Annotated in this window: 51 protein-coding genes, 1 tRNA gene and 1 pseudogene (2 of these 53 only partly in view); 37 read left to right on the plus strand and 16 right to left on the minus strand. The window is 71.6% G+C overall.

The window, feature by feature from the left end:
• From MTQ01_RS12860 to MTQ01_RS12900, 9 genes are all read left to right on the plus strand, one after another.
• A protein-coding gene (locus tag MTQ01_RS12860; RefSeq protein WP_247489784.1) for a polysaccharide pyruvyl transferase family protein crosses the window boundary here: on the plus strand, positions 1–301 show its final stretch. Its footprint begins 2,033 nt before the window's first position; the window shows 301 of its 2,334 coding nt (coding positions 2,034–2,334); its start codon lies beyond the left edge, outside the window; its stop codon occupies positions 299–301.
• Between the two features lie 379 nt (positions 302–680).
• Positions 681–1,367, plus strand: a complete 687-nt coding sequence (locus MTQ01_RS12865; protein WP_247489786.1) for a SurA N-terminal domain-containing protein — start codon at positions 681–683, stop codon at positions 1,365–1,367.
• Between the two features lie 69 nt (positions 1,368–1,436).
• Positions 1,437–2,861: an MFS transporter gene (locus MTQ01_RS12870; protein ID WP_247489788.1), complete on the plus strand. Its 1,425-nt coding sequence runs from the start codon at positions 1,437–1,439 to the stop codon at positions 2,859–2,861.
• A gap of 79 nt (positions 2,862–2,940) precedes the next feature.
• Complete coding sequence (locus MTQ01_RS12875; RefSeq protein WP_247489791.1) at positions 2,941–3,354, plus strand: small hydrophilic protein; 414 nt, start codon at positions 2,941–2,943, stop codon at positions 3,352–3,354.
• Positions 3,320–4,768, plus strand: coding sequence for a cell wall metabolism sensor histidine kinase WalK (locus MTQ01_RS12880; protein ID WP_247489793.1), 1,449 nt, complete (start codon positions 3,320–3,322; stop codon positions 4,766–4,768). The genes MTQ01_RS12875 and MTQ01_RS12880 overlap by 35 nt, the downstream gene beginning before the upstream one ends.
• Positions 4,765–5,424, plus strand: coding sequence for a response regulator transcription factor (locus MTQ01_RS12885; protein WP_247489795.1), 660 nt, complete (start codon positions 4,765–4,767; stop codon positions 5,422–5,424). The genes MTQ01_RS12880 and MTQ01_RS12885 overlap by 4 nt, the downstream gene beginning before the upstream one ends.
• A gap of 209 nt (positions 5,425–5,633) precedes the next feature.
• A complete protein-coding gene (locus MTQ01_RS12890) occupies positions 5,634–7,067 on the plus strand; it encodes an SLC13 family permease (RefSeq protein ID WP_247489797.1) in 1,434 nt (477 codons plus the stop codon).
• Positions 7,064–8,314 carry a glycerate kinase gene (locus MTQ01_RS12895; protein ID WP_247489799.1) on the plus strand — a complete coding sequence of 417 codons (1,251 nt, stop codon included), beginning with the start codon at positions 7,064–7,066 and terminating at the stop codon, positions 8,312–8,314. Before MTQ01_RS12890 ends, MTQ01_RS12895 begins: the two co-directional genes overlap by 4 nt.
• A 211-nt stretch (positions 8,315–8,525) precedes the next feature.
• Positions 8,526–9,509, plus strand: coding sequence for a nucleoside triphosphate pyrophosphohydrolase (locus MTQ01_RS12900; protein WP_247489801.1), 984 nt, complete (start codon positions 8,526–8,528; stop codon positions 9,507–9,509).
• Positions 9,510–9,618: 109 nt separating this feature from the next.
• Here the strand turns inward: MTQ01_RS12900 and MTQ01_RS12905 are convergent, their stop codons facing one another.
• Positions 9,619–10,170 carry a DUF6463 family protein gene (locus tag MTQ01_RS12905; RefSeq protein ID WP_247489803.1) on the minus strand — a complete coding sequence of 184 codons (552 nt, stop codon included), beginning with the start codon at positions 10,168–10,170 and terminating at the stop codon, positions 9,619–9,621.
• Positions 10,171–10,267: 97 nt separating this feature from the next.
• Here MTQ01_RS12905 and MTQ01_RS12910 point away from each other — a divergent pair, with 97 nt between their 5' ends.
• The gene (locus tag MTQ01_RS12910; RefSeq protein WP_247489805.1) at positions 10,268–10,825 is read left to right on the plus strand and encodes a TetR/AcrR family transcriptional regulator; all 558 of its coding nucleotides are present in this window, start codon (positions 10,268–10,270) and stop codon (positions 10,823–10,825) included.
• Positions 10,826–10,912: 87 nt separating this feature from the next.
• On the opposite strand, the gene MTQ01_RS12915 is transcribed toward MTQ01_RS12910, so the two are convergent.
• Entirely contained in the window at positions 10,913–11,479 is a 567-nt protein-coding gene (locus MTQ01_RS12915) for a GNAT family N-acetyltransferase (protein ID WP_247489806.1), read from the minus strand.
• Positions 11,480–11,628: 149 nt separating this feature from the next.
• Here MTQ01_RS12915 and MTQ01_RS12920 point away from each other — a divergent pair, with 149 nt between their 5' ends.
• Positions 11,629–12,225, plus strand: coding sequence for a DinB family protein (locus MTQ01_RS12920; RefSeq protein WP_247489808.1), 597 nt, complete (start codon positions 11,629–11,631; stop codon positions 12,223–12,225).
• A 91-nt stretch (positions 12,226–12,316) separates the two neighbouring features.
• Here the strand turns inward: MTQ01_RS12920 and nhaC are convergent, their stop codons facing one another.
• Together nhaC and MTQ01_RS12930 are read right to left on the minus strand one after the other, a co-directional pair.
• A complete protein-coding gene (gene nhaC / locus MTQ01_RS12925) occupies positions 12,317–13,792 on the minus strand; it encodes a Na+/H+ antiporter NhaC (protein ID WP_247489810.1) in 1,476 nt (491 codons plus the stop codon).
• Positions 13,793–13,834: 42 nt separating this feature from the next.
• Positions 13,835–14,992 (minus strand): aminotransferase class I/II-fold pyridoxal phosphate-dependent enzyme, encoded by a 1,158-nt coding sequence (locus MTQ01_RS12930; RefSeq protein WP_247489812.1) that lies wholly within the window; start codon positions 14,990–14,992, stop codon positions 13,835–13,837.
• Between the two features lie 254 nt (positions 14,993–15,246).
• Between MTQ01_RS12930 and MTQ01_RS12935 the strand changes: the two genes are divergently transcribed.
• Positions 15,247–15,981 carry a FadR/GntR family transcriptional regulator gene (locus tag MTQ01_RS12935; protein ID WP_247489814.1) on the plus strand — a complete coding sequence of 245 codons (735 nt, stop codon included), beginning with the start codon at positions 15,247–15,249 and terminating at the stop codon, positions 15,979–15,981.
• A gap of 345 nt (positions 15,982–16,326) precedes the next feature.
• Here MTQ01_RS12935 and MTQ01_RS12940 read toward each other — a convergent pair whose 3' ends face one another.
• The 4 genes and pseudogenes from MTQ01_RS12940 to MTQ01_RS12955 form a co-directional block, all read right to left on the minus strand.
• Positions 16,327–16,998 (minus strand): DUF4232 domain-containing protein, encoded by a 672-nt coding sequence (locus MTQ01_RS12940; protein ID WP_247489816.1) that lies wholly within the window; start codon positions 16,996–16,998, stop codon positions 16,327–16,329.
• 389 nt (positions 16,999–17,387) lie between these two features.
• Positions 17,388–17,954 (minus strand): annotated as a pseudogene (locus tag MTQ01_RS12945) (transposase); the annotation flags it as partial.
• 83 nt (positions 17,955–18,037) lie between these two features.
• Positions 18,038–18,235 (minus strand): DUF397 domain-containing protein, encoded by a 198-nt coding sequence (locus tag MTQ01_RS12950; RefSeq protein WP_247489818.1) that lies wholly within the window; start codon positions 18,233–18,235, stop codon positions 18,038–18,040.
• Between the two features lie 9 nt (positions 18,236–18,244).
• On the minus strand, positions 18,245–19,072 hold the full coding sequence (locus MTQ01_RS12955; RefSeq protein ID WP_247489820.1) for a DUF5753 domain-containing protein: 828 nt from the start codon (positions 19,070–19,072) through the stop codon (positions 18,245–18,247).
• Between the two features lie 266 nt (positions 19,073–19,338).
• Here MTQ01_RS12955 and MTQ01_RS12960 point away from each other — a divergent pair, with 266 nt between their 5' ends.
• From MTQ01_RS12960 to MTQ01_RS12970, 3 genes are all read left to right on the plus strand, one after another.
• Positions 19,339–19,767 carry an ATP-binding protein gene (locus tag MTQ01_RS12960; protein WP_247489823.1) on the plus strand — a complete coding sequence of 143 codons (429 nt, stop codon included), beginning with the start codon at positions 19,339–19,341 and terminating at the stop codon, positions 19,765–19,767.
• A 59-nt stretch (positions 19,768–19,826) separates the two neighbouring features.
• The gene (locus tag MTQ01_RS12965) at positions 19,827–20,132 is read left to right on the plus strand and encodes a hypothetical protein (RefSeq protein ID WP_247489826.1); all 306 of its coding nucleotides are present in this window, start codon (positions 19,827–19,829) and stop codon (positions 20,130–20,132) included.
• A gap of 117 nt (positions 20,133–20,249) precedes the next feature.
• A complete protein-coding gene (locus tag MTQ01_RS12970; protein ID WP_247489828.1) occupies positions 20,250–21,008 on the plus strand; it encodes a cyclopropane-fatty-acyl-phospholipid synthase family protein in 759 nt (252 codons plus the stop codon).
• 82 nt (positions 21,009–21,090) lie between these two features.
• On the opposite strand, the gene MTQ01_RS12975 is transcribed toward MTQ01_RS12970, so the two are convergent.
• Positions 21,091–21,702, minus strand: a complete 612-nt coding sequence (locus tag MTQ01_RS12975; protein ID WP_247489830.1) for a dihydrofolate reductase family protein — start codon at positions 21,700–21,702, stop codon at positions 21,091–21,093.
• Positions 21,703–21,951: 249 nt separating this feature from the next.
• Here MTQ01_RS12975 and MTQ01_RS12980 point away from each other — a divergent pair, with 249 nt between their 5' ends.
• The 8 genes from MTQ01_RS12980 (at position 21,952) to MTQ01_RS13020 (ending at position 30,771) form a co-directional block, all read left to right on the plus strand.
• A complete protein-coding gene (locus tag MTQ01_RS12980) occupies positions 21,952–23,295 on the plus strand; it encodes a class I SAM-dependent methyltransferase (RefSeq protein WP_247489832.1) in 1,344 nt (447 codons plus the stop codon).
• Between the two features lie 341 nt (positions 23,296–23,636).
• Positions 23,637–24,356 (plus strand): lysoplasmalogenase, encoded by a 720-nt coding sequence (locus MTQ01_RS12985; RefSeq protein ID WP_247489834.1) that lies wholly within the window; start codon positions 23,637–23,639, stop codon positions 24,354–24,356.
• Between the two features lie 22 nt (positions 24,357–24,378).
• Positions 24,379–25,647 carry a cytochrome P450 gene (locus MTQ01_RS12990; RefSeq protein WP_247489836.1) on the plus strand — a complete coding sequence of 423 codons (1,269 nt, stop codon included), beginning with the start codon at positions 24,379–24,381 and terminating at the stop codon, positions 25,645–25,647.
• A gap of 168 nt (positions 25,648–25,815) precedes the next feature.
• On the plus strand, positions 25,816–26,886 hold the full coding sequence (locus MTQ01_RS24950; RefSeq protein ID WP_282613570.1) for a transglycosylase family protein: 1,071 nt from the start codon (positions 25,816–25,818) through the stop codon (positions 26,884–26,886).
• Between the two features lie 377 nt (positions 26,887–27,263).
• Positions 27,264–28,544, plus strand: a complete 1,281-nt coding sequence (eno, locus tag MTQ01_RS13005) for a phosphopyruvate hydratase (protein ID WP_211041582.1) — start codon at positions 27,264–27,266, stop codon at positions 28,542–28,544.
• Between the two features lie 143 nt (positions 28,545–28,687).
• Positions 28,688–29,164: a septum formation initiator family protein gene (locus tag MTQ01_RS13010; RefSeq protein WP_247490048.1), complete on the plus strand. Its 477-nt coding sequence runs from the start codon at positions 28,688–28,690 to the stop codon at positions 29,162–29,164.
• 102 nt (positions 29,165–29,266) lie between these two features.
• On the plus strand, positions 29,267–29,809 hold the full coding sequence (locus MTQ01_RS13015) for a DUF501 domain-containing protein (protein ID WP_247489838.1): 543 nt from the start codon (positions 29,267–29,269) through the stop codon (positions 29,807–29,809).
• The gene (locus MTQ01_RS13020; protein ID WP_247489840.1) at positions 29,806–30,771 is read left to right on the plus strand and encodes a Ppx/GppA phosphatase family protein; all 966 of its coding nucleotides are present in this window, start codon (positions 29,806–29,808) and stop codon (positions 30,769–30,771) included. Before MTQ01_RS13015 ends, MTQ01_RS13020 begins: the two co-directional genes overlap by 4 nt.
• Positions 30,772–30,783: 12 nt before the next feature.
• Here MTQ01_RS13020 and MTQ01_RS25165 read toward each other — a convergent pair whose 3' ends face one another.
• Positions 30,784–31,125: a hypothetical protein gene (locus MTQ01_RS25165; RefSeq protein ID WP_247489842.1), complete on the minus strand. Its 342-nt coding sequence runs from the start codon at positions 31,123–31,125 to the stop codon at positions 30,784–30,786.
• A gap of 102 nt (positions 31,126–31,227) precedes the next feature.
• Between MTQ01_RS25165 and MTQ01_RS13030 the strand changes: the two genes are divergently transcribed.
• Both MTQ01_RS13030 and MTQ01_RS13035 read left to right on the plus strand, forming a co-directional pair.
• Positions 31,228–32,001: an endonuclease/exonuclease/phosphatase family protein gene (locus MTQ01_RS13030; RefSeq protein ID WP_247489844.1), complete on the plus strand. Its 774-nt coding sequence runs from the start codon at positions 31,228–31,230 to the stop codon at positions 31,999–32,001.
• Between the two features lie 582 nt (positions 32,002–32,583).
• Entirely contained in the window at positions 32,584–33,990 is a 1,407-nt protein-coding gene (locus MTQ01_RS13035) for an NAD(P)/FAD-dependent oxidoreductase (RefSeq protein WP_247489846.1), read from the plus strand.
• A 442-nt stretch (positions 33,991–34,432) separates the two neighbouring features.
• On the opposite strand, the gene MTQ01_RS13040 is transcribed toward MTQ01_RS13035, so the two are convergent.
• Positions 34,433–34,515, minus strand: a tRNA-Leu gene (locus tag MTQ01_RS13040).
• A gap of 379 nt (positions 34,516–34,894) precedes the next feature.
• Here MTQ01_RS13040 and MTQ01_RS13045 point away from each other — a divergent pair.
• Together MTQ01_RS13045 and MTQ01_RS13050 are read left to right on the plus strand one after the other, a co-directional pair.
• A complete protein-coding gene (locus MTQ01_RS13045) occupies positions 34,895–35,680 on the plus strand; it encodes an ABC transporter ATP-binding protein (RefSeq protein WP_247489848.1) in 786 nt (261 codons plus the stop codon).
• Positions 35,681–35,836: 156 nt separating this feature from the next.
• Positions 35,837–38,368 (plus strand): ABC transporter permease, encoded by a 2,532-nt coding sequence (locus tag MTQ01_RS13050; RefSeq protein ID WP_247489850.1) that lies wholly within the window; start codon positions 35,837–35,839, stop codon positions 38,366–38,368.
• Between the two features lie 253 nt (positions 38,369–38,621).
• Here the strand turns inward: MTQ01_RS13050 and MTQ01_RS13055 are convergent, their stop codons facing one another.
• Positions 38,622–39,743, minus strand: coding sequence for an SGNH/GDSL hydrolase family protein (locus tag MTQ01_RS13055; RefSeq protein WP_247489853.1), 1,122 nt, complete (start codon positions 39,741–39,743; stop codon positions 38,622–38,624).
• Positions 39,744–39,949: 206 nt separating this feature from the next.
• On the opposite strand from MTQ01_RS13055, the gene MTQ01_RS13060 reads away from it, so the two are divergent.
• Positions 39,950–41,335: a cystathionine beta-synthase gene (locus MTQ01_RS13060; protein WP_247489855.1), complete on the plus strand. Its 1,386-nt coding sequence runs from the start codon at positions 39,950–39,952 to the stop codon at positions 41,333–41,335.
• Between the two features lie 479 nt (positions 41,336–41,814).
• Here the strand turns inward: MTQ01_RS13060 and MTQ01_RS13065 are convergent, their stop codons facing one another.
• The gene (locus MTQ01_RS13065) at positions 41,815–42,240 is read right to left on the minus strand and encodes a hypothetical protein (protein WP_247489857.1); all 426 of its coding nucleotides are present in this window, start codon (positions 42,238–42,240) and stop codon (positions 41,815–41,817) included.
• Positions 42,241–42,553: 313 nt separating this feature from the next.
• Here MTQ01_RS13065 and MTQ01_RS13070 point away from each other — a divergent pair, with 313 nt between their 5' ends.
• Positions 42,554–43,390 (plus strand): MurR/RpiR family transcriptional regulator, encoded by an 837-nt coding sequence (locus tag MTQ01_RS13070; protein ID WP_247489859.1) that lies wholly within the window; start codon positions 42,554–42,556, stop codon positions 43,388–43,390.
• 118 nt (positions 43,391–43,508) lie between these two features.
• Here the strand turns inward: MTQ01_RS13070 and MTQ01_RS13075 are convergent, their stop codons facing one another.
• Positions 43,509–43,826 (minus strand): hypothetical protein, encoded by a 318-nt coding sequence (locus MTQ01_RS13075; RefSeq protein ID WP_247489861.1) that lies wholly within the window; start codon positions 43,824–43,826, stop codon positions 43,509–43,511.
• 95 nt (positions 43,827–43,921) lie between these two features.
• Between MTQ01_RS13075 and MTQ01_RS13080 the strand changes: the two genes are divergently transcribed.
• Positions 43,922–44,155, plus strand: coding sequence for a DUF4287 domain-containing protein (locus MTQ01_RS13080; protein WP_247489863.1), 234 nt, complete (start codon positions 43,922–43,924; stop codon positions 44,153–44,155).
• Positions 44,156–44,269: 114 nt separating this feature from the next.
• On the opposite strand, the gene MTQ01_RS13085 is transcribed toward MTQ01_RS13080, so the two are convergent.
• Positions 44,270–45,115, minus strand: coding sequence for a Bax inhibitor-1/YccA family protein (locus MTQ01_RS13085; protein WP_247489866.1), 846 nt, complete (start codon positions 45,113–45,115; stop codon positions 44,270–44,272).
• 351 nt (positions 45,116–45,466) lie between these two features.
• On the opposite strand from MTQ01_RS13085, the gene MTQ01_RS13090 reads away from it, so the two are divergent.
• Together MTQ01_RS13090 and MTQ01_RS13095 are read left to right on the plus strand one after the other, a co-directional pair.
• Positions 45,467–46,687: an acetyl-CoA C-acetyltransferase gene (locus MTQ01_RS13090; RefSeq protein WP_247489868.1), complete on the plus strand. Its 1,221-nt coding sequence runs from the start codon at positions 45,467–45,469 to the stop codon at positions 46,685–46,687.
• Between the two features lie 388 nt (positions 46,688–47,075).
• Positions 47,076–48,065, plus strand: a complete 990-nt coding sequence (locus MTQ01_RS13095; RefSeq protein WP_247489870.1) for a hypothetical protein — start codon at positions 47,076–47,078, stop codon at positions 48,063–48,065.
• A 265-nt stretch (positions 48,066–48,330) separates the two neighbouring features.
• Here the strand turns inward: MTQ01_RS13095 and MTQ01_RS13100 are convergent, their stop codons facing one another.
• Complete coding sequence (locus MTQ01_RS13100; RefSeq protein ID WP_247489872.1) at positions 48,331–49,710, minus strand: diaminopimelate decarboxylase; 1,380 nt, start codon at positions 49,708–49,710, stop codon at positions 48,331–48,333.
• Between the two features lie 118 nt (positions 49,711–49,828).
• Here MTQ01_RS13100 and hutU point away from each other — a divergent pair, with 118 nt between their 5' ends.
• The 5 genes from hutU to MTQ01_RS13125 all read left to right on the plus strand — a co-directional run.
• Positions 49,829–51,493, plus strand: coding sequence for a urocanate hydratase (gene hutU, locus MTQ01_RS13105; RefSeq protein WP_247490050.1), 1,665 nt, complete (start codon positions 49,829–49,831; stop codon positions 51,491–51,493).
• A gap of 146 nt (positions 51,494–51,639) precedes the next feature.
• Entirely contained in the window at positions 51,640–52,926 is a 1,287-nt protein-coding gene (locus tag MTQ01_RS13110) for an allantoate amidohydrolase (protein WP_247490051.1), read from the plus strand.
• The gene (locus tag MTQ01_RS13115; RefSeq protein ID WP_247489874.1) at positions 52,923–54,290 is read left to right on the plus strand and encodes a formimidoylglutamate deiminase; all 1,368 of its coding nucleotides are present in this window, start codon (positions 52,923–52,925) and stop codon (positions 54,288–54,290) included. Before MTQ01_RS13110 ends, MTQ01_RS13115 begins: the two co-directional genes overlap by 4 nt.
• 338 nt (positions 54,291–54,628) lie before the next feature.
• Positions 54,629–55,792 (plus strand): imidazolonepropionase, encoded by a 1,164-nt coding sequence (gene hutI, locus MTQ01_RS13120; RefSeq protein WP_247490053.1) that lies wholly within the window; start codon positions 54,629–54,631, stop codon positions 55,790–55,792.
• Positions 55,793–56,072: 280 nt separating this feature from the next.
• Positions 56,073–56,698: the 5' portion of a maleylpyruvate isomerase N-terminal domain-containing protein gene (locus MTQ01_RS13125; RefSeq protein WP_247489876.1), read on the plus strand. 262 nt of this gene lie beyond the right edge of the window; only the first 626 of its 888 coding nucleotides appear in the window; the start codon lies at positions 56,073–56,075; the stop codon falls past the right edge of the window.

Genomic DNA, 56,698 nt, shown 5'->3' on the forward strand with positions numbered 1-56,698 from the left:
ACGGCTGGTGATCGGTATGCGCGGCCACGCCGGGATGATCCCGTTCGGCTGCGGCACCCCGATCCTCAGCCTGGTCTCGCACCCGAAGATGGTCTACTTCCTCACCGACATCGAACGCCCCCAGTGGGGCCTGTCGGTGCACGACCCGCACCTCGCCGACCGGCTCGTGGAACGCGCGGGGGCGATCCTGAGGGATCACGAGGCGGCCGTCGCCGATGTGCACGAACGGCAGCAGCGCCTGTGGGAGATCACCCGCGCCAACACGGCAACTCTGCGCGAGACCATGCCGATTCGCCCCTGACGAGCCGGTACGACCAGCCGGGACGCCGCGCCCGTACGGCCAGCGGGGAGGCCGTGCCCGTACGGCGAGCGGGGAGGCCGCGCCCGTACGGCCAGCGGGGAGGCCGTGCCCGTACGGCGCCGACACCGGTCGCCCGTCCACCCGGCACCGCCCGCGCCCGCCCCGTTCCGCGCGCGGGCCGAAACGGTCCGAACCGGACGAACCGCACCGCCGGAGCGCTGTCCGCAGCGGGCCGGAACCCGTCCGGACCTGCCCCGAGGCGCACTCCGCGATTCGAAGTTCTGTCCAAGTGGTGGAGACCGGGCCGCCCCGGTGCCTAAGATCGGGGCCGCCGGGTCGCTGCACAGCCGCACGACCGCCGCCGCAGCCAGGAGGTCCCATGCACCGCCGCAGGTCCGCGTCCCACGTCGCAGTCGCCGCCACCGCTCTGGCGGTCGCCGCGCCGCTGCTCACGGGCTGCGGCAGTGAGGAAACCCGCGCGGGTGCCGCCGCGGTGGTGGACGGCGAGCGCATCACGGTCTCCCAGGTGCAGTCGCGCTCCGAGGCCGTCCGCGACGCGCAGCGCGCCGGTGACGGCGCGGGCGAGCTGATTCGCAGCTCCGGCCGCCTCGGCCACTACAACCTCAACGAGATGATCAGCTCCCGCGTCATCGCGCGCGCCGCGGCCGACGAGGGCGTACGGGTGAGCCGCCGCGAGGTGCAGGAGGCGCGGGCCTCCGACCAGAAGCGGGCGGGCGGCAAGGAGCAGTTGGAGAGCACCCTGCTGCGCGAGAACGCGCTCGCGCCCAGCCAGATCAACGACTCGTACCGCACCACGCTGCTCTTCAACAAGCTGGTCCAGGCGCTCGGCGTCCAGGCGGGCGACCCGAAGGCGGACGAGGTCATCAGCGCAAAGCTGGTCGAGACCTCCAAGAAGATGGGCATCAAGGTCAGCCCGCGGTACGGCAGTTGGGACATGGAGAAGTTCCAGCTCGCGGACGGCGAGCGCAGCTGGCTGAAGGCTGCCGTCGAGAAGGAGCCCGGCGCCGGCGGCCACGGCCCGGAGGACGGTCACGACCACGGCTGAGGCGGTTCACCGGCCGGCTGAGCCGGTCCGACGGCCGCCTCGCGGCACGGACGGGGCGTGGTGGGTGTCGTGACCGCAGGTCGGCTGGCGGCGTTCGCGCGACCCGGCTTCCCGGTCTTCTTCGCCGGCCACCTCGCTTCGCAGCTCGGCAGCGCGATGACCCCGCTCGCGCTGGCCTTCACGGCGTTGGACATCAGCGGTTCGCTGTCGGACCTGAGCCTGGTGATGGCCTCGCGGATCCTGCCGGTGGTGCTGATGCTGCCGATCGGCGGCGTGCTCGGCGACCGGCTGCCCAGACGCGCGCTGATGATGGCGGCCGACTGTCTGCGGGCGTCCGCGCTGGCCCTGTTGGCGGTGCTGTGTGCGACGGGGCGGCTGGAGCTGTGGTCGCTGGTCGCGCTCACCGTGCTGAGCGGTGCGGGGGAGGCGTTCTTCCGGCCCGCGTACGAGGGCACGGCGCCGCTGCTCGTCCCGCGCGACGCGCTTCCCGACGCCAACGCCCTGCTGGGGCTGGCCTTTTCGGCGGCGACGATCGCCGGGCCCGCGCTCTCCGGTGCGCTGGTCGCGCTCGGCTCCCCGGCCTGGGGCCTGTCCGCGGCGGCGGGCGCCTATCTGCTGACGGTGCTGCTGTTGTTCTTCCTCCCGCCGGTGGACGCGCGCGGCACGGGGCCGGCGAGTTCGTATCTGAGTGATCTGCGGTACGGCTGGCGCGAGTTCACCGCCCGTCCCTGGGTGTGCACCCTCACCGCCTACGGCGCGCTCTTCAACCTGCTGGTCTGGGGTCCGTACCTGGTGCTCGGGCCCGCCTCGGCCGACCGGGAGTACGGCGGTGCGGGCGACTGGGGCGCGGTGATGGCGCTGTACGGCGTGGGCGCCGTCTGCGGCGGGCTGCTGGTGCTCGGACGCAGGCCGGCCGGACCGCTGGTGGTCGCGGTGGCCTGCGGGTTCGCGACGGTCGCGCCGCCGGCCGCGCTGGCGTTCACCGCGCCGCTGCCGGTGGTGTGCGCGGCGGCGGCGCTGGCGGGAGTCGGGATCGCGGTGAACATGAGCCTGTGGATGACGACCGTGCAGCACCACGTCCCGCTCGACTCGCTCTCGCGGGTCAACTCCTACGTGACCATGGGGGCGTTCGTGGGCGGGCCGGTGGGGATGGCGCTCGCCGGACCGGTGGCCGAGTCGGTCGGCGTCGTCGGTGTGCTGGGCTTCGCGGCGGTCTTCCAACTCCTGCTCTGTGCCACGGTGTTGGCCCTCCCGGCAGTGCGCGCGGTGCGCTGGGAGACCGCGCCCGCCTCCGCCTCCTCCGCCGACCGGGCGACCCAGAAGCCGGAGCCGCCCGCGCCCCCGGAACCGCCCGCGCTCCCGCAGCAGAACCCGCCCGCGCGACCGGCCCGCGACTCGCTCCCGCGGCAAGGCCCGCCCCTGCGACCGGACCCGACCCCGCCGCGGGACCCGGGGCAGAGCCCGAACCACCGCCCGTCGCGGGACCCGCAGTGATGGATGCCTCATGCACTGAATGAAGATTTGTTCATCTTCGCTTCATGTGCGGCTCGCCCGCGGCGGCCATGGTGCGGGTATGGCTTTCTCTCCTCGTCTCGCGGCCCTGGCGGCCGTGGTCGCCGTGCCTCTCGGCATCGCGGCCACCAGCTACGCCATGACGGACTCCCCGCAAGCGCCGGACGTGCCCCGTTCGGTGGAGCTGGAGGAGAGTCCCGACGACGGCGCGTCCCCGGACCCCTCGGCCTCGGACGGCTCGACGGGCGGCGCGAAGGACGGCGGCGCGGAGACCGGCGGTGCGAAGGACGGCGGTTCGAAGGGCGACGGTGGGTCCGCCGAGCCGTCGCGGGACCCGTCCTCCCCGTCCGCGGACCCCTCCGACGGTTCCTCGCGCGGCTCCGGCGACGCCCCCGGCGACAACGTCGTGCCGCCGCCCCCGGTGACCGATGACGACGACGATGACGACGACGACTTCTTCGGGGACGACGATTAGCCTGCCCAGGATCACCGCGCGGGTACGGATCCTGCTGTGGCTGCTGGTGGTGATGGCGCTCGCGCTGGGAGCGGTCGCCTTCACGGTCCGCTCGATCCTGCTGCGCGACGTGGACCACCGGACCAACCAGCTGCTCTCGCAGGAGACCGGCGAGTTCGCCAACTTCGTTCCCCAGGGCATCGATCCGGCCACCGGCGGCCGGTTCCACGGCTCCGACCGGCTGCTGCGCGTCTACCTCCAGCGGCAGTACGCCGACCCCGACGAGGAACTGCTCGGACTGAGCGGACGGCGCGGCGCCAAGCCGGATGTGGTCAGACAGCCCCGCGAGATCCCCGAGCACATCGCGCTCTGGCGGGACGGGCCGGCGCTGACCCGCATCCACGCCTCCGAGGAGCCCTTCGGCACGCTGCACCGACCGCACGGCGAGCTGCGCTGGGCCAAGGTCGCCATCGAACCGGTGCGCGGCGGCCAACCGGCCGCGTTCGTCGTCGCGTTCAACCCCGAACGCGAACGGGACGCCGCGGACAAGACGTTCTGGACGCTGCTCGCCCTCTCGGCCGTGGCGCTGCTGATGACGATCGGGATCGGCTGGGCGGTGGCCGGCCGCATCCTGGCGCCCGTACGGCTGGTGCGATCGGCCGCCGCGGAGCTGACCGAGCAGGACCTGACCCGGCGCATCCCGGTCGAGGGCCGCGACGACATCGCCACCCTCGCCGAGACGTTCAACGGGATGCTCGACCGGCTGGAGCGCGCGTTCGCCGCACAGCGGGTCTTCGTCGACGACGCGGGGCACGAGCTGCGCACCCCCATCACCATCGTGCGGGGGCACCTGGAGCTGATGGGGGACGATCCGGCCGACCGCGAGGAGACGATCCGCCTCGTCACCGACGAGCTGGACCGGATGAGCCGGATCGTCGAGGACCTGCTGCTGCTCGCCGGCGCCGAACGCCCCGACTTCGTGCGCCCCGAGCCCGTCCAGCTCGCGGAGCTGACCGCCGACGTCTTCGTCAAGGTCCGCACCCTCGGCGACCGGGACTGGCAGCTGGACGGAGTCGCCGATCTGGAGGTCAGGCTCGATCCGCAGCGGATGACCCAGGCGATGGTGCAGCTCGCCCAGAACGCCGTCCAGCACACGGCCACGGGCGAGCGCATCCGGATCGGTTCGCGAACCGGCAACGGCCGGGTGGAGCTGTACGTCGCCGACAGCGGCCCCGGCATCCCTCCCGAGGACGCCGAGGTGATCTTCGAACGGTTCCGCCGCGGCACCTCGCGGCGCGGCACCCGCACCAGCGGCGCCGGGCTCGGGCTCGCCATCGTGAAGGCGATAGCCGAGGGCCACCACGGCGACGTCGAACTGCGCCCGACCGAAGGCGGCGGAGCCACCTTCACACTCATCCTGGAGACAGACAGATGAACCGCATCCTGATCGCCGAGGACGAGGAGCGGATCGCCTCCTTCGTGCGCAAGGGCCTGCGCGCCAACGGCTTCACCACGGTGGTCGCCGAGGACGGCGACGAGGCGCTCGACCAGGCGCTCAGCGGCAGGTTCGACCTGATGGTGCTCGACATAGGACTGCCGGGCCGGGACGGGTTCAGCGTGCTGCGGGAGGTGCGCGAGGCCCGGATCGCACTGCCCGTCATCGTCCTGACCGCCCGCGACTCGGTGCGCGACACGGTGGCCGGTCTGGAGGGCGGCGCCGACGACTGGATGACCAAGCCCTTCCGCTTCGAGGAGCTGCTCGCCCGGGTGCGGCTGCGGCGGCGCACGGCCGCGCGCGAACCCGAGGCCACGGTGCTGCGCCGCGGCCCGCTCGCGCTCGACCTGCGAACCCGCCGGGCCGGCGTGCGGGACAGCACGGTCGATCTGACGGCGCGCGAGTTCGTCCTGCTGGAGATGTTCCTGCGCCACCCCGGGCAGGTGCTCTCGCGGGAGCAGATCCTCTCCCACGTCTGGGGCTACGACTTCGACCCCGGCTCCAACATCGTGGACGTCTATGTCCGCGCTCTGCGCCGGAAGTTGGGCGCCGAGCACCTGGAGACCGTCCGCGGCATGGGGTACCGCCTGCGCTGAGCCGCGGATGCGCTCGCGCCGTACGGCGGGGCGTGCGGACGTACGGGCCGTGCGCACGTCGCGGGCGGAGGCGTGCGCGTGCGGGCGGGGCGTGCGCGCGGGAAGAGAAGGTGCACACCCTCGTCGCGGCCTTGATGAGAAGTCCTTGATGAAAAGTCCTTCACCCGGGTCTCATCGATGGCTCACCGGGTGTTCAGAGGCTGTTCTCCGTGCCTTCGAACATCCTCCGGACGGCCGGTCTCGGCGCGGTGCTGCTGCTCTGCGCCGGGCTCGCCGTCCCCTCCCTCGCCACCGGCCTGAGCGTCGAAGGGCGGCTCGCGCTCGGCGTCTTCGTGCTCGCGACCGCCGCCTGGATCGCCACCCCGGTGGACGACGCCTACATCGCGCTCGGCGCGGGGTTGGCGCTGACCGTCACCGGGGTGATCAGCAGCGAGACCCTCTTCGGGACCCTCGGCGAGGAGACGGTGTGGCTGCTGATCTGCGCCTTCGTCCTCGCCGCCGCGGTGAGCCGGACCGGGCTCGCCGGCCGGGCCGCGGTCTTCCTGGTCGGCGGCGCCGCCACGGTGCGACAGCTGGTCCATCTGACCACCGCGGGACTGGTCGTCACCGCCTTCGCCGTACCGGCCACCTCGGGGCGGGCCGCACTGGCACTGCCGGTCTTCCTGGCGCTGGCGGCGGCCCTTCGGGAGCGCAGGCGCCTGGTGGTGATGCTGGCGCTGCTCTTCCCGACGGTGATCCTGCTCTCGGCGGTCGCGACGCTGATCGGTGCGGGAGCGCATCTGATCACCGTCGGCGTGCTGCGCGAGCAGACCGGTGAGCAGCTGAGCTTCGTCTCCTGGCTGGTGCTCGGGCTGCCGCTGGCGATCGTCTCCTCCCATCTGGCCGCCGAACTCGTCCTGTTGACGACCACACGGCGCGACGACCGGCGCGGCCCGGTGAGCATCACCGCCAAGGAGATCCAGCAGCACTCCGCCACGCCCGTCGAGGGGCCGCTCACTCCGGAGGAGTCGCGGTGCCTGCTGCTGCTCGCCACGGTCGTGGTGCTGTGGTGCAGCGAACCGGTCCACGGGGTCTCGCCCGCCGTGGTCGCGCTGATCGGCGCACTGGTGGCCACCTCGCCCGCGCTCGGCACGGTCCGCTTCAAGGAGGGCCTGAAGACGGTGCCCTGGGCGCTGCTGCTCTTCATGGCCGCCACGATGGCGATGGGCGTCGCCCTCTCCGACTCGGGCGCGGCCCGGTGGCTGGTCGAACGCACGCCGCTGGGCGGGTCGTTGCCGCCCTGGGCGTTCCTGACCGGTGTGGTCGTCGTCAGCACGGCCGCGCATCTGGCGCTCCAGTCCCGGTCGGCCCGCTCCTCCGTGCTGGTGCCGCTGGTGGTCGCCGCCGCGGTCGGGGCAGGCGTCAACCCGGTCTCGGCCGCGCTCGCCTCCACGGCGGCCGCCGGCTTCTGCCACACGCTTCCCTCCTCCGCCAAGCCCGTCGCGCTCTTCTCCGACGTGCCCGGTACCCCGACCTACACCCCGCGCGACCTGCTCCGGCTCTCCGCGCTGCTCGCGCCGCTCACCGCGGCCGTGGTGCTCGTCTTCGCCCTGACCGTCTGGCCGCTGCTCGGCGTGCCCGTGAATCTGGAGTCCCAGCCATGAGTTGTCGCATCGCCATCGCCCCCAGCGGTTTCAAGGAGTCCCTGTCGGCCACGCGGGTCGCCGAGGCCATCGCGGCCGGAGTGCGGCAGGTGCTCCCGGACGCCGAACTCGACCTGATCCCGCTGGTGGACGGCGGCGAGGGCACCGCCGAGGCGCTGGCCCTGGCGTCCGGCGGCCGGCTGGTGGCCCGCACCGCCACGGGCCCGATGGGGACCCCGGTCCGTACGCACTTCGCGCTGCTGGACGCCGAACCGGGGACCGGAGCACCGGTCACCGCGGTCGTCGAGATGGCGGCCGTCGCCGGTCTGGCGCTGGTGCCGCCGGACCTGCGCCACCCCGGCGCGACCACGACGTACGGCGTCGGCGAGCTGATCCTGGCGGCGCTGGACCACGGCGCCCGGCGCGTACTGGTCGGCTGCGGCGACTCCGGCACGTCCGACGGCGGTGCCGGGGCGCTCCAGGCGCTCGGCGCCCGGCTCACCGACCGGCACGGCCGCGAACTGCGGCCGGGCGGCGGCTCGTTGCACGAGCTGGAGCACATCGACCCGACCGGCCTGGACCCCCGCCTGGCCGATGTCGAGCTGCTGGTGGCCTGCAACCCGTACAACGTGCTCTGCGGCCGTCGCGGAGTGGCCCGGGTGTTCGGGCCGCAGAAGGGCGCGACCCCCGCGGAGGTGGAGCTGCTCTCCGCCGGGCTGGAACGGCTGGCGGCGGTCGCCGGCCGCGATCTCGCACCCTCCCTCGATCTGCGCACCGCTCCCGGTACGGGTGCCTCCGGCGGGCTCGGCGCCGGGCTGGCGGCGGTCGGCGCCCGACTGCTCCCGCGCTACGAAGTGCTGCTGGCCGGGCTCGACCTGGACGCCCGGCTCGCCCGTGCCGATCTGGTGATCACCGCCGAGGGCGCGCTCGACCACCAGACCGTGCGCGGGAAGATCCCGGCCGAGGTCGCACGCAGGGCCGACGCGCACGGCGTGCCGGTGCTCGTCCTGGCCGGGACGATCGGGCCCGGCGCCCAGGAGGTGCGCGCGATCGGCGTGGACGCCTACACCGCGATCCTGCCCGCGCCGATGACACTGGGGGAGGCGATCGACCGCGGCGCCGAACTGCTCACCGGCGCCACCGAACGGGCGCTGCGGATCATGGCGCTCGGCGCCCGGCTCGCCCCGCGCACGTACGGCCCCGGACGCCGCCGAACCCGCGGCCGGGCCCGCCGGACCACCGCGGTCCCGGAGACGACCGCGGGATAGCGCCGGCACGGGGCAGCGGGGAGCGAGGTTGCGAGCCGTGCGCGCGGGCCGGGCGCGCGGAGCCCCGCGCGTGTGGCCGGGCGCGAGCGGTCGGTGTGCGGGGCGGGTGCGCGGGACACGGAGCGGCGCCGCTCCCGGAGCCGGAGGAGTGCCGGGGAGCGTGGGGCGGGCCCGGGGCGGGGCGGCCGGAGGAGGACGTTAGATTCGGGGCATGACCACTGCCGAGACCGGCGAGCCCGGCCGAATCGTCCTGCTCACCACCAGCCACCGGGTGGCGCCCGGACTGCTGTCCTGGCCCGCGTGGGAGCAACTGCGCGCCGCCGACTCGGTGTTGTGCGCGGACGAGCGGCAGCCGCAGCTGCCGTATCTGCGGGAGGCCGGCGTCGAACCGGTCCTCGGCCCGCTGCCCGACGCCCGCGAGCTGGTCGACCGCTGCCTGCCCGGTCGTACCGTCGTGGTGATCGCCGGCGCGCAGGGCGAGCCGCGGCTGACCGACGGCCTCGCACGACTGGCCGGCTCCGGCCGCGAGGCGATGCCCTCGCTGGAGCTGCTTCCCGGCTCCTACGACCTGCCGGGAGCGCGACTGCTGGACGTCGTCGAGATCATGGACCAGATCCGGCGAGGCTGCCCGTGGAGCAGCACCCGTACGCACAAGGAGCTGGTCAAGCACGGCATCGAGGAGGCGTACGAACTCGTCGAGGCGATCGAGAGCGGCGACCGGCAGGAGCTGCGCGAGGAGCTCGGCGATGTGCTGCTCCAGGTGGTCTTCCACGCGCGGATCGCGCAGGAGGACCCGGACGAGCCGTTCTCGGTCGACGATGTCGCCGCGACCATCGTGGACAAGCTCATCCACCGCCACCCGCACCTCTTCGGCGACGAGACGGCCGAGACCCCCGAGGACGTCAGGGCGCTCTGGCTGCGCACCAAGGCCGTCGAGAAGCAGCGCACCTCGGTCACCGAGGGGGTGCCGCTCGGGCAGCCCGCGCTGGCGCTCTCCGCGAAGCTGGCCGGCCGCGCGCACTCCGCCGGACTCGACGTCGCGCTGCCCCAAGGCCCGGGCGTGGGCTACGAGTTGCTGGCTCTGGCGGCCCGCGCCGAGCTGGACGGAACGGACCCGGAGACCGCGCTGCGCGCCGCGGCCCGCACCTACCGCGACGCCATCCGCGCCGCCGAGGCCGCCACCGGCGGGCACTGAGCACCCGCCGGCCGGACCCCGAGCGCCCGAACGCGGCGCCCGCCCCGGCAGTCCCGGCGGCGGCGACACCGGCGGCCGCGATCCCGGCGGCCGGGACACCGCGGGAGGGTCAACGCCGCCGGTTCCGCCGCCGGTTCCGCTTCCGGTCGCGGTCGCCGAGGACCAGGAGCGCGCCGATCGCGGGCACCGTCCAGGCCGGTGACTTCGGCAGGACGAAGCTCAGCGGCGCGCCCCACGCGATCAGCGCCCAGCCGAGCCACCCCGGTACGCGCCGACCCCGCCGGGCGGACCACACGACGTGCGAGCCGAACACCAGCATCGGGGCCCCGAAGCTGCCGAAGGTGAGCCAGAAGGCTTCGGAACGTCTGAACTCGGCGAGCGTGGTGGAGGGTTCGAGAGTGAAGCCGTTCCACCCGCCCTCGCGCAGACCGTCCGCCAGGCCCTCGCGCACATCGCGCGGCGCGACCAGGACGTGGGCCGCACCGAAGGCGACCGACGTCCAACCGGCGGCGGCCGTGAGCCGGGCCGCCGTCACGCGCGGGCCGGTCGGCCGAACGCCGTGCTGCTCGGAACGCGTCATCGCGAACACCTCTTCCCCGAGCCGGCCGTCCAGAGCGCCGACTCTTTTATACGGGTACGTATAAATCCACGCTACCAGCATCTGTACGCTTGCGTATGAATGAGGTCGGCAGCACCGGTCGGCGGTGCTCTTCCGCATACGGGTCGGCAGCACGAGATCGAGGCAACGGAGGCCCCAGGTGGCGACAGCCCGCACCCCACGTCAGGCATGGATCGACGCGGGCCTGCGCGCACTGGCCGCCGGCGGGCCCGACGCGGTGCGGATCGAGTCGCTCGCCCGCGCCCTCGGTGTCACCAAGGGCGGCTTCTACGGCTATTTCGCCGACCGGAACACGCTGCTCGCCGAGATGCTGGACGACTGGGAGCGCCGCAGCGTCCCCGACGTCATCGCGCAGGCCGAGCGCGAGGGCGACAGTGCCCTGGACAAGACCAAACGCGCCGCCGAACTCACCTTCTCCGACGACCTGTTGCCGATCGACCTGGCCGTCCGCGACTGGGCCCGCCGGGACCCCGAGGTCGCCGAACGACTGCGACGCGTCGACAACGAGCGGATCGGCTATCTGCGCCGCAGCTTCGCCGACCGCTACCCGGACAGCGTCGAACTGGAGGCCCGCTGTCTGCTCGCCTTCTCGGCCGCCATCGCCGGCGACCTCATCGCCGCCGATCACCCGGGCCACACCCGCCAGGAGATCACCCAGCGCGCCGCGGAACTCCTCTTCCCCAAACCCGGCGACTGACCCGAACCCGGCGCCTGGTCCGAACCCGGCGCCTGACTCGAACCCGGCGCCTGGTCCTAACCCTGCGCCCGCTCCGGAGTCCGCGCGCTACGCCGGCCGTGGGCGCCGATGCGTCGCGGAAGGCGCGGCGTCGGTCGCGAGCCGGGCGTGCAGCTCGACGTCGTGGCGGACCCCGTCGTACTCCAGCTTCTGCCGCTGCCACCCCTCGACCGCGTAGCCGGCCGCCAGGGCGACCCGGCAGGAGGCCGTGTTGTTCGTCCGGTGGCCGATTTCGAGGCGGAACAACTCCGCGTCCCGGAACGCCCATTCGCTCACCGTCCGGCACGCCTCTGCGGCCACGCCCCGGCCCCGTGCGGCGGCCGTCGTCCAGTAGGAGACCCAGCCGACGCGGTGTGCTCTGTTCACCGAGCCCACCGCCATGTTGCCGACCACGCCGCCGTCGCGATCCACCACGGCGAAGGCGAACCCGGACCCCTCGTCCCACTCCCGCACCCGGTCCTCGATCCACCGCGCGGCGGACGCGTCGCACTCCACCGGCTCCCGGGACTGCTGCCGCATCTGCGGCTCGTCGAAGGCGCCCCGCACCGCCGCGGCGTCTGCCGCTCCCCATCGCCGCAGCACCAGCCCGGCACCGCTCCGTACGCTCGTCCGCATGCGCCCGAGTCTGCCACCGGCGCCAACTTCCGGACCCGAGCGATCGGTTGCACCCGACAGACCTGCCCCGCCGTGCACGGGGAGCCGGTGCGCGGGGCCGTCGAATTCTCGGGTGCCGGCTGTCGGTGCCCGGTGCGAGACTGGCCGGCATGACGGAAGCGCGGCAGAAGGCAGACCTCCGGCGGTACCTGCAGGCGGGCCGAGAGGCTCTGCTGTGGAAGCTCGACGGCCTGTCCGAGTACGAGATGCGACGCCCCATGACGCCGACCGGCACCAATCTGCTCGGGCTCGTCAAGCACATGGCCGGGGTGGAGATCGGCTACTTCGGCGAGACCTTCGGGCGCCCCTTCGACCCGCTGCCCGCCTGGCTGGTGGACCTCGAGAACGCCGAGGAGAACGTGGACATGTGGGCCACGGCCGAGGAGCCGAGCGCGGACATCGTCGGCCTCTACCACCGGGTCTGGGAACACGCGGACGCGACGATCGAAAGTCTGCCGCTGGACGCGCCCGGCGAGGTGCCCCACTGGCCGCAGGACCGCAGACACGTGACGCTGCACCAGATCGTGGTCCACGTCATCGCCGACCTCACCCGGCACGCGGGGCACGCCGACATCCTGCGCGAGTTGATCGACGGGGCGGTCGGCATGCGCGAGGGCAACGACAACATGCCCTCCGCCGACCGCGCCTGGTGGGAGCGCCACCACCGCCAAGTGGAGCGGGCGGCAAGCGAGTTCGCACCGAGCTGACCCGCGCAGCCCCTCGCCGCCATGTCCAAGCGCGAGGGCCTGAGCCACACCCTGGATCGCGGACGGAGTCGAGACCGGCGACTGGGACCCGTTAGTTCTTCGTCGATTCCTCCTGGGGCTCCGGTTCGAGGCGGCGGATGCCAAAGTTGCGGGTGACGGGCGCAAGGTAGGCCAGCAATGCCGAGAAGACGAGGCCGCTCCAGCAGAAGACGGCCCACGGCAGGAAGTCGAAGTTCGCCACGCCCAGCGTCCCCGCGATGAAGGCGCCCGAGACGGTCCAGGGCATGAGCACCTCGGTGAGGGTGACCGAATCTTCCATGCTCCGCGAGAGGTTGGTCGGGTGCAGGTTCCGCTTCTTGAAGGCTTCGCCGTAAAGGTCGTTGATGAGGAAGAAGGTGACCAGAGCGTTTGACGTGCCGTTGATGACGGTGAAGCCGGAGAGCAGTGTGGCCAGCACGAGGCTGCCGGTCGATCGCAATTTGTCGATCAGCTTGCTGATCAGGAGGCGGAGTACGCCGGAGCTCTCCAGTGCCGCGGCGAAGAAGAAAGCGCAGAACACGAAGAACGCCGGGCTGTACATCGATTGCAGGCCACCGCGGTTGACCAGCTCGGTGAGGGGGCTCGAGACGTCTCCGGGCAGCATGTCAGTGGTGAAACCGGAGACGGCGGCGTCCAACGTGTCGCCGATGCTGAAGCCCTGGACGAGCACGGCGAGGACGGCGGCGGTCGCCGAGGACAGGAAGAGCACGATCAACGGGGGCTTGCGCATGATCGAGCCGACGAGGACCACGGCCGGCGGCAGCAGCAGCACCGGGTGGAGAGTGAAGAGTCCCTGCAACTCGTCGACGGTGCCGTCGATGACGTCGAGATCGACCGACCCCGCGTCGATCGAGATTCCGGCGATCAGGAAGACCGCGATCGCGAGGACCGACGACGGCACCGCCGTGTAGAGCATGTGGCGAATGTGCTCGTAGATATTGGCACCGGCCGCCAGTGCGCTCACATTCGTGGTGTCGGAGAGCGGTGAGAGCTTGTCGCCGAAATACGCTCCCGAAACCACGGCACCGGCGGTGATCGCCAGCGAAATGTCCATCGTGGAGGCGACGCCCATCAGGGCGACGCCGACCGTGCCCGCCGCGCCCCAGGACGTTCCCGTGAAGGTGGCCACGATGGCGGTGACGACGAAGGACAGGACGTACAGATACGACGGGTTGATGAGTTGGAGGCCGTAGTCGACCATGAGCGGGACGGTGCCCGCGATCATCCAGGTGCCGATCAGCATCCCGATGCTCAGAAGGATGAGGATGCCCGGCAGGGCTCGCTTGATCTTCTCGCCCATGTCCTCGAGGACCTGATCCAGGCTGACGCCGTGGCAGGCGGAGAAGGCCGTGAACACGACGGCCGCGAATATGAGCATCAGTTCCGCGGGGAATTCCAGGATTCCGATACCACCGACGAAGATCACCACGGTGATGACCAACGGAATGAGCGCCACGGCGAGCCGGGGTTGGGGGAGTGAACGGTTCTCAGCCTGGTTGGCCGACGCCGTGTCCTGTGGGAACTTCACGGTATTCCTCTCAGGCAAGGTGGGTGGTGGCGTGCCGACGCCTCAGTGGGCGAGCCGGGTGAAGGCCCGGTCGAGATCCTCGGTCTGGCTCTGCGCACCCTCAAGTCCTACGGAGAGCCGGATCAGGCCGGGCCACGGGGCGGAGATCGGGTCGTCGGTGGAGCGCGTTGGTGACGTCACGAGGCTCTCGTAGCCGCCCCAGCTCGGGCCGATCCGAAAGAGGCTCAGGGCGTCGACGAACCGGGAGATCCGCGCGAAGGTGCCCTCCCGCAGTTCGAAGCTGAGCAGTCCGGAGAAGCCGCTGAACTGGGAGGTGATCACGCCCTCGTCCGGGCGGTGGTCAACGTACGGGTGATGGACGGAGACGACCTCGGGGTGCGTGCAGAGGTAGTCGATGACGCTCAGTGCGTTGCGTTGGTGCTGCTCCATCCGCAGCGGAAGGGTCCGCAATCCGCGGAGGACGAGGGATGCCTCCATCGCGGACATGACAGCACCGAACAACTGGTGGCCCTGGTAGAAGAGTTCGCGGAGAAGTTCCCGAGAGCCGATCACCGCACCGCCAATGACGTCACTGTGTCCGCCGATGTACTTGGTCAGAGAGTGGACGACGAGGTCCACGCCGGCCGCGAGCGGCTTCTGGAAGAGCGGTGTGGACCAGGTGTTGTCCATGACAGTGCGGATGCCGTGGCGTCGCGCGGTCGTGGCCAACGCCTGGACGTCCACGACTTTCATCAGCATGGTTCCCGGGCTCTCGACGTAGATGAGCACCGTGTTCTCCCGGATGTGCTCCTCGGCGTCGGTGGCCGGGTCGGTAAGGATCGTGTGCTCGACCCCGAAGCGCTCAAGGTGTTGGGCGAGTTCGATCGTCGGGCCATAGATCGTGTTGACGAAGAGCACGTGATCACCGCTGCGGAGCAAGCCGGCGAGGACGGCGCTGATCGCGCCCATACCGGAGGCGAAGCACTTTGCGGCCTCGCCCCCCTCGAGCAGGGCGAGACGCTCCTCGAGGAAGGCAACCGTCGGGTTGGTTCCCCTGCTGTAGACGAAGTTCTCGTGCTCGGCGGCCTGCTGCCGTACGAACTCCTCGAAGGACGGCTTGGTGAAGAGGCTGGTCTGATAGATCGGGGGCGCCACGGCACCGGGTTCGGCCCCCGGTCCGTCCCATGCGCCCATACAGATCTGCTGGTCGGTGCTGTTCACCTGCACCCTCCGTAGCGGCCTTGCGTGCGAGCGGCGACGGGTCTCTCGCATGCCGCCGAACGGAGGAAGCTTGTAATATAAGCTGCTACGCAGTCAACACTTCCCGGCCCACGCATACGCTCGGCATTGGCCCGTACACACCACGCAAGCCGCTGAGTAGGCTCACGAGCGAAGACCAATTCGACTGAGGAGCAACCGCTTTGGGAGACACGGCGAAGGGAGCGCCCGCGCCGAGAACGGCGCGGCGCGGTGCGATGCGCGCACAGCCACGTTCGCTGACCGCCCAGGTCGTGGAGTTCATCGAGGAACTGTGCGTGGGCCCGGACGTCACACCAGGCGATCAGCTTCCTCCGGAAGGTGAGCTCGCGGCGCGGTTCGGGGTGAGTCGGGTGGTTCTCAGGGAGGCGATGAAGACCCTTGAGGCGCGCGGCCTGGTCCAGCGCCGCCAGGGCAAGCCGGCTGTCGTCGCCTCGCCGAACGCTCTGCCGGTGGAGGAGTTCGTCGCGCTCGCATTCCTGCGCGACAAACGCGCCCTCATGGAGTTCACCGAGATCCGCACGGCGCTTGAGGTGCACGGCGCCCGACTCGCCGCGCAGCGCATCGCGGGACCGGAGGAGCCGCAGACTCGGCCGCACATCGCGCGCGCCCGTGAGGCGATCGCCGAGCAGCGCGCCAACCCGCTCGACATGCCCACCCGAATACGCACGGACTTCGCCTTCCACCAGGCACTGGTGGCGGCCTCTGGCAACATCAGCCTGACCCAGATCCTGGACGCCCTGGAGCGCTCACTCGCCAAGAGCCGTGAGGAGAGCCATCGGCGCTACCTCGCCACAGGGGCCGATCCGGCGAGCTCGGCCACCGAACACGAGGAGCTGCTCGACGCCGTGTTGACCGGTGATCCGGCGCAAGCGGTCGCGGCGATGGAGCACCACCTTCACGTCACGTTGCGGGAGATTGAGAGCCGCCCCGAGGGGGACGAGGCCGAGTAGCCCGGCGCGGTGCGTCAGTTCGCGACTGCCCCTGCGTGCCATTGATACGGGCGAAACAGCCGTCGCCCGAAGCGCCTCCGCCCGGCTCACGCTGATCGGAAGCACCCTGGCAGTCGCGTACCGTGCGAGTCCCAAGCTCAGAGCGCGAGTTCGATTCTCGTCACCCGCTCTGTACGGAACCCCCGGGTCGGCGAGCTGGACCGGCGCCTGCCCCACCTGTCACCGCTGCATGCCGGGCCCCGCACCAACATGACCAAGCACTACTCGTCGTACGGCGGTAGTTGCACGTGTGCCCCCTCCCGGCGACAAGAGGGGGCACACGTGCGTTACGGGGCTGTCAGCGGGTCAGTTGGCGCCGCCCTGGCCGGCGCTGCCGATTGGGCCGATCTTCACCGAGGCGTCGGGCTTGTCGGTGACGGGCAGTGTGCCGTCGCCCGGCCACTTGAGGGTGACGGACTTCCGCTCGCCGGGCGGCGTCACGACGAGCTCCTGGACCTTGACTCCGGAGCCACCGGACGCGTTCTCGGGGTAGCTGATCGCGAAGTACGTCTCCTTGCCGTCCTTCAGGACGGTGTGGGTGGGCTCCTGGCCGCTGCGCTTCGCGGAAATGGAACCCTCGGAGGTGTTGAGGTCGACGCCCGCGTACCCGCCGACGGCGCAGTCACGGCCACCGCCGTTCTTGAGCGTCACCGTGACGGTCTTCGTGCTGTCCCCGCCGATGGTGGAGTCCTGGGCGGTGATCTCCAGCTCGTCGGTGCTGCACGTGTCGGGCTTGCCCTTGTCGCCGGAGTCGGAGTCGGAGCCGGAGCCGGAGTCCGCGTCGGGCTCAGCGGCCGGGTCCTGCTCGTCGGATTCCCCGTCCGACGAATCCTTCCCATCGTCCTTGCCGGAGTCCTGCGAAGAGGCACTGGACGACGCGTTGTCGTCCTTCGCGTTGTCGCTGTCGCCGCCGCACGCGGTGAGCGACACGCTCGCGGCCACGGCGAGGGCAGCGAAGGTGAGTTTGTGCACGCGCATTGTTCGTTCCCCAAAGTCTTACCGGTGGACGGACGCCCGGTTCAGGTCATTGCGGGCGTTCCTTTCTGTTCTGTCACGGCATGGCCCCGACCCGGTCGCTCCTGCCCTTCCCTTGGCACATGAAACTGCTTCGGCGGGCGGATCCGCCTCGATCCGCGCCCGTCCACCGAGGGGAAACCTGTGGACCGGCGTCCGCCGCGCGCGGCAGGCTGACGCGATGGTCAACCGACGGTTGGCCAGGGTCTCGCGCTACCTCTCGCGGCATCTGCGGCACGAGCCGCAGCGCATCGGAAACGGCGGCGTGGGCACCCACGACGCGTGCGCCCACGTGTCCCTTTGCGCTGCGGTGACTACCCGGCTTGGAGCGCGAGTTCTGTTCTCGTTGCCCGATGCGTACGGAGCGCGGAGGGCGACGGCCTGGGGTTCGAGGCGGCTGGTGCGCAACCGGACCCACCGGTGGGGCGGATGCCCAACGGCCCGAACTCGTCGAAGGCGAAGGCGAAGGCGAAGGCACGGTCCGGGAGTTGCTCCAGAACCTCCTCAACGCGGTCCAGCTTCGTGTCCCGTGCGGGATCGGGGGACTTCTTCCAGGTTCTGGTCCGCGGGAAGGTGATGCCGCGTCGGGCGAGCAGGCAGCGCAGGGCCTCGCGGGTGGTGGTCGCCTGGATGGCGAAGTCCTCGTCATCAGGGGTGAGTTGGCGGGGACGGCCTCCCGCCCACTGAGGGTCCAGGCACGCCAGGCCGATCTCGTTGAACCTGTGGATCAGGCCCCGGACAGTGTCCTCGTGGGCCTGTACAAACTGGGCGATCACGGGGACTCGGTTCCCGCCGGCAGAAGCCGGCAGCATCATCGTGCGCCGGTAGCGCACCGTGCTGGTGCTGCCCCGGCGCACGATCTGCTGCAGCTTCTGCCCCTCCTGGTCGGTGACTCTGCGTACACAGCCGGGCTCGGCCACCGGGCCTCCCACAGTCGGACCGGACGTCACCGACCATCCAACCGTCATGATCACCGACCCGGCGAGCCTCTGTGGTCAGAGCACTAGTCGTCCTGCTTGATGAGGTCGACGAAGGCGGCCCACTCTGCGGGGGAGAAGGTGAAGGCGCCACGGGTGCGGTCCTTGCTGTCGCCGACCGCGACGAGGCCGTCAGCCGTCAGCTGGGTCTCCAGGCAGTTGCCGCTGCCTCCGTTGGAATAGCTCGACTTGTGCCACAGATGTACGGGCAGATCCTGTCGCATGCTGTTCCCCTACTTCTCGAATTCCGCCGCCACGGCAGAGATCAGGTCCATGGACTGCGGTGAGGATAGCGCTTGGGTCCGCAACTGCTCAGCCGCAAGCCGGTAGGGCTGGAGGCCCGTCTCCTCCTCGATGAACACCCTGCTCTGCTTCTGTTCGAGAAACACGATGTCCATGTCGGCTGGAGCCGGATAGGTGAAGAGCCGGAAGCTGCCGTCGGTGCCCGAGTGGGCCCCCGAGGCGAACGGGATCACCTGGATGGACAGTTGAGGTGGCTCGCTCAGCTCGACCAGCTTCCGTAGCTGGGTCGCCATTGCCTGGCGGCTGCCGACCTGCCGCCGCAGCACGGCCTCGTCCAGCAGGCAGATGATGCGCGGGGCGTTGTCGCCGTCCAGCAACTTCTGTCTGTCGAGGCGTACTTGGACAGAGTGGTCGACCGAAGGGCTGTACGGCGTGGGGAAGCTGCTGATCATCGCTCGCGCGTACTCCTCGGTCTGAAACAGACCGGGGATGACGATGGCCTCGTACTCGAAGATCTGCGAGGCGGTGGACTCCAACTCGATGAGTTCCTGGAGCTTGGGCGTCAGCAGATCGCTCTGCTGTTGCCACCAACCTCGTTTCCGGCTGTTGCGGTTGAGTTCGACGAGGGCGGTGCGGAACTTCTCGTCCGTCACGCCGTACTCGTCGAGCAGCGCGACGAGTTCGAGCCTGCTCAGCCCTGTCTTGCCCGCCTCGACTCGGCTGACCTTCGTGTCGCTTCCGTCGATGGCCTCCGCGGCCTGCTGCTGGGAGACCGCTGCTTGCTCGCGCAGGCGTCGCAGTTCCATGCCAAGGCGCATCCGGCGCACCGTCGTTACTGGTCGGCCCACGGCCACTCCCTGCTCTCCGAACGTGGCTGGCCAGTCTGCCGCATGGGTCTCTTCCTCCGACCGGTGATTGATCGAACTTCAGAGCGGTCGCGGCGAATCGCAGATTTGCGATGAAGCGACTTGCGGTGCGTCGGATGGTGCATCACTCTGAACTTGCTGACGCAGCGCGCTCATTGGAATACGGAGCGTCTCGGGCTGTGTCGATGCCTGCCTGCACTCATGCGTTTGGAGAGTCGATGACCGTCACTGCGCACGCGGCCGACGAGAGGCGTGACTTCTCACGGGAACTGGTTGCTCAACCCTCCGGGATCGAGTTCTGGAGGCGCCAAGTCGCGCATTTGGTGCGGGAGTTGGGTGGTGATCCGGGTGCGGTGGCGGTTGCACGGCTCGGGGTGTCGGAGCTGCTGAGCAACGTGTGCAAGCACGTGGGGGACCGGCGGTGCCGTCTGGAGGTGGAACGGGAGGGGGCGGGTGTCTGTGTACGGCTCTTCGACCGTTCGCCGCAGGTGCCGGCCGTGCGCGTGCCGAGGTGGGACGCCGAGGAGGGCAGAGGGCTGTGGCTCCTGCGCGAGATGGCGGACGCGCTCGGCTACACCTGTGTGCCGGACGGCAAGTGGGTGTGGTTCCGCTGTCTGTTGGTCACTGCGCGCGGGCACGCCCGGTGACCCGGCGGCGCGCGTACCGCGCGGAGTTCGTCGCCTATCAGGGTGAGCCGGAGCCTCGGATGTACCACCTCGGTGAGGCGTTCTCCACCAGCGTTGTCGAGGTCCAACACTGGGCCTGTGAAAGGGCGTTGAGCATCGCGGCCGTCCTCGGGCCGGGCTCGGCGGACGGCGGGGAGGTCGCGGCGTTCCACGACTGGAGCCGTAGGTCGACCGAGGAGCGCACCCGGGCCCGGCTGCTGTGCGGCCACGTCGTCGCCCACGCGTACGTCGACGCGGACTGCACCTGGGAGTTCTCGCTCCGGCCGGTGCCCTACCCGGCCTCGGGGCCGGGCCGACCGCCGGGCTGCGCGGGGGAGTCGGAGTGACGGCCCGGCGAGGTCCGGGCGCCAACACACCTGCCGTACGCGGGCGTTGGGCGCTTCGCCCCGGCGGACGCACAAATCCTGTGGGCGGGTGCGCGGTGCACTGCTAGCTTCGCGGCAATGACGCTCACCGATCCGCCACGTCTGTCCCGTCTCACCTTCCACGGACCGCTCTCCGACGCCCGGGCCGCCGGTCTCGTCGACCGGCTCGCCGGCAGTGACCCCGCCACGATCCTGGACATCGGCTGCGGCTGGGGGGAGTTGACGCTGCGGCTGCTCGAGGCGCGGCCCGCCGCCACCGCCGTCGGTGTCGACATCAACGCCGAGGACCTGGCCCGGGGCCGCCGCAACGCCGAGGCGCGCGGGCTCGCCGACCGTGTCGACTTCGTCGAGGGCGACGCGGCCGAACTCCCCGGCGCCGCCGCCGACCTCGTCCTGTGCCTCGGTGCCGCCCACGCCCTCACCGACCAGGCTCCGCCGCACACCGCCGACGCACTGCGGGTGCTGCGCGGCCGCGTCGCTCCGGGCGGACGCGTGCTGCTGGGTGAGGGGTTCTGGGAGCGCCCGCCCACGGCCGACGAACTCGCCGCGATGTGGCCGGGAGCCTCGACCGGGGAGCACCACGACCTCGCCACGCTCGCCGAACTCGCCGAGGAGGCGGGCTTCCGCGTCGAGTGGATCGAGACCGCCAACCGCGACGAGTGGGAGGAGTTCGAGTCGCGCTACCAGGCGGACGTGGAGCTCTGGCTCGCCGCCCACCACGACCACCCGGAGGCCGCCGAAGTGCGTGAGCGTGTGCGACGGCACCGGTCCGGCTGGCTCCGCGGCTATCGCGGGGTGCTCGGCCTCGCCTACCTCACCCTGGTCCCGGTCGACTGACCGGCGCGCCCGAACCGGCGCGCCCGCGCCCGGGCAGCCCGCGCCCGAGTCGCGCCCGCCACCGGGGCCGGGGGCGGGCGGCTCAGCTGCCGACGAGGCCGTACTCGGGACGGCCCGTCCGCTCGTAGACCTGCACCGTGACGCCGGTGCTGCTGGTGCGCGCCTCGGTGAGGGCGAACGCGGTCGGCTCCAGCCCCTCGGCGAACAGCCGCTTGCCGCTGCCGAGCAGCACCGGGAAGACCAGCAGCTGGTACGCGTCGACGAGGTCGTGCGCGGCGAGTGTGTGCACGAGGTCCGCGCTGCCGTGCACCTGGAGCTCGCGGCCGGGGCGTTTCTTCAGCTCGGCGACGGCCTGCGGCACCTCGCCGTCGATCAACTCCGCGCCCTGCCACTCCACCCGGTCCAGGGTGCGGGAGGCGACGTGCTTGGGGAGGCGGTTGAGCGAGTCGGCGATCGGGTCGTCGGCGTTGTCGACCCCGGGCCAGTGGGCGGCGAAGATCTCGTACGTCCTGCGGCCCAGCAGGAAGGCGTCGGCCTGCCCCATCCGTGCGGTCATCACCTCGCCGAGGGTCTCGTCGAAGTGCGGCGCGAGCCAGCCGCCGTGGCGGAAGCCGCCCGAGGTGTCCTCCTGCGGGCCGCCGGGCGCCTGCATGACGCCGTCCATGGTGAGGAAAGTGGTCACGACGAGCTTCATGGTCGTCCTCCGGTTCGAGTGCGTTCACCGGTGCAGACGGCCCGGGCCGGCGGAACTCATCGCACCGGCATCGCCGGCCCGCCCGGCCCGTCGTGGCGCTGCCGTCCGTCAACCTCGCCGGGTGCCTTTCGCTCGAAGGGTCGGCGCGTGCGCGGCTCCCGGCCCGGCGGTGCGCCGGGCCATTGCGCATGACCCAGCATCGCCTCCGACAAGCGGGGAATTCCCGGACAGCTTCTGGAGGTTGCGGTCATGAGTGGCATCGCCGAACGGCTCGCGGCGCTGGCGGAGCAGACGCTGGAGGGGCGCCCCCTCCCGCTGCGGATCCGTGCCTGGGACGGCAGCGAGGCAGGGCCCGAGGGCGCTCCCGTCGTCGTGCTCAACAGCAGGCAGGCGCTGCGCCGGCTGCTGTGGAAGCCCGGCAATCTGGGGCTCGCACGGGCCTGGGTGGCCGGCGACCTCGACGTCGAAGGAGACCTCTACGAGGCGCTGGACCGTCTCGGGCGTCTGCTGTGGCACCGGGACGACCAGGCAGGCCGCCGTCGCAGGCAGAGCCTGCCCGCCGCGCTGCGGGCGCTGTCCGCGCTCGCACGGCCGCGTCAACTGCGCGCCGGTGCCGACCTGTTGGCGCTGGCCGGCCCGACAGCACCGCCCAAGCCGCCACCGGAGGAGACCCCCGTCAGGCGCGGCCCGCTGCACACGCTGCGCCGCGACAGCGAGGCGATCAGCCACCACTACGACGTCGGCAACGACTTCTACTCGCTGGTCCTCGGCCCGTCGATGGTCTACTCCTGCGCCTACTGGGAGGACGAGGCGGGAACGCTGGAGGACGCGCAACGCGCCAAACTGGACCTGATCTGCCGCAAGCTCCAACTCCGACCGGACCAGACGCTGTTGGACGTCGGCTGCGGCTGGGGCTCGCTGGTGCTGCACGCGGTCGAGCAGTACGGGGTGCGGGCCGTCGGCATCACGATCTCCGAGGAGCAGGCCGGGCTCGCCCGCAAGCGGCTGGCCGAGGCGGGGCTGACCGACCGGGCCGAGATCCGGGTGCAGGACTACCGCGAGGTCGCCGACGGCCCGTACGACGCGATCTCCTCCGTCGGCATGGCGGAGCATGTCGGTGCGGCGCGCTTCCGGACGTACGGCCGGCAGCTGTACGGGCTGCTGCGGCCGGGCGGCCGACTGCTCAACCACCAGATCTCCCGGCGCCCGAGCACGGACACGGGCCGCTACCGGACCGACGAGTTCATCGACCGGTACGTCTTCCCCGACGGGGAGTTGGAGACGATCGGGTCGACCGTCGAACTGCTGGAGCGGTCCGGTTTCGAGGTGCGGGACGTCGAGTCGATCCGTGAGCACTACGCGCTGACCCTGCGCGCCTGGGTGACCAATCTCGAACGGCATCGAGCGGCCGTCGTCGCGTTCACCACACCGGGCCGGGTGCGCGTGTGGCATCTGTACATGGCCGCCTCCGCACTCGCCTTCGAACGCAACCGGATCGGCGTGAACCAGGTCCTCGCCGTCCGCACGCCGGACGACGGCGACTCGGGCATGCCGCGCACCAGGGCCCGCTGGCTCGGCCTCCCGCCACACTGAGCCCGCCCGCCGCGCCCGCCGCGCCCGCCGCGCCCGCCCGCCCGGAGCGCTGAGCCCGCAGCGCCGGGCCGGCGTCCGCCGCGTGCGGGCAACTCCGGGGCGCGGCAACGCCGTTGGCGTCCCGGCCCACCGTGCATGGGACCGCACGCGCCGCACCGCTCGGTTCCGTCGCAGCCCGCAGCCCGCAGCCGACCCTCGCAGCCCCCGCCCCGGGTTCCGCAGCCCCGCCGAGTCGCGACCGGCGGTCACGGCCCCGTCCCGCCCCGCGCGCACGGGCGGGGCCGGACGTCACAGCCGGTCTCCGTTGACGCGCCGTCCCGCCGCCCAGGAGACTGCCGCCCATGGCGATCACCGCACGCGGCACCCGCGGCTTCCTCTCCCGGACGGCCGCGCGACTGACCAGGCCCGACGGCAACGGACGAGGCTCCCTCGCGGCGTACGGCGCGCTCGCCGCGGCGGATCTGCTCGCCACCGCCACCCGACCGCGTTCCGCCGCGCGGGCCGCCAAGCCGCTGCTGATGCCCGCACTCGCCGTGCACGTGGTGCGTCGGCAGGCCTGCCGGGACGACGTGCTCGCCGAACCGGTGCCGCGCCCACTGCTGTTCGGGCTCGCCTGCGCCACGGTCGGCGACACCGCGCTGCTCTTCGACAAGCGCGAACCCGCCTTCCTGCTCGGGATGGCCGCGTTCCTCGGCACCCAGACCGCGTACACCGCGGGTTTCGCGCGGATGGGCGCGCTGCGCGGCATCGCCGCCAACCCCCGGCCGGCGCTCGGCTGCCTCGGCGTGTGGGTCGCCGCCAACGCCGTCATCCAGCCCTCGCTGGACCGCGGGCTCCGGCTGCCGGTGGCCGGATACAGCCTTGCGCTCGTCGCGATGGGCGCCACCGCGCTCGCCGTCGGCGGCAAGGTCGGGGCGGGCGCGATGTCCTTCCTCGGCTCGGACGCCCTGATCGGACTGAAGGCGGCGGGCCACGAGTTCCCCTCCCAGGAGGTGCTGATCATGGCCGGCTACCTGCTGGGCCAGTACCTGATCGCCACGGGCTGGTTGGAGCGCCAGTAGCCCCGCCCCGTACGGTCGCGGTGTGCAGCACCTCGACACCGACCCGACCCGCCCCGAGCTGTTCAGCTGGGAGTTCGCCGCCGACCCGTACCCGGCGTACGCCTGGCTGCGCCGACACGATCCGGTCCACCGCACGACGCTGCCCAGCGGGGTGGAGGCGTGGCTGGTCACGCGGTACGCCGACGCCCGCCAGGCACTCGCCGACCAGCGACTGAGCAAGAGTTCGGCGCACTACCGGGCGTCCGGGAGCGACGGCCGGGGCAAGATCGGCATTCCGGGTGAGCGCAGCGCCAACCTGATGACGCATCTGCTCAACATCGACCCGCCCGACCACACCCGGCTGCGCCGACTCGTCTCCAAGGCGTTCACCCCACGGCGGATCGCCGAATTCCGGCCGCGCGTGCAGGAGTTGACCGACGGGCTGATCGACGGCTTCGCGGCGCGGGGCGAGGCCGATCTCATCCACGAGTTCGCCTTTCCGCTGCCGATCCACGCCATCTGCGATCTGCTGGGCGTCCCGCCCGAGGACCAGGACGACTTCCGCGACTGGGCCGGAATGATGATCCGGCACGGCGGCGGACCGCGCGGCGGCGTGGGGCGTTCGGTCAAGCGGATGCGCGCCTACCTCGCCGAGTTGATCCACCGCAAGCGCGACGCCCCGGGCGACGACCTGATCTCCGGCCTCATCAGGGCCAGCGACCACGGCGAGCACCTCAGCGAGAACGAGGCCGCCGCGATGGCGTTCATCCTCCTCTTCGCCGGCTTCGAGACCACGGTGAACCTGATCGGCAACGGGACGTACGCCCTGCTCCGCCACCCCGAGCAACGTGCCCTGCTCCAGGACGCGTTGGCCGCGGGCGGCGAGGAGGCCGACACCCTGCTGGACACCGCGGTCGAGGAGTTGCTGCGCTACGACGGCCCCGTCGAGCTGGCCACCTGGCGGTTCGCCACCGAGCCGCTGACGATCGACGGGCGGCAGATCGCCGCCGGAGACCCGGTGCTGGTGGTGCTGGCGGCGGCCGACCGCGACCCGGCCCGCTTCGAGCAGCCGGACGTACTGGACCTCACCCGGCAGGAGAACCCCCACCTCGGCTACGGTCACGGCATCCACTACTGCGTGGGCGCGCCACTGGCCCGGCTGGAGGGCCGGATCGCGCTGGCCACCCTGCTGCGCCGCCTGCCCGACCTCCGACTGGCCGCCCGGCCGGAGGAGTTGAGCTGGCGCGGCGGGCTCATCATGCGCGGGCTGCGTCAACTGCCGGTCGGGTTCGAACCCGTGACCGCTGCGTGATCTCCGCGACACTGGCTTGTGATGGACGTCATTGACGGCTACGTTCGCCGCTGGTCGTCAAGTCGGGATTGACGAGGCCCGTTTCGGGGTACGCCGGAGTGTGCGTACGCCCTTGCGGGGCCCACCTCAACTCTCCCGGCCGTCACAGGACTTCAGGAGAGGCACCGCATGCGTTCCGGGAAAGGCCGCCATCGCCGCCCTCGTCAGGCTCCCGCCCTGCTGGTCACCGCAGGAGTGACCGGGGCCGGAATCGCCACCTCGCTGCTGGGCGCCTCGGGGGCGCAGGCCGTGGACGCGTCGACCTGGGACTCGGTCGCCCAGTGCGAGAGCGGCGGCGCGTGGAGTCTGAACGAGGAGAACGGCTACTACGGAGGTCTTCAGCTCACCCTGAAGTCCTGGGAGACGTACGGCGGTACGGAGTTCGCGGACCGCCCCGATCTCGCCAGCCGAAGCCAGCAGATCCAGGTCGCGGAGAAGATCCTCGCCGCCGAGGGCCCGCGCGCCTGGCCGGCGTGCGCCGTCGACAGCGGGCTGGAGGAGGAGGTCAACGAGACCCCGGACCTCGAACTCCCCCTCCCCGACCCGGACAAGGGCGGCGACGAGGACAGCAAGGACGACGGCAAGGACGACGACAAGGACGACGCGGACTCCCAGAAGCCGGGCGACTCCGAGGACTCCGACGGCTCCGACTCCGACGACTCCGAGGAGAAGGAGCGTCCCGACGACTCCGACGGGTCCGGCTCCCCGAAGCCGCCCGGAGACACCTCCGTCCCGTCCCCGGACGAGCGCGAGCAGGACACCGACCCGGACTCCGAGAAACCGTCGAAGCCCGGCTCGGGCAGTGGCAGCACCGACGACGCCGAGGACGACACCGCGGACGACGCCGACAAGGGCAAGGGCGATCCGTCCGGCGGCCACAGCGGGCGCATCGGCGCGGACGACCCCGACGATCCGACCGACGGGGCCGCCGAGTCCGATCCCGGCGCCGGCTCCGGCAAGCACCGCGGCCGGCCGGACCCCGCCGAGAAGGACAGAGCCGATCGCAGCGGCAGGGACGACGGTCACCTCGTGGAGATCGGCGACACCCTGGCCTCGATCGCCGAGCGGCACGAACTGGCGGGCGGCTGGCCCGAGTTGTACGAGACCAACCGGCCGACCGTCGGCGAGGACCCGGATCACATCCTCCCCGGCCAGCTCCTTCAACTCGGCGAACAGGACGACGCGGAGAAAGCCCGGTAACTCCGCGAGTGCGGGATCTCGCGGGGCAGGTCGTCCCACTCCCGGCGGTCGAGGCAACGCCGGGCGGTGCGGAGGACCGGCACGCCGCCGGAGCCGCTTGAGCCGCCGGAGCCGTCAAGGCCACCCAACGGCACAAACAGGGCAATTCCCTTGGTTCCGGCGGCGGCACGTCTTCCGCGAGTGCCGCGCAGGACGGCGCGTCCTTGCCCCCGGGGAATTTATTCCAGCTAAAAACAAACTCGTCACGCGCCTCTGAGCTGCGCCTTCCCCCGTGGCTCAGAGGCCGTGACGGCCCTTCGCAGGGACGGGAGCGTCGGTCGGTGGCGTGGGAACGCTAGGCTCTCGACTGACAGCCGCCACACACGAAGGAGACCCTCGTGCCGTCCATCGACGTCGTCGTAGCCCGCGAGATCCTCGACTCGCGAGGCAACCCCACGGTCGAGGTCGAGGTCGGCCTCGACGACAGCAGCACCGGCCGTGCCGCTGTCCCCTCCGGCGCCTCCACCGGCGCCTTCGAGGCCCTCGAACTGCGTGACGGCGACAAGGGCCGTTACCTCGGCAAGGGCGTGGAGAAGGCCGTGCTGGCCGTCATCGAGCAGATCGGCCCGGAGCTGGTCGGCTACGACGCCACCGAGCAGCGGCTGATCGACCAGGCGATGTTCGACCTGGACGCCACCGCCGACAAGTCCTCGCTCGGCGCCAACGCCATCCTCGGCGTCTCCCTCGCGGTCGCGCACGCCGCCTCCGAGGCGTCCGACCTGCCGCTCTTCCGCTACCTCGGCGGTCCGAACGCGCACCTGCTGCCGGTCCCGATGATGAACATCCTCAACGGCGGCTCGCACGCCGACTCCAACGTGGACATCCAGGAGTTCATGATCGCGCCGATCGGCGCCGAGTCGTTCTCCGAGGCGCTGCGCTGGGGCACCGAGACCTACCACGCGCTCAAGGCGGTCCTCAAGGAGCGCGGGCTCTCCACCGGCCTCGGCGACGAGGGCGGCTTCGCTCCGAACCTCGGCTCCAACCGCGAGGCCCTGGACCTGATCCTGGAGGCCATCGAGAAGGCCGGCTACACCCCGGGCCGCGACATCGCGCTCGCCCTGGACGTCGCCGCCTCCGAGTTCTACAAGGACGGCTCGTACGAGTTCGAGGGCAAGTCCCGTACGGCGGTGGAGATGTCGGCGTACTACGGCGAGCTGGTCGACGCCTACCCGCTGGTCTCCATCGAGGACCCGCTGTTCGAGGACGACTGGGACGGCTGGAAGACCCTCACCTCCGAGCTGGGCGAGAAGGTCCAGCTGGTGGGCGACGACCTGTTCGTCACCAACCCCGAGCGCCTGCAGCGCGGCATCGACGAGAAGTCCGCCAACGCCCTGCTGGTGAAGGTCAACCAGATCGGTTCGCTCACCGAGACCCTGGACGCCGTTGAGCTGGCCCAGCGCAGCGGCTTCAAGTGCATGATGAGCCACCGCTCCGGCGAGACCGAGGACGTCACCATCGCCGACCTCGCCGTCGCCACCAACTGCGGCCAGATCAAGACCGGTGCGCCGGCTCGGTCCGAGCGCGTCGCCAAGTACAACCAGCTGCTGCGCATCGAGGAGATCCTCGACGACGCCGCGGAGTACGCCGGTCGCAGCGCCTTCCCACGCTTCAACGGCTGACCCCGGTACGCAACAGCCCGTCACCTCCTCGTCCCGGCCCACGGTCCCGTACCGTGAGCCGGGACGAGTGGCGTGACGGACAGGGAGACGATGTGGCCGCGGACCGTGGGCGTGAGCGTCCCGCCGAGAAACGGCGGCAGGGCCTGGCCGCCACCTCCACGGCGACCCGGCTGCGGGCGCTCGGCGAGGAGGCCGCGGCACGGGTCTACCGGGCCCAGAACCGCAGACTGCGCAAACCGCGCCGCAGCCGTCTGACCGGCCGGGCCGCGCTGTTGGTCCTGGTGGTCTGCTCGTTGATCGTCGCGCTCGCCTATCCGATAAGGCAGTACGTCTCGCAGCGTTCGGAGATCGCCGACCAGCGGCGGCAGGCCCAGGAGGCCAGGGAGCGCGTGCGGGAGCTGCGCGAGGAGAAGGCCCGCTGGCGCGACCCCGCCTACGTCGAGCAGCAGGCCCGCCGGCACCTGCACTATCTGCGCCCCGGCGAGATCGGCTACACGATGCGCCACGGCCGCGAGGAGGAGCGCAAGCCCTCGGACCGCGGCGCCTCCGACCGCGCCTGGTACGAGAACCTGTGGGACGGTGTGGACGCCGCCGACCGGCCCCAGGCCACCATCCGCTGACGGTCGGCACGCGCCCTCGGCCCGCAACCGCCCGCCGCGGCCCGTGCCCCGGCGGCACCCACGCACCCACGACACCGAGCAGAACTGAAGAGACCAGCCCGTATGGACACCGCGCCGCCCCCGACCGACCCGACGACGCCCACCGAGGCGGACATCGAGGCATTCCAGCAGCAACTCGGCCGCCCGCCGCGCGGGTTGCGCGCCATCGCGCACCGCTGCCCGTGCGGACAGCCCGATGTGGTGGAGACCGCACCGCGGTTGGAGGACGGCACGCCGTTCCCGACCACCTACTACCTCAGCTGCCCGCGTGCGGCCTCCGCGATCGGCACGCTGGAGGCGGACGGCGTCATGAAGGAGATGACCGCCCGCCTCGCCGAGGACGAGGAACTCGCCGCGGCCTACCGCGCGGCCCACGAGGACTACATCGCCCGCCGGGACGCCATCGAGGTGCTTCAGGGCTTTCCCAGCGCCGGCGGGATGCCCGACCGCGTCAAGTGCCTGCACGTGCTGGTGGCCCACTCGCTGGTCGCCGGTCCCGGCGTCAACCCGCTCGGCGACGAGGCGATCGCCCTGCTGCCCGAGTGGTGGCGCAAGGGCCCCTGCGTGACGCCCGGCGCCTGCGGCGGCGAGGAGAGCGGACGATGAGCGCCCCCGCCCCCGTACGGGTCGCCGCGATCGACTGCGGCACCAACTCGATCCGCCTCCTGGTCGCCGACACCGACCCCGCCACCGGCCAACTCACCGAGCTGGCCCGGCGGATGGAGATCGTCCGGCTCGGTCAGGGCGTGGACCGTACCGGACGGCTCGCACCGGAGGCGCTGGATCGCACCTTCGCCGCCTGTCGCCGCTACGCCGAGGAGATCCGCCGACTCGGCGCCACACACGTCAAGTTCGTCGCCACCTCCGCCTCGCGCGACGCGGAGAACCGCGCGGACTTCGTGCACGGCGTACAGGACATCCTCGGGGTGCTCCCCGAGGTGATCAGCGGCGACCAGGAGGCCGCGTACTCCTTCTCCGGCGCCACCAGGGAGCTGACCGGAGCCGAGCTGCCCACCCCCTACCTGGTGGTCGACATCGGCGGCGGCTCCACCGAACTCGTCGTGGGGGAGCGGGAGGTGCGGGCCGCGCGGAGCGTGGACATCGGCTGCGTACGCCTGACCGAGCGCCATCTGCTGAACGACGGCGAAGTCAGCGACCCGCCCACCGCCGAGCAGGCCGCCGCCATCCGCGCGGACGCCCACGCCGCGCTCGACGAGGCGGAGCGCACCGTCCCGCTGACCGGGACCCGTACCCTCGTCGGTCTCGCCGGCACCGTCACAACGCTCGCCGCGATGCACCTCGACCTCGCGGAGTACGACTCGGCCGCCATCCACCACAGCCGGCTCCCGCTCACGGCGGTGCGCGAACTGGCCGCCCGGCTGCTGGCCTCCACCCACGCCGAACGCGCCGCGATCCCGGCGATGCACCCCGGCAGGGTCGACGTCATCGCCTCGGGCGCGGTGATCCTGCAAGCCGTGATGGAACGCTGCGGAGCCCCGGAGGTCGTCGTCAGCGAACACGACATCCTCGACGGCATCGCGATCCACACGGCACTCGACGCGCAGTAGGAGGAGAGGGCACTACCGGCTGCGGCCGACGTCCCGCCGGCCGGCCAACTCGACGACGAGGACGACGAGTTCACCGTCGTCGATCCGGTGCGCGATCCGGTGGTTGCCGACCCGCAGCCGGTAGAGCCACGAGGGGCCGGTGAGCTTCTTGACGTCGGCATCCTCGCGGTACGCACCTTTGTGTACACGCTGCCAGGTGCGGGGGTCGCGCTCGCGGCCGATCGGGACGGCGCTGCTGGGGCTGGCCGGGCTCCGTCGGTTTCCCGGAACGGCCCCGGTTTGTAGGTCGGTTGTATGTCCGGCCGGTACTTGTGGTCGGGTCGGCGTGTCGGGGCGAACACGTACCGGTCGCACGCCGTCGACCGGCAGACAGCGGGGCCCGTCGAGGACCAGTCCGTGCTCGGGTCCCGAGCGGACCGGCGCCCGCACAGACCGTTCAGCAGCGAGGAGTTGTTCGTGAACAAGCCCAGGATGACGCTGATCGTCTCGGTGGCGATCCCGATGGCCTCCCTGGTCGCGCTCGCCGCCGTGCCCGCCGGTGCCGCGCCGCCCCAGGAGGCAGACGGATCGCCCGGTGCGGAGGCCGCTGTCACGATGACGGTCGGTACGCACAACGTGCTGCGCGGCAAGGCCGAGTACCGGCCGTTCGCCGACGTCATCGGCTGGCAGGAGGTCCAGGACCCGCAGGACCGGGAGCGGCTCAGGAAAAAGCTCGGTGGATACGGTCACTTCATGCCCGGCAAGAACCCGGCGCGACAGGTGCCGATCTCCTGGCGCAAGGACACGTTCGAGTTCGTCAAGGGCGCCGCGGAGCTGACGCACAAGGGCGAGGCCAAGGTGACGCCGAACCGCTACGTCGTGTGGGCCGTCCTCAAGCACAAGAAGACGAACAAGCGCCTGGTCGCGATGAACACCCACTTCATCTCCGGCGCCTGGAACAAGCACCCCAACCGCCAGGCACGTTGGCTCACCCACGCGGAGAAGCTGCGCAAGACGGTCGGCAACCTGCACCAGAAGCACCCGGACCTGCCGATCTTCCTGGTCGGCGACTTCAACCGGCGCAAGGCGCTGAAGCTGCCCGCCGGAGTCGACTACATCCGCGTCGAGGGGGTCAAGGGTGTGCCGATCGACCAGTCCTACGCCACCGGCTCGGTGAACAACTCCAAGGTGAAGCGGCTCCAGAAGTTCGGTTCCGACCACCACGCGTACCGCTTCACCGCGACCTTCTGACCGTTCGCGCGGACCGGCATCGACCCGCGTCGCCCACCGTGCCGCCCACCGCGCCGTCTTCGAGGCGCGGTGGGCGCTTCGCGTTCCGGTGGGCGTCCCGTCAACTGCTCACCGTGGGCGATGAGTTCACCGTCGGCGGCCCGGTTCGGGCCGTACTGCCGGTGGGTCCGTCCGGTCCCTCCGCGCCCTTGCGGCGCCGGGCCCGGGAAGGGGTTGGAGGGCCCTGAGTGGGGCGGCTCGCGCACCTCCGCGAGAAACTTCGTGAACTTCTTCACAAGAAAATGACCTCTGGGGGCAGTCGATCGGCACCCGATGGGCCGTACCGGCCGTGTCCGGCCTCGGAGTGCGGGCTTCGGCGCGACGAGGGTGCTCCGGCGCGGGCCGCGCGTCCGTTTGTTCATTACTCGCTGGTACGGTCCAACTGTGCAGCTCACGACGTTGGGTCGGTCGGGGCCCAGGGGGTCGGGTGGGCCGGAATGATCCGTTCCGGTCGCGGCGGCGGGGGAGTGTAGCAGAGGTCGTCCAGATGCTTGTGAAGGGGCTCACGAGCACCCCCCATGGGGAGGGGGGATACTCGATGGCATGAGCACCACGGAGCGTCCTCGAATCCTCGTCGTAGGTGGCGGGTACGTCGGTCTGTACGCCGCTCGCCGCATCCTCAAGAAGATGCGATACGGCGAGGCGACCGTGACCGTCGTCGACCCGCGTTCGTACATGACGTATCAGCCGTTCCTCCCCGAGGCGGCTGCAGGCTCCATCTCCCCCCGGCATGTCGTGGTCCCGCTGCGGCGGGTTCTGCCGGGCGCGGAGGTCCTCACCGGACGGGTGACGACGATCGACCAGGACCGCAAGGTCGCCTCGATCACCCCGCTCGTCGGTGACTCCTACGAGCTTCCCTTCGACTACCTCGTCGTCGCGCTCGGCGCGGTCTCCCGCACCTTCCCCATCCCCGGCCTCGCCGAGCAGGGCATCGGGATGAAGGGCGTGGAGGAGGCCATCGGCCTGCGCAACCACGTGCTGGAGCAGCTCGACAAGGCCGACTCCACCAAGGACGAGGAGGCCCGTCGCAGGGCACTCACCTTCGTCTTCGTGGGCGGTGGCTTCGCCGGTGCCGAGACCATCGGCGAGATCGAGGACCTGGCCCGCGACGCGTGCAAGTACTACCCGAGCGTCAAGCGCGAGGACATGCGCTTCGTCCTCGTCGACGCCGCGGACAAGATCCTCCCCGAGGTCGGCCCGCAGCTGGGCAAGTGGGGGCTGGAGCACCTGAAGAAGCGCGGGGTCGAGGTCTATCTGGAGACCTCGATGAACTCCTGCGTCGACGGTCGCGTGGTGCTGGCCAACGGCCTGGAGGTCGACTCCAACACCATCGTGTGGACCGCGGGCGTCAAGCCCAACCCGGTGCTCGCCCGCTACGGCCTGCCGCTGGGTCCGCGCGGCCACGTCGAGGCCGAGGCCACTCTCCAGGTGAAGGGCACCAGCCACGTGTGGGCGGCCGGTGACAACGCGCAGGTGCCCGACCTCGCCGCTCGCGCCGCGGGCAACAAGGACGCCTGGTGCCCGCCCAACGCCCAGCACGCACTGCGCCAGGCCAAGGCCCTCGGCGACAACGTGATCTCCGGGATGCGCGGCTTCCCGCAGTCGGACTACAAGCACGCCAACAAGGGTGCGGTCGCCGGGCTGGGGCTGCACAAGGGCGTGGCGATGATCGTCATGGGCAAGATGAAGATCAAGCTCAAGGGCCGGCTCGCCTGGTACATGCACCGCGGCTACCACGGCATGGCGGTGCCGACCTGGAACCGCAAGATCCGCGTCTTCGCGGACTGGACTCTGGGCATGTTCCTCAAGCGCGAGGTCGTCTCCCTCGGCGCCATGGAGAACCCGCGCGAGGAGTTCTACGAGGCGGCCAGGCCGACGCCGAGGCCCGCCGACGCCAAGCCGATCCAGGAGCAGCGCGACGCCGAGAAGGCCGGCGCGAAGGCTTCCTGAGGTTCGGCGCGACAGTCGACCGTACGTCCGAGAGGGCGCCCACCAACTCCGTGGTGTGGGCGCCCTCTCGGCGTTCCCGAGGCTACCGGCAGCCGTGCGGCTCCCGCGGCTCTGCGACTTCCCGAGGCTCCGGCCGCTCCGGTGGCTGCCGCGGTCCGGGTCGCCAGGGCGTTCCGGTCTTTCCCGTCGCCGGACGGATCGTCAGTGGGCACAGGCGGGCACAGGGCGGGTCCGGGGCGGGTGGCGGCGGGGATGGACTGTGTCCGCGGGCGAGGTGACCGCACGCCAGGAGCATCAGGAGAGTGCGGAGTCGGGGAGGTCGGGTCCGTGTGCCGATTCGTGTGTACCGGTTCGTGTGCCGGGACGTGGGCTCCGCCGTCGACGGAGGGTCTCAAGGAGTACCGCGTCCGCGCGCGAGGCGCGGACCAGAAGCGGCGAGGTGTGCCCGGAGCCGGACTTGAACCGGCACGGCCACGTAGGCCAACGAGGTTTAAGCTCGTCGTGTCTGCATTCCACCACCCGGGCACCGACTCACTGGAGCCGCGCAGCTCGTAGCTGCTTGACCACTCACTGGTGCGAGACGCAGCCTAGTCGGCCTTCAGTTCCGAACTGCGGTACACGGCAAGGCCGTTGTCTTATTTTATGTGTGCGACGAGGTCTGCTTGTGGCTCTTTCTGGTCAGAAGGGCGCTGGCAGCATATGCCAGTAGATCAGGAATGTCGCAAAGTAGTTCCTTCTCCTGGCTGGATCCATCGCGGGCATGTCATCCCCAGGTAGGAGCCGACCCCGGTGCGGATACGCCTGTGGGCCCGGCCAAGACCGGATCAGGGGCTGATCCCGGAGAGGCGGGGCGGGGTGACGATGTAGTGGTACCTCTTCGTCCCCTCGCACAGGAGTCAAGTTCGTGACCACCACTACCACCCAGCCAGGCGCCTACGTCGCCAACCCAGGTGTCGCCGCGGCTCGCGCCACGGACCTCTCGAAGGTCTACGGCCAGGGCGAGACGCAGGTGATCGCACTCGACCAGGTGTCCGTCGACTTTCACCAGGGCCAGTTCACCGCGATCATGGGCCCCTCCGGTTCCGGCAAGTCGACGCTCATGCACTGCATGGCCGGCCTTGACTCCATCTCCTCCGGGTCCGCGCGCATCGGCGACGTGGAGCTGACCGCGCTGAAGGACAAGAAGCTCACCCAGCTTCGCCGCGACAAGATCGGCTTCATCTTCCAGGCGTTCAACCTGCTCCCCACGCTGACCGCGATGGAGAACATCACGCTGCCGATGGACATCGCCGGCCGCAAGCCGAACACGGAGTGGCTGGATCGCGTCGTGGAGACCGTCGGTCTCTCCGGCCGGCTCAAGCACCGCCCGAGCCAGCTCTCCGGCGGTCAGCAGCAGCGTGTCGCCGTGGCCCGCGCGCTGGCCTCGCAGCCCGAGATCATCTTCGGTGACGAGCCCACCGGAAACCTCGACTCCCGCTCCGGCGCCGAGGTTCTGGGCTTCCTGCGGAACTCCGTCCGCGAGCTGGGCCAGACCGTCGTGATGGTGACCCACGACCCCGTCGCCGCCTCCTACGCCGACCGCGTCATCTTCCTCGCCGACGGCCGCATCGTCGACGACATCCAGGGGCCCACCGCCGACTCCGTGCTGGAGCGCATGAAGGGCTTCGATGCGAAGGGCCGCACCAGCTGAGCCGAGGGCCGGTCGGTCGAGCCAGTCTCCGACACCGGCCCACCGGTCGCAGACGACCTGACGGTCCTCACCCTTCGTCATTCGCCACCTTCTCCACGCTGCACGCGCCGCTCGCGGACCACAGCTCAAGGAGGGGGTCTCCCACCAGGATTTCTCATGCTCCGTACCGCCTTGCGCAACGTGCTTGCGCACAAGGCGCGGCTGCTGATGACAGCGCTCGCCGTGATGCTCGGTGTCGCCTTCGTCTCCGGCACCCTCGTCTTCACCTCCACCATCTCGCAGGCATTCCAGAAGAGTTCCGAAGAGGGCTTCTCCCACGTGGACGTGGCCCTCCAGCCCGACCGCGACGGGTACGACGGCCTCGGCCAGCCCGCACGCCTCAGCCAGAAGCTGCTGGACGACGCCGCCAAGCTCCCGGGCACCGCCTCGGTGATCGGCGAGGCCTCCGGCTTCGCCGCGCTCGCCGACAAGGACGACAAGCTCGTCGGGGAGGGCTGGGCCACCACCGGCGGCAACTACTACGCCGGCCAGAACGGCGAGGACGCCCGCTACCCGCTCAAGGACGGCCGCGCGCCCCAGAAGTCGGGTGAGATCGCGCTCGACTACAAGACCGCCGAGCGCACCGGCTACAAGGTCGGCGAGAAGGTGCGGATGTCCGTCGACGGGCCGGTCCGCCAGGACAAGGTCGTCGGCATCTTCAACACCGACGACGGCAACGTCGCGGCCGGCGGCACCCTCGTGCTGTTCGACTCCAAGACCGCGCAGCAGCTGTTCACCGCGCCCGGCGAGTACGAGCAGATCATCCTGAAGACCGCCGAGGGCACCTCCCAGAGTGAGCTGCGCAGCCAGGTCGAGAAGATCCTCCCCAAGGACACCAAGGCCGTCACCGGCGAGAAGCTCGCCGAGGACCAGTCCGAGGCGATCGCGACCGAGATGAGCGGCATGCAGACCGGTCTGCTGGTCTTCGCGGGCATCGCGCTCTTCGTCGGCATCTTCATCATCGCCAACACCTTCACCATGCTGGTCGCCCAGCGCACCAAGGAACTCGCGCTGATGCGCGCCATCGGCGCCAGCCGCCGACAGGTCACCCGCTCGGTGCTGATCGAGGCGGCGGTGGTCGGTACGTTCGCCGCGGTGCTGGGCCTGCTGGCCGGCATCGGCATCGGCGCCGGACTGCGCTCGCTGATGAACAGCCTCGAAATGACCATCCCCGACGGTCCGTTGGTCGTCGGCAGCTCCGCGGTCATCGCCTCGCTCGCCGTGGGCGTGCTGGTGACTATGCTCGCCGCCTGGCTGCCCGCCCGCAGGGCGGCGAAGATTCCGCCGGTGGCGGCGATGAGCAGCATCCACGCCGCAGCCACCACCAAGTCGCTGGTCGTGCGCAACTCCATCGGCTCGGTGCTCGCCGCCGGCGGTGGCGCCCTGGTGCTCGCCGGCACCGGCATGGGCATGGACGACGCCAAGGGCATCATGGGCCTCGGCGCGCTGCTGCTGGTCATCGGTGTCTTCGTGCTGACGCCGCTGCTCTCCCGTCCGCTGATCGCCGCCGCGACCCCGCTGCTGCGCGTCTTCGGCATCTCCGGCAAGCTGGCCCGCCAGAACTCGGTCCGCAACCCGCGCCGTACGGCGGCCACCGCCTCCGCGCTGATGATCGGCCTCACGCTGATCACCGGTATGACGGTCATCGCGAGCAGCTTCCAGGAAGCCATCAACAAGATGGCGGCCGACTCCCTGAAGGCCGACTACACCATCAGCATGGCGAACATGTCGCCGCTGGCGCCCGAGGTCGGCCAGAAGCTGGAGCAGGACCCGGCCATCACCGCGGTCAGCCCGCTGCGCACCACCCAGGCCGAGGTCGAGGGCAAGAAGGAGACGGTGGCCGGCGTCAACGGCGGCGACATCGACAAGCTCCTCACGCTCAACTTCGACTCCGGTTCGTTCGACGAGCTGAACGGCAACAACGTCGTCGTCGACCGGGACACGGCCAAGAAGAAGGGGTGGAAGGAGGGCACGACGCTCCCGGTCACCTACGAGGACGGCCGGAGCGCCAAGCTCAACGTCACCGGCATCTACGAGGGCAACCAGATGATCCAGGGCGTCCTCGCGGACACCCGGACCATCGAGCCGCACATGAAGCAGGTCGGCGACGCCCAGGTCATGGTCAAGATGGAAGGCGGCATCACCGACGCCAACAAGACCAAGCTGGAGGAGGCGCTCGGCAAGAACCCCGCGGTCCTCATCCAGGACCCGGACGACATCTCCGAGGGCATCGCGATGATCTTCACGATGCTGCTGAACATCCTCTACGGCCTGCTGGCCATGGCGGTCATCGTCGCCGTGCTCGGCGTCGTCAACACCCTTGCCATGTCGGTGTTCGAGCGCTCCCAGGAGATCGGGATGCTCCGCGCCATCGGCCTAGACCGGCGCGCGGTGAAGCGGATGGTCCGGCTGGAGTCCGTGGTGATCGCCGTGTTCGGCGGTGTCATGGGCATCGGTCTGGGTGTCTTCTTCGGCTGGGCGGTCGGCGAGGTCATCGGCTCGGGTCTCTCGACCTACGCGCTGCTGATCCCGTGGGACCGGCTGGTGATCTTCTTGGCGCTCGCCGCGGTGGTCGGTGTGCTGGCCGCGATGTGGCCGGCCCGCCGGGCGGCGAAGCTGAACATGCTGGAGTCGATCAAGGCCGAGTGACCGACGGCGGGCGCGGACTCCGCGACCGCCGCGTGACCGAGCGAAGGGCCCCGACCGGGAGACGGTCGGGGCCCTTCGCTCTGCGTCGGCGGTTCGGCGTGGTGTTGACGCCCGGCCGTCGGGGCGCGGGCTCAGAACCGGGGCGTACAGAGGGACGTACTGCGGGGCGTGCTGCCCCTCGGCGCCGGGCGCACTGCGGGGCGTGCTGTCGGGCGGGGGAGCCGGGCGCAGCCGGAGTGGATGGGCTGCGGGCTCAGCGCAGGGGCGGGTGGGTTCGGTGGGGTGAGGCGCCGCCGTCCACGTCCTTGACCGCGGGGGTCTCGCGGTCGTCCGGCCCGGTCCCGTTCTCGGCCGGGTCCGCGGTGCCGGTCGTCTGCTCCTCGCCGGTGGGCTCGGGATCCTGTGCGGAGACCCTCCGGCGCCTGCGGTGCCGCAGTTGGGCCCACGGTCCGCGCGTGGCGACCACCTCGGTGCCGCCCTCCGCCGCGGCTTCCGCCGCGGCCCTGGCGACCGGCAGCACGCCCTCGCGCCGCGCGGGCTCCACCGGCTCCTCGGCCGTCGGCCACAGCCCCAGGGTGGCGCAGAGGGTGGGCAGTACGGCCATCCCCGCGGTCGCGTAGCCCTCGGCGGAGGGGTGGTAGTTGTCCGGGCCGAACAGCTCCCCGGGGTTCGCGGCGAACTCCGGCCCCAACAGATCGCCCAACGAGACCGTGCGGCCGCCCAGTTCGACCACCGCGATGGTCTGGGCGGCGGCGAGCTGGCGGCTGAGCCTGCGGGCGAGCCAGCGCAGCGGTTGGCCGACCGGCTCGACCGAACCGAGGTCCGGACAGGTGCCCACGACCACCTCGCTGCCGGCCGTACGCAGTCGGGCGACCGCCTCCGAGAGGTGGCGCACCGACGACGCGAGCGGCATCCGGCCGGTGACGTCGTTGGCGCCGATCATGATGACGCAGACCTCGGGAGCGCGTTCGCGCTCGGAGAGGAGCATGGTGACCTGGCGCTCCAGATCGTCCGACATCGCCCCGGAGAGCGCCACGTTGCGCAGCTCGACGGGGCGTTCGGCGACGGCCGCGAGTCCGGAGGCCAGCAGCGCACCGGGCGTCTGACGGGCACGGTGCACACCCTGGCCGGCGGCGGTGGAGTCACCGAGGAAACCGAGCAGCAGCGGGCGCCCGACCAGGGGATCGCGACCGAACGCGGTGCCGTACAGCCCGTCGGCCATCGGCGGTACGTCGTCGGAGACTCCGAGCCTGCGCTTGGCCAACTGCGCCTCGGCGAGCAGCAGTCCGACCGCGGCGCCGCCCAGCAGCCCGATCCCGCCCCCGCCGAACGCCGCCGCTGTCGCGATCCTCCGTGCCACTGTCGCCCTGGACATAAATCCGGTCCCGCCTCCCTGCGCACGCCTGCCGAGGGCGCCGCCCCCGGTTCCCGTGTCGTGTAGTGCCGTGCTCCCTGATCGCCCTGCTGCCCATTGGTTGCCCATTGTTGCGACCGCGGAACGCGTGCTCGTGCCGCCGACGTCGCAATAGGCTGCGGACACGGGCCCGCGACCGCGGGTGCCCCGAGAACGCGGAGACCACTGTGCAGTATCACGAGTCCATGATTGAGCTTGTCGGCAACACCCCGCTGGTCAAGCTGAACAACGTCGCCTCACCGACCGGGGCCACCGTCCTGGCGAAGGTGGAGTACTTCAATCCCGGAGCCTCGGTGAAGGACCGTATCGCCCTCCGGATGATCGAGGCCGCCGAACGTTCCGGCGAACTCCAGCCGGGCGGCACCATCGTCGAGCCCACCTCCGGCAACACCGGTGTCGGCCTGGCGATCGTGGCGCAGCAGAAAGGCTACCGCTGCCTTTTCGTCTGCCCCGACAAGGTGTCCACGGACAAGATCAACGTACTGCGGGCGTACGGCGCCGAGGTCGTGGTCTGCCCCACGGCCGTCGACCCCTCGCACCCGGACTCCTACTACAACGTCTCCGACCGGCTGGTGCGCGAGACCCCCGGAGCCTGGAAGCCCGACCAGTACAGCAACCCCAACAACCCGCGCTCGCACTACGAGACGACGGGCCCGGAGCTGTGGGAGCAGACCGAGGGACGCATCACCCACTTCGTCGCGGGCATCGGGACCGGCGGCACCATCTCCGGCACCGGGCGCTATCTGAAGGAGGCGTCCGAGGGCGGAGTGCGGATCGTCGGCGCCGACCCCGAGGGCTCGGTGTACTCCGGCGGCTCGGGGCGGCCGTACCTGACCGAGGGCGTCGGTGAGGACTTCTGGCCGACCGCCTACGACGGCAAGGTCGTCGACGAGATCATCGCGGTCTCCGACAAGGACAGCTTCCGGATGACCCGCAGGCTCGCCCGCGAAGAGGGGCTGCTGGTGGGCGGTTCCTGCGGGATGGCGGTGGTGGCCGCGCTGGAGGTCGCCGAGCGCCTCACGCCCGAGGACGTCGTCGTCGTGCTGCTGCCCGACAGCGGCCGCGGCTACCTCAGCAAGATCTTCAACGACGAGTGGATGGCGGACTACGGCTTCCTGGAGAGCGAGCAGGACGAGGTCCGGGTCTCGCACGTGCTCCAGCACAAGGAGGGCGCGATGCCCTCGCTGGTGCACATGCACCCGGACGAGACCGTCGGCGAGGCCATCGACGTGCTGCGGGAGTACGGCGTCTCGCAGATGCCGATCGTCAAGCCCGGCGCCGGACACCCCGACGTGATGGCGGCCGAGGTCGTCGGCTCGGTGGTCGAACGGGAGCTGCTGGACGCGCTGTTCGCGAAGCGGGCGACCCTGAACGACCCGCTGGAGAAGCACATGAGCGCACCGCTGCCGCAGGTCGGATCGGGCGAGCCCGTGCCGGACCTGATGGCGGTGCTGGAGAACGCGGACGCGGCGATCGTCCTGGTGGAGGGCAAGCCCACCGGCGTGGTCAGCCGACAGGACCTGCTGGCCTTCCTGGCGCGCACCGCGAAGTGAGCCGGGCGGCGAGCCGCGGACTCGCCCGTACGGCGCGGGAGTCGAGATTGCGCGGGGCTCCGTGCGTACGGGCGTCCGCGAACCGAACCGCAAGTGTCACGGCACCGCAAAGTGGGGTTAACACCGGTACGGCACTGTGGTGGTTGTCGGCATCGCAGCCGACACAGCGGCGCCAAGCTTCCGGAGCGGCTCCCGGACTCGTTGGCGGCCCGGCACACGACGCACTCTGACGCGTCTGTGCCCGGCGGGAGTCGCCGTCGTCCCGCTCCCGGTGGTCTGTCCACCGGGGGTGCGGCGGCTCCCGCCCCACCTCTTCCGCCCCCACCTCTCCCTGCCCTTCGGGCGTTGCGGTTCGACGCAGGTGCCGGGCGGGACACGGGAGTTGCCGGGTGCGAGTCGACGGGGCGCGGGATGTCCTCGGCGCGGACCGCTTCGTGGCGGACGCCCCGGACGGTGCGCGCCGCCGCTTCCGGGGCTCGCTACCAGTCGGTCTCGGTCTCGCCGTGCTCCTTCTGCCTCCTGGTCCAGGACACCCGCCCGATCGAGTAGACCGCGTTCACCCCGACGATGCCCAACCAGGCGGTGGCGAGCCCCGGCAGGCCCGCGTTGACCACCGCGATCGCCGACAGCGGGATCGCCAGGACCAGGCTGAGCACCGCCAGCCCGAATGTCGCTCCCAGTCCGCTGATGACCGGTCCCTCCGTCTGTGTGCTGCCCCGTGCGATGGCCATCTGCTGCTCGGCCAACTGCCTGCGCACACGCTTGTCCACCACCGAGTCGACCTTGTGGTCGAGCTTCTCGATGAAGGAGTCGACGAGCTCGGACTCGTACTCCGGGCCGAGGTCCTTGCGCGTCTGCAGCGTGGCGTCGAGCTCCTTCCGGAGCTCCGGTTCCTGGTGGTCCATGAGGCAACGCTAGACCGCGGGACCGGCCGCCGGCAGTGGTGCTAACCCCCCAGTCGTCCCCGAGTTCCACTCAGTTCCGGACTGCGGCTTTCCGCAGCGGGCCGGGTCGGCGCGAGGGGTTCCGTACGGCCGGCGCGGGGACTCGTACGGTCACGCGCGGCCCCGTGCCCACGGCAGCCGCCCGGCGCGGAACGCCGGGACCGGCGCGGCTTGCCCCTCTGCATGGAGTCATGCAGAGTCATGAGTTGATGAATGGCGGTGGGTCTTTCGTGACGGGCGCGGGCCGGACGGCGGCGAGGTACAGGTGAACGGTGTGAGCGGAGCGAGCACACGGCTGCAGAGGCTCTTCGAGGGCCACCGGCTGACGCCGACCCAGCGGCGGATCGCGCAGTGCCTGGTGCGCAGGGCCGGCGACGCGCCGTTCCTCTCCAGCGTCGAACTCGCGGAGCTCGCCGGCGTCAGCCAGCCCTCGGTGACCAGGTTCGCCGTCGCGCTCGGCTTCGACGGTTATCCCGGGCTGCGCCGCCATCTGCGCGAGCACGGCCCGACCGGGACCGAGGACGCGGGCCCGCCCGGCGACAACAGCTACCAGCAGGCCATCCACGCCGAGATCGAGAATCTGCGGTTGCTCGCCGCACAGCTCGCGGATCCCGTTCCGGTGGCCGAGGCCGGTGCCCTGCTCGCGGCCTCACGTCCGCTGCCGGTGCTCGGGCTGCGGGCCGCGTCGGCCCAGGCGCGCGGCTTCGCCTACTTCGCCGCGAAGGTCCACCCCGACGTACGCCTGCTCGACGAGGGCGGCACGATGCTCGCCGACCGTATCGACGCGGCGGTTCGGGCGGGCGCGAGCGCGCTGCTGTGCTTCGCGCTGCCGCGCCACCCCCGGGAGGTCGCGGCGGCGCTGGACCAGGCGCGCACGGCGGGGCTGCGGGTGGTGACGGTGGCCGACAGCGCCTTCGCGCCCGTCGCGGGCAGCGGGGACATCCTGCTTCCGGCCGCCGTCGGCACCGGCCTCGCCTTCGACACCGCCTGCGCTCCGATGCTGCTGGGACGTGCGTTGCTGGAAGCGATCTGCGACCAACTTCCGCAAGCGCAGGCTCGGTTGGAGGAGTTCGACGCCAGAGCGACCGAGCGGGGCCTTTTCCTGGAGTGAGCCGGCGGCCGGGCGGAGAGTCCGTCGGAGAGGCCGGGCGAGCACGGTGGGCCGGTACTCGCCGGGGCGGGGATGCGACTGCGTGCAGCCGGCCCGGGGCCGGGGGCGGGGTGCGCGCTCAGCGCAGGGCGGCGGCGTGCTCGTCCAGCAGGGCCAGCGCTCGTGCCGGATCGCCCGGAGCGCCGCGCTCGGCGAGCACGGCGGCAAGATCGTGCCCCACCACCGCGAGCTGGTCGCCCGCGGTGAACTCACCGACGCGGGGCAGCGGGCGGGGCACCGTACCGGGCTCCTCCAACTGCTGGGCCCACCGGGCGAGTTCGCAGGACAGGGCGTACGCCGCCTCGGCCGCGCCGCGCCGCAGCGCGCTCTGCGGCAGGGCACGCACACGGTCGGCGAGCCTGTCCACGGCTGTCGCGAGGGCGGTCACATCGGGCACGGCGCAACCCTATGCGCCCCCGAGGCAGTGTTGCCAACGTCCGCGGGGTCGGGCACGGTTGCCGGAAGGCTCTGCGAACGCCTCCGGAGGCGCCGATGTCCCAGGTCTTCGACGAAGCAACTCACCGGAATCTGCTCGCCCGCATCCCCGACTGCACCGGCCACGAAGTCGGCTACTGGCTCCGCGTGGTGGACGAGGGCCCTGCCCTCTCCCGCTTCGAGGAGAAAATCGGCTGGCTTCGCGGGGAGCACCAGCTCGCCCGCGGCCACGCCAAGGCGATCGTCGTCGAACACGACAGAAGGAGGGGCCGGGCGGCGCGCAGATACTGAACGCCGACCACGACCGCGTCCTGTCGGTGGAGACACGACGGAGGGCCTGCGGGAAGCTTCTCCCGCAGGCCCTCCGTTCGTCACTGCCCGGCACTGCCGGTGAGCGGCGTGGCCTCAGTCGCTGTTGAGGATCCAGGCCAGGCGCAGGAACTCGAAGTAGATCCAGGCCAGGGTCACCGTCAGACCGAAGGCGGCCAGCCAGGACTCCTTGGCCGGGGCGCCGTAGGCGATGCCGTCCTCGACCTGCTTGAAGTCCAGGGCGAGGAAGAGCGCCGCGATGCAGACACCGGCGATGCCCATCAGGATGCCGACCCAGCCGGTGCGGAATCCCATGCCGTCGCCGGCACCGAAGAGCGCGAAGCCGAGGTTGACCAGCGAGAGGACCGCGTAGCCGATACCGGCAGCGATGGCGAACCGCATGAAGCGGCGGTTCACCTGGATGATGCCGGTCCGGTAGAGGAACAGCACGGCCGCGAAGACCGCCATGGTGCCGATGACCGCCTGCATGGCGGCGCCGGGCGCCCACTTGTTGACGAAGTTGCTCATCGCGCCGAGGAAGATGCCCTCCGCCACGGCGTAACCGAGGATGATCCCCGGCGACGGCTCGCGCTTGAAGGACTGCCAGAGGCCGAGACCCATGGCCACGAGCGCGCCGACGATGGCGATGCCCATGCCCAGGTTGAGGATCCAGGCGACGGCCGCGGCGGCGACGACGGTGCCCAGCGTGATCGCGGTCTTGGAGACGACGTTGTCCATCGTCATCCGGTCGGACTGCGGCGGGGCGGCGGGCGGGAAGCCCGCGGTGCCCGGCTGGGGCTGTGCGTAGGGGTTGTTCGCGTAGGGGTTCGCCGCGGGGGCGCCCTGGGCATAGGGATTCCCGGCCTGCGGGCCGGCGTTGAAGCCCGCCTGGCCTCCCTGGCCGATTCCCCGTCGCGAGAAGACCGGGTTACTGCTCCTCATCTCACTCCTCCATGGCCGCACGGCACGGCCTTGCGTACAAGAGTAATGGGTTAGCAAAGACCGCACGCTAGTGCACCGGTGAGAACGAAAGGAAGCCTTGTTTTGTTCCGGTTCTGTTCCGGGTTCCGGCGGCGTCCCGTCCGAGGGGCCGGTGCGCGGTGACGGTTCGGGTCCGCGGAGGGCCGGTTCGGCCGTACGGGAGGCCGCGAGTCGTCCCCGCGGCCGACCGGCCGCAAGCGGCTTGCGGTGACGGGGTGTTGCGAGCCGCATCACACCGGGAGGACCGTGACCTGTGCACTACGCGCGGGTAGCTTCCCAGACAGTCAGCCCTTCCCCGTCTCTGGAGCCGTCATGCCCGAAGCAGTGATCGTTTCTACCGCCCGCTCGCCGATCGGCCGTGCGTTCAAGGGGTCGCTCAAGGACGTCCGCCCCGACGATCTGACCACGGAGATCATCGCGGCCGCTCTCGCCAAGGTGCCCGAGCTCGACCCGCGCGACATCGACGATCTGATGCTCGGCTGCGGCCTGCCCGGTGGCGAGCAGGGCCACAACCTCGGCCGGGTGGTCGCCGTGCAGCTGGGGATGGACCACCTTCCGGGCTGCACCATCACCCGTTACTGCTCCTCCTCGCTCCAGACGACGCGGATGGCGCTGCACGCGATCAAGGCCGGTGAGGGCGACGTCTTCATCTCGGCCGGCGTGGAGACCGTCTCGCGCAGCGTCAACGGCACCTCCGACGGGATGCCCGGCACCCACAACCCAATCTTCGAGGAGGCCGAGGCCCGCACCGCCGCGCGCGCCCAGGAGAGCGGTACGACCTGGACCGACCCCCGCGAGGACGGAAAGGTCCCGGACGTCTACATCGCCATGGGTCAGACCGCCGAGAACCTGGCGCGCGCCAAGGGCGTGACCCGCCGCGACATGGACGAGTTCGGCGTGCGTTCGCAGAACCTCGCCGAGAAGGCCATCGCGGCCGGCTTCTGGGAGCGCGAGATCACGCCGATCACGACTCCGGACGGCACGGTCGTCAGCCGGGACGACGGTCCGCGCGCGGGGGTGACGCTGGAGGGCGTCGAGGGTCTGAAGCCCGCTTTCCGCCCCGACGGGATGATCACGGCCGGCAACTGCTGTCCGCTCAACGACGGTGCCGCCGCCCTGGTCGTCATGTCCGACACCAAGGCGCGCGAGCTGGGCCTGACCCCGCTCGCCCGGGTCGTCTCCACCGGAGTCTCCGGCCTGTCCCCGGAGATCATGGGGTACGGCCCGGTGGAGGCCAGCAAGCAGGCGCTCTCGCGGGCCGGCCTGTCGGTCTCCGACATCGATCTGGTGGAGATCAACGAGGCGTTCGCCGCCCAGGTCATCCCCTCGTACCGGGACCTGGGCATCGAGGAGGACAGGCTGAACGTCAACGGTGGTGCCATCGCCGTCGGCCACCCCTTCGGCATGACCGGCGCCCGTATCACCACGACGCTGATCAACTCGCTGCAGTGGCACGACAAGCAGTTCGGCCTGGAGACCATGTGCGTCGGCGGCGGCCAGGGCATGGCGATGGTGATCGAGCGCCTGAGCTGACGCCTCGGGGCCGGCGCGGCGGGCAGGACCGGCGTTCCGGACGGGCGACGTGACGCCCTGGTGGCGGGAAATGTCGATACGGCATTCCCCGCCACCTTTTATTTCTACTCACGGTAGTTGTTGCCGAGCTTTGAGTGATTGTTTTTGGTTGTTCTTTGTTCGCGCTGTTGCGTGGGTCACTTGTGTGTCACGGGGGCTGCGGAAGTTCGGGGCGGATGTGATGTTTAACCCGGCGGCTGTTTGTTTTGCCTGCTCGGGCGGGGGATGAAGAAGATCAAATAGCCAATATTGGCCGGATTTACCCGGTTTGCGGGTTGGTTCGACAGGTGTCGTGCGGAATCCTGCGGTAGTAATTCCTAGGACCGGAAGCCGAGTACTGGAGAAAGTCGTGAGCGCTATAACCCTGATCCTGCTGCTGGTCGCCGTGGTGGCCGCGGTGGCCGCATGTGCCGCCGCCCGCCACGCACGCGGCCTGCGCCGCGAGATCTCGGGGCTGCGCGAGGAGCTTCTCGCCGCCCGGGTCGCGGTACCCGCCGCTCGACACACTCCCGCTCTGGAAGAGGTCAGAGCTGTAGTGGCCGACGCACTCGCCGAGGAGCGCGAGCGCGAGCTCGCCGAGGCGCGTGCCTTCTGGGCAGCCCAGGAGGCACGCGAGGAGGAGGACGGCGTGCCGTACGCCTTCTCCGGTCTGGAGTACGAGAGCGCCGGCCACGACGGCGGCCTCGACCACACCGGTTTCAGCGACTACGGGTCCGCCGTGGACGCCGCGCTGCTCGACGCGCTGCTGGGCGAGCCCGGCCCCGAGTCCGCCGGCGGCCCGGGCGGGGACGTGCGTCCCTTCCTGCCGCGGCAGACGAACGCCGACGATCTGAACGCCGACGCCCTGGAGGCCGAGGCTCTGAACACCGACCTCCCGGACGCGCGCGACAGCGCCGGTACGAGCGGTGCGGCGGAGTCCGAGGCCCGACGGGCCGCCCGTCGCCGCCACCCCTCGGACCCCAACTACTCGCTCTCGGGCGAGCCGGTCGTACCGGCCCAGGCCGTCGCGCCCGAGTCCGCTGCCGGCTCCGCGCCGCACGGCGACCACGACCACACGATCGAGCGGCTCGGCCACCTCGCCGACGAGGGCACCGCGCTCTCCGACGTGCGCAGCGGACCGCTGGGCACCCTGGACGTCTACGTCTTCGCCGACGACACCACCGTCTGTCTCACGCCGGGGCACCGGGAGACCGTGGACCGCATCTCCCGCGCACTGGACGAGGGCGTGACACCGGTGCTGCTCGGCGGCTCGGGCGTCTCCGGCGCGTACGCGCTGACCTTCGCCTGCGGCGAGGAGACGGTGTACGTCCTCGCCGACCGCGTGATCGCCTCGCGCTGAGGCGGCCGGGGCTCGCGCACCGAACCGGCAGGCGCGTACGGCCCGTTCGGAGCCCGCCGCGGCGCCCCGCCGACCAGCCCCGCCCGTCCCGTCCTCCCCGCCCGTCCGCGCTGTCGGCACCTCGGTGTCGAGCGCGGGCGGGCGTTCGTGTGCCGGTCTCCGGCCGCTCCCGCTCCCGGTCGCTCCGGTCGTTCCAGCCGCTCCCGCTCCGGCCGCTCCCGCTCCCGCTCCCGCGGTCCGAGCGGCTCGGCCCGGCGGTCGCGGCTCAGAGGGCGGTCAGGGCGTTGGTGCACGAGCCGCCGGACTCGGCCACCAGCTCCGCGGTGGACTGCGCTGGCCGGACGGTGGCGAAGCGGACCGTCCCCGCCTCGTCGGCGGTGTAGCCGTAGACGGCGGGTCTGGGCAGGCTGTTGTAGCTGAACGGGTTGGAGAAGTAGTAGGCCCCCGTGTCCAGCAGCGCCACCAGATCGTCCGCCGCCAGCGCCGGCATGCTGCGGTCGCGGGCCACCAGGTCGCCCGCGAAGCAGCACGGCCCGGCGACGTCCTGGGCGAGGTCCGGCTCGTGCTTGCGCAGTCCGGCGCTGTCGTACGCGTCGATCCGCAGCGGCCAGGACTCCGGTGCGAACACGGTGCGCACCGCGGTCTGGGCGCCGGCGTGCGTCACGGCGATCGCCCGGCCGCCGGCGGACTTCACGTACTCGACGCGGGCCAGGGTCGTGCCCGCCTTGGCCGCCAGTGATCTGCCGAACTCGGTGACCAGCGCGTACCGGCCGTCGAAGAGCCCCGGTGTGCGCTCGCGCAGCAGTCGGGCGTACTGGGCGAAGGTGGGGTCGGTCCGGTCGGAGGCGAAGTTCACCGGGAGCCCGCCGCCGATGTCGATGCCGGTGATCTGCTGATGCCCCGCCGCCGCGTTGACCTCCTCCGCGAGCGCGTACACGGCGGCCACGCCCTCGGCCATCAGGGGAAGCGGTATCCCCTGCGAACCGGTGTGCACATGGAGGCGGTTGAGCCACGGGCGCTGCCGACAGGCGTCCAGCACCCAGTCGCGGGCGCCCTCGTCGGCCAGGGCCACGCCGAACTTGGAGGTGGCGGTGGCGGTGCTCATGGCGTCGATGCTGCCCGCGCCGAGCTGCGGGTTGATCCGCAGGCCGACGGGCGGCAGCGGGTGCCCCGAAGGCAGTTCCCCGCGCAGCGAGTCCAGCCGGTCCAGCTCCTGGGGGTTGTCCACGTTGATCGCGACGCCGAGGCGCAGCGCCTCGCGGAGCTCCTCGGCGGTCTTGGCGGGGGAGTCCAGCACGGTGCGCCGCGGGGCGACGCCGGCGGCGCGGGCGAGCGCCGATTCGCCGGGGCTCGCCACCTCGCAGCCCAGGCCCAGCTCGTCGAGCAGCCGCAGCACGGGGACCAGCGGGGCAGCCTTGACCGCGAACGCGTGCAGCACCTGCTGCCCCGGCGCGGTGACCTCCTCGAACGCGGCGTGCAGGGCGCCGGCGGACTCGCGCAGCGCCGCCGTGTCCAGGAGTCCGGCGACGGGCTGTTCGGCCGTCACCAGTCCCTGCCGTACGGCCGCCGCCACGGCTGCGTCCCTGCGTGCGGCACGGGCGCGGTCGGCCGGGGAGTCGTCGTCGAGGTGCGGTGTGTCGTTCATGTGGTCGACCGTACGCGGTGCGCGGAAGTGGCCGGTGTGCGCTGTTGACTAGGTCTATTCAGTCCGTAAGGTGTCTGAATATAGCCAGTCGAGGCGAGGAGGCACAGCGATGTCCGGCATCTCGGGACCGCGACCCGTACGGGCCGCACGGGGCAACCGGCTCACCACCCAGGGCTGGCAGCAGGAGGCCGCGCTGCGGATGCTGCACAACAATCTGGACCCCGAGGTCGCCGAGCACCCCGACAAGCTGGTGGTCTACGGCGGCACCGGCCGGGCCGCCCGCGACTGGCGCTCCTTCGACGCCCTCAGCCGCACCCTGAGCACCCTGAAGAACGACGAGACGATGCTCGTCCAGTCCGGCCGACCGGTGGGGGTGATGACGACCCACGAGTGGGCGCCGCGCGTGCTGATCGCCAACTCCAACCTGGTCGGGGACTGGGCGAACTGGGAGGAGTTCCGCCGCCTGGAACACCTCGGGCTGACCATGTACGGCCAGATGACCGCCGGTTCGTGGATCTACATCGGGACCCAGGGCATCCTCCAGGGCACCTACGAGACCTTCGCCGCCGTCGCCGCCAAGCGCTTCGGCGGCAGTCTGGCCGGCACCATCACGCTGACCGCCGGCCTCGGCGGGATGGGCGGCGCCCAGCCACTTGCCGTCACGATGAACGACGGTGTGGCGATCTGCGTGGACTGCGACCCGCGCGCCATCGAGCGCCGTATCGAGCACCGCTTCCTGGACGTGCGGGCGGACTCCCTGGAGGAGGCGCTCCAGCTGGCGACCGACGCCCGGGACAAGCGCAAGCCGCTGTCCATCGGAGTCCTCGGCAACGCCGCCGAACTCCTGCCGCGCATCCTGGAGATGGGCGCGCCCATCGACATCGTCACCGACCAGACCAGCGCCCACGACCCGCTCGCCTACCTGCCGATCGGCGTCGACTTCGCCGACATGGCCGCCTTCGCGGCGGAGAAGCCCGCCGACTTCACCCAGCGCGCCCGGGAGTCCATGGCCCGCCATGTGGAGGCCATGGTCGGGTTCCTCGACGCCGGTGCCGAGGTGTTCGACTACGGCAACTCCATCCGCGGCGAGGCCAAACTCGTCGGCTACGAGCGGGCGTTCGACTTCCCCGGCTTCGTGCCGGCCTACATCCGGCCGCTCTTCTGCGAGGGCAGGGGACCGTTCCGCTGGGCGGCCCTCAGCGGCGACCCCAAGGACATCGCGGCCACCGACCGCGCCATCCTCGAACTCTTCCCGGAGAACGAGTCGCTGGCCCGCTGGATCCAACTCGCCGGCGAGCGCGTCCACTTCCAGGGCCTGCCGGCCCGTATCTGCTGGCTCGGTTACGGCGAACGGGAGCGCGCGGGCGAGCGCTTCAACGACATGGTCGCCTCCGGCGAGCTCTCCGCGCCCGTGGCCATCGGACGCGACCATCTGGACTGCGGTTCGGTCGCCTCGCCCTACCGCGAGACCGAGGGCATGCTCGACGGCTCCGACGCCATCGCCGACTGGCCGCTGCTCAACGCCATGGTCAACGTCGCCTCCGGCGCCTCCTGGGTCTCCCTGCACCACGGCGGCGGCGTCGGGATGGGGCGCTCGATCCACGCCGGCCAGGTCACGGTGGCCGACGGCACCCCGCTCGCCGGGCAGAAGATCCAGCGCGTGCTCACCAACGACCCGGGCATGGGCGTCATCCGGCACGTGGACGCCGGGTACGACCGGGCCGAGGAGGTCGCCGCCGAGCGTGAGGTGCGCATCCCGATGCGCGAGGGCGGGGGGGCATGACCGCGCCTTCGGCGGAGAGCGGTGCGCAGGCGGGGCGCGGCGCTCCGGAGGGGCGCGAAGCCGGGAGCGGGACCGGGCGCGAAGCCGGAAGCGGGACCGGGCGCGAAGCCGGGAGCGGGACCGGGAGCGGCTCGTCCTTCGTCGAGATGTGGCGTGAACTGGCTCCGATCGGACGGCACGCGGACAGCGGCGGGTACCGGCGGTACGCCTGGACCGGCGCGGACGCCGACTGCCGCGCCTGGTTCCGTGCGCAGGCCGAGAGCCGCGGTCTGACCCACGAGGTCGACCGCAACGGCAACCAGTGGGCCTGGCACGGCGATCCGACCGGCCGGGACGCGGTGGTGACCGGCTCCCACCTGGACTCGGTGCCCGACGGCGGCGCCTTCGACGGCCCGCTCGGCGTCGTCTCCGCCTTCGCGGCGCTCGACGAACTGCGCGCCCGCGGCGCGGAGTTCACCAGACCGCTGGCGATCAGCAACTTCGTGGACGAGGAGGGCGCCCGCTTCGGTCTCGCCTGCGTCGGCTCGCGACTGACCGCCGGCCGGCTCACCGCGGAGCAGGCCGCCCGACTGACCGACGCCGACGGTGTCACCCTCCCGCAGGCGATGGAACGGGCCGGCCACGATCCCGAGTCCATCGGCGCGGACCCCGAACGGCTCGGCCGCATCGGGGCGTTCGTCGAACTCCACGTCGAGCAGGGCCGAGCGCTCGCCGAGGGGCCGCACCCGGTGGGGGTGGCCTCCGCGATCTGGCCGCACGGCAGATGGCGCTTCGACTTCCGGGGCGAGGCCAACCACGCGGGCACCACCCGGCTCGCCGACCGCCGGGACCCGATGCTGACCTATGCGCACACGGTGCTGGCGGCCCGTGAACACGCCGCCAGAACAGGGGCGTTGGCCACCTTCGGAAAGGTCGCCGTCGACCCGAACGGGGTGAACGCCATCGCCTCGCTGGTGCGCGGCTGGCTGGATTCCCGAGCGGCCGACGAGGAGACCCTCGCCGAACTGGTGGGAGCCGTCGAACGGTCCGCGGCGGAGCACGGCGCGGCCGACGGCATCGGGGTCGAGGTGACGCGGGAGTCGTTCACCCCGGTCGTCGAGTTCGCGGGCGGGCTGCGCGACCGGCTCGCCGCGCTCCTCGCCCGACTGGACGCCGAACGCGGCGGCCCGGGCTCGGCCGGCACCGGCTCGCGGGGCGCGGTCTCGCGGGACGCGGGGGCCCACGGCGCGGGCGGGCCGGGCGCGGTGCCGATCCTGCCGACCGGGGCGGGCCACGACGCGGGCGTGCTGTCCTCCGCCGTACCGACCGCGATGCTGTACGTGCGCAACCCCACCGGGATCTCCCACTCGCCGGCCGAATTCGCCACCGAGGACGACTGCACGGCCGGAGTCGTCGCACTCGCCGACGTACTGGAGGACCTCGCGTGCCGATGACGTACTGGGCGGAGCACGCCTGGGTGGACGGCGGCGTCCGGACCGGGGTGGCCCTGGAGGCCGACGGCGGCCGGATCGCCGCGGTGCGCGCACTGGACGCACCGCCGCCCGGGGCCGTCGTACTGCGCGGGCTGACGGTGCCGGGCCTCGCCAACGCCCACTCCCACGCCTTCCACCGGGCCTTGCGCGGCACCGTCCAGGTGGGCGCGGGCGGCGGGCTCGGCGCACGGGACGGCCCGGGCGGGCGGGCCCCGGACTCCTTCTGGGCCTGGCGCGAGGTGATGTACCGGGTGGCCGACAACCTCACGCCGGACAGCTACTTCGCCCTGGCACGCGCGACCTATGCCGAGATGGCACTGGCCGGAATCACCTGCGTCGGGGAGTTCCACTACCTTCACCACGCCCCGGGCGGTGCTCCGTACGCGGACCCCAACGCCATGGGCGAGGCCCTGATCGCCGCCGCGGGCGAAGCCGGAATCCGGATCACCCTGCTCGACGCCTGCTATCTCTCGGCCGGCTTCGGCACCCCTCCCGAAGAGTCCCAACTGCGCTTCTCCGACGGCACCGCGCAGCGGTGGGCCGCCCGGGTCGACCGGCTCACCGGCAGCGACCACGCCAGGATCGGCGCGGCCATCCACTCGGTGCGCGCCGTCCCCGCGGACGAACTGGGCACGGTGGCGGACTGGGCGCGCGGTCGCGGTGCACCGCTGCACGTGCACCTCTCCGAGCAGCCCGCGGAGAACGAGGCCGCGCTCGCCGCGCACGGCCGCACCCCCACCCGACTGCTGCACGACAGCGGGGCGTTGGGCAGCGGTACGACGGCGGTGCACGCCACGCATCTGACCGAAGACGACATCCACCTCCTGGGCGGCTCGCGGACAGGCGTGTGCATGTGCCCCACCACGGAGCGCGATCTCGCCGACGGGATCGGCCCCGCAGTCGCACTGGAGCGGGCGGGCAGCCCGCTGAGCCTCGGCAGCGACAGCCACGCCGTCATCGACCTCTGGGAGGAGGCGCGTGCGATGGAGCTGAACGAACGGCTGCGCACCAGAGCCCGCGGTCACTGGAGCGCGGGGGCGCTGCTGCGCTCCGCGACCGAGCACGGGCACACCGCGCTCGGCTGGCCCGAGGCGGGGCGGCTCGCGACGGGCGCGGCGGCGGACTTCACCACCCTTGCGCTCAACACCGTCCGCACCGCGGGCCCTACGGCCCGACTGGCCGCCGAGACCGCGGTATTCGCGGGAACCGGCGCAGACGTGCGGCACACGGTGGTCGCCGGTCGGCACATCGTCCGGGACGGGGTGCACACACTGCGCCCCGATGTGCCCGGCGAGCTGGCGACGACGATCGCCGCGGTGCACTGACACATCTGCCGCCGGTGCTGCCGGCGCCGACACTGCCGGTCGTTCCGGCGCTGCGGCCGCCGGGGACGGGCTCCGTGGCCCGTACGCGCGGGGCAGCGCCGGCGGCCCCCGACGCCGTGCCCCCGCACCGCGGCGCACCCGATCCGAACCACCCCCAACCGCCTCGGCGGACCCCAGGGAGCACTCTCGTGTCCGACGCCCACGCAGACCGCACCACACCGGACCGCACACCGCGAAAGCGCACAGCACAGCAGCGCACCGCGCCGCACAGCACCGCGCCGGCCACCGCCCCGGACCGGGCCGCACCCGACCGCACCGCGGCGCACAGCCGGAGCACGCTGATCCACCACATCGGCACTCTGGTCACCAACGACCCCTCCCTCGGCACCGGTCCGCTGGGGCTGATCCCGGACGCGGCGCTCGTCCTGGAGGGCGAACGCGTCGTCTGGGCAGGCGAGTCCAGCAAAGCACCCGCCACTGACAACGCGTTCGACGCGGCGGGCAGGGCGGTCGTACCGGGCTTCGTGGACTCCCACTCCCATCTGGTCTTCGCCGGTGACCGCACCGCCGAGTTCAACGCCCGGATGTCCGGCCGCAGTTACACCGCGGGAGGAATCCGCTCCACCGTCTCGGCCACCCGCGCGGCGGACGACGACGCACTCTCGGCCAACCTCGCCGCCCATCTGACCGAGATGCTCCGGCAGGGCACCACCACGGTGGAGACCAAGTCCGGCTACGGCCTCACCGTGGAGGAGGAGGCGAGGGCTCTGAGGATCGCGGCGGCGCACACCGAGGAGGTCACCTACCTCGGCGCCCACATCGTCGCGCCCGAGTACGCCGACGACCCGGCCGGATACGTCGACCTCGTCACCGGTGCGATGCTCGACGCCTGTGCGCCGCACGCCCGTTGGGTCGACGTCTTCTGCGAGGAGGGCGCCTTCGACGGCGACCAGGCGCGCGCGATCCTGACCGCGGGCAAGGCCCGCGGTCTGCTGCCCCGGGTGCACGCCAACCAGCTCTCCCACGGCCCCGGCGTCCGTCTCGCGGTCGAGCTGGAAGCGGCTTCGGCGGACCACTGCACCCACCTCACCGACGCGGACGTGGACGCGCTCGCCTCGGGAACGACCGTCGCCACGCTGCTGCCGGGCTGCGAGTTCTCCACCCGCGCCGTCTACCCGGACGCCCGACGCCTGCTGGACGCCGGTGTGAGCGTCGCGCTCTCCACGGACTGCAACCCCGGTTCGTCCTTCACCAGTTCGATGCCCTTCTGCATCGCCGTCGCGGTGCGGGAGATGGGGATGACACCGGACGAGGCGCTGTGGTCGGCGACCGCCGGGGGCGCCGCCGCTCTGCGGCGCGAGGACGTCGGACGGCTCGCCCCGGGCGCACGGGCGGATCTCGCGCTGCTCGACGCGCCCAGCCATGTGCATCTCGCCTACCGCCCGGGAGTTCCGCTGGTCACCGACGTGTGGCGACGGGGGGAACACCACTCGATCCGGTGATTCGGTGCCGCCCGAGCCGGCCGGTCGGCGGGGCTCGTCCGGCCGCCTCCCGCGTCGTACTGCGTGTCATATCCGCGATTCGTACCGCGCGTCGTACTGCACGCCGTACCCGCGACTCGTACCGCGTGACGGGCGTGGGCCGGGGCGCGTTCTCGACCGGCCCGGCCGCCCCGCGCGATGAGTTGTGCCGCCGCCGGGCGTCTGCACGGTGAGCGCGTACGGACGGCTCCGGTCGCATCCGTACGGCCGCAGTGCCCCACGGGCGTACGGGAGGTGGGCGGTGGCGAGCCGCGAGCAGCAACGGGCGGGCGACGGCGAACGGTGGAACCGGCGGCTGCTGGAGGACGCGGCCCACTACGCCGTCGGCGGTCTCGCCGGTCTCACCGAGACGGAGCGTTTCCTGCCGACCCCCTGCGCGGGCTGGCACCTCGAACGACTGCTCAGCCACCTCGACGCGTCCGTGTGCGCCCTGCGGGAAGGGCTTGTCACCGGCCGGGTGGCGCCGCCGCCCCCGGCACCGCCACCGGCACCGCCACCGGGCCGTTCGCCGTGCCCGGCACCGGCCCCGTACTCGCGCCCCGCCCCGTCCGCGCGGGCCGGCCACGGACCGCCGAAGCGGGGCACACCAGGGCCGGACGGCGCCCGCGGACGCGGCCCCGCGCCCGGCGCCGATCCGGAGTCCGGTTCCGAGCACGTCCGCGGCCCGGTGGCCGACCCCGGCTCCGTACCGCGTACGGGGCGCGGCCCGGCAACCGGCACCGGGCCCCGTACCGACGCGTACGGGGTTGCGCCCGGCGCCGGTTCCGTCGCGGCTCGTGCCCGGCGCCTCGCCGGGCTGGTCGCCGAACTGCCCGCTCTCTGCCGGGCCGCGCCCGAGCAGGGCCGGCGCGACGCGGTGCTCGTCGA

Origin of the sequence: Streptomyces sp. XM4193 (genome assembly GCF_023072595.1) — a bacterium.
GTDB lineage: Bacteria > Actinomycetota > Actinomycetes > Streptomycetales > Streptomycetaceae > Streptomyces.

What these genes read in the sequence shown, in the direction of transcription:
- MTQ01_RS12950 (WP_247489818.1), bottom strand. Translation starts at nt 18,235, where the DNA reads ATGCGACAGGATCTGCCCGTACATCTGTGGCACAAGTCGAGCTATTCC.
- MTQ01_RS12960 (WP_247489823.1), top strand. Translation starts at nt 19,339, where the DNA reads ATGACCGTCACTGCGCACGCGGCCGACGAGAGGCGTGACTTCTCACGG.
- MTQ01_RS12920 (WP_247489808.1), top strand. Translation starts at nt 11,629, where the DNA reads ATGACGGAAGCGCGGCAGAAGGCAGACCTCCGGCGGTACCTGCAGGCG.
- MTQ01_RS13055 (WP_247489853.1), bottom strand. Translation starts at nt 39,743, where the DNA reads ATGTCCAGGGCGACAGTGGCACGGAGGATCGCGACAGCGGCGGCGTTC.
- MTQ01_RS13035 (WP_247489846.1), top strand. Translation starts at nt 32,584, where the DNA reads ATGAGCACCACGGAGCGTCCTCGAATCCTCGTCGTAGGTGGCGGGTAC.
- MTQ01_RS13085 (WP_247489866.1), bottom strand. Translation starts at nt 45,115, where the DNA reads ATGAGGAGCAGTAACCCGGTCTTCTCGCGACGGGGAATCGGCCAGGGA.
- MTQ01_RS12885 (WP_247489795.1), top strand. Translation starts at nt 4,765, where the DNA reads ATGAACCGCATCCTGATCGCCGAGGACGAGGAGCGGATCGCCTCCTTC.
- MTQ01_RS12900 (WP_247489801.1), top strand. Translation starts at nt 8,526, where the DNA reads ATGACCACTGCCGAGACCGGCGAGCCCGGCCGAATCGTCCTGCTCACC.
- MTQ01_RS12970 (WP_247489828.1), top strand. Translation starts at nt 20,250, where the DNA reads ATGACGCTCACCGATCCGCCACGTCTGTCCCGTCTCACCTTCCACGGA.
- MTQ01_RS12965 (WP_247489826.1), top strand. Translation starts at nt 19,827, where the DNA reads ATGTACCACCTCGGTGAGGCGTTCTCCACCAGCGTTGTCGAGGTCCAA.
- MTQ01_RS13015 (WP_247489838.1), top strand. Translation starts at nt 29,267, where the DNA reads ATGGACACCGCGCCGCCCCCGACCGACCCGACGACGCCCACCGAGGCG.
- MTQ01_RS12935 (WP_247489814.1), top strand. Translation starts at nt 15,247, where the DNA reads ATGCGCGCACAGCCACGTTCGCTGACCGCCCAGGTCGTGGAGTTCATC.
- MTQ01_RS12940 (WP_247489816.1), bottom strand. Translation starts at nt 16,998, where the DNA reads ATGCGCGTGCACAAACTCACCTTCGCTGCCCTCGCCGTGGCCGCGAGC.
- MTQ01_RS13065 (WP_247489857.1), bottom strand. Translation starts at nt 42,240, where the DNA reads ATGGACCACCAGGAACCGGAGCTCCGGAAGGAGCTCGACGCCACGCTG.
- MTQ01_RS12895 (WP_247489799.1), top strand. Translation starts at nt 7,064, where the DNA reads ATGAGTTGTCGCATCGCCATCGCCCCCAGCGGTTTCAAGGAGTCCCTG.
- MTQ01_RS12915 (WP_247489806.1), bottom strand. Translation starts at nt 11,479, where the DNA reads ATGCGGACGAGCGTACGGAGCGGTGCCGGGCTGGTGCTGCGGCGATGG.
- MTQ01_RS13050 (WP_247489850.1), top strand. Translation starts at nt 35,837, where the DNA reads ATGCTCCGTACCGCCTTGCGCAACGTGCTTGCGCACAAGGCGCGGCTG.
- MTQ01_RS12865 (WP_247489786.1), top strand. Translation starts at nt 681, where the DNA reads ATGCACCGCCGCAGGTCCGCGTCCCACGTCGCAGTCGCCGCCACCGCT.
- MTQ01_RS24950 (WP_282613570.1), top strand. Translation starts at nt 25,816, where the DNA reads ATGCGTTCCGGGAAAGGCCGCCATCGCCGCCCTCGTCAGGCTCCCGCC.
- MTQ01_RS13090 (WP_247489868.1), top strand. Translation starts at nt 45,467, where the DNA reads ATGCCCGAAGCAGTGATCGTTTCTACCGCCCGCTCGCCGATCGGCCGT.
- MTQ01_RS13080 (WP_247489863.1), top strand. Translation starts at nt 43,922, where the DNA reads ATGTCCCAGGTCTTCGACGAAGCAACTCACCGGAATCTGCTCGCCCGC.
- MTQ01_RS12875 (WP_247489791.1), top strand. Translation starts at nt 2,941, where the DNA reads ATGGCTTTCTCTCCTCGTCTCGCGGCCCTGGCGGCCGTGGTCGCCGTG.
- MTQ01_RS12955 (WP_247489820.1), bottom strand. Translation starts at nt 19,072, where the DNA reads ATGCGCCTTGGCATGGAACTGCGACGCCTGCGCGAGCAAGCAGCGGTC.
- MTQ01_RS12975 (WP_247489830.1), bottom strand. Translation starts at nt 21,702, where the DNA reads ATGAAGCTCGTCGTGACCACTTTCCTCACCATGGACGGCGTCATGCAG.
- MTQ01_RS13110 (WP_247490051.1), top strand. Translation starts at nt 51,640, where the DNA reads ATGTGGCGTGAACTGGCTCCGATCGGACGGCACGCGGACAGCGGCGGG.
- MTQ01_RS13100 (WP_247489872.1), bottom strand. Translation starts at nt 49,710, where the DNA reads ATGAACGACACACCGCACCTCGACGACGACTCCCCGGCCGACCGCGCC.
- MTQ01_RS13115 (WP_247489874.1), top strand. Translation starts at nt 52,923, where the DNA reads ATGACGTACTGGGCGGAGCACGCCTGGGTGGACGGCGGCGTCCGGACC.
- MTQ01_RS12880 (WP_247489793.1), top strand. Translation starts at nt 3,320, where the DNA reads ATGACGACGACGACTTCTTCGGGGACGACGATTAGCCTGCCCAGGATC.
- MTQ01_RS13020 (WP_247489840.1), top strand. Translation starts at nt 29,806, where the DNA reads ATGAGCGCCCCCGCCCCCGTACGGGTCGCCGCGATCGACTGCGGCACC.
- MTQ01_RS12980 (WP_247489832.1), top strand. Translation starts at nt 21,952, where the DNA reads ATGAGTGGCATCGCCGAACGGCTCGCGGCGCTGGCGGAGCAGACGCTG.
- MTQ01_RS12985 (WP_247489834.1), top strand. Translation starts at nt 23,637, where the DNA reads ATGGCGATCACCGCACGCGGCACCCGCGGCTTCCTCTCCCGGACGGCC.
- MTQ01_RS12905 (WP_247489803.1), bottom strand. Translation starts at nt 10,170, where the DNA reads ATGCTGGTAGCGTGGATTTATACGTACCCGTATAAAAGAGTCGGCGCT.